The organism is Pseudomonas sp. MWU16-30317, from assembly GCF_020515695.1.
Lineage (GTDB): Bacteria > Pseudomonadota > Gammaproteobacteria > Pseudomonadales > Pseudomonadaceae > Aquipseudomonas.
The window spans coordinates 1-56,108 of sequence record NZ_JAIWJA010000009.1; the positions used below are offsets into that span (position 1 = coordinate 1).

The 56,108-nt window shown below is 60.3% G+C and carries 55 protein-coding genes (1 of these 55 running past the window's edge); 25 read left to right on the forward strand and 30 right to left on the reverse strand.

The genetic code is table 11. From position 1 onward, the window contains the following. The first annotated feature begins 186 nt into the window (after positions 1–186). From LIX93_RS22310 to LIX93_RS22345, 7 genes are all read left to right on the forward strand, one after another. A complete protein-coding gene (locus tag LIX93_RS22310; protein WP_226506237.1) occupies positions 187–1,719 on the forward strand; it encodes a 3'-5' exonuclease in 1,533 nt (510 codons plus the stop codon). 90 nt (positions 1,720–1,809) lie between these two features. Beyond that, positions 1,810–2,313 carry a multiubiquitin domain-containing protein gene (locus LIX93_RS22315; protein WP_226506238.1) on the forward strand — a complete coding sequence of 168 codons (504 nt, stop codon included), beginning with the start codon at positions 1,810–1,812 and terminating at the stop codon, positions 2,311–2,313. A gap of 42 nt (positions 2,314–2,355) precedes the next feature. Further along, positions 2,356–2,736, forward strand: coding sequence for an E2/UBC family protein (locus tag LIX93_RS22320; protein WP_226506471.1), 381 nt, complete (start codon positions 2,356–2,358; stop codon positions 2,734–2,736). Continuing rightward, a complete protein-coding gene (locus tag LIX93_RS22325; RefSeq protein WP_226506239.1) occupies positions 2,736–4,142 on the forward strand; it encodes a ThiF family adenylyltransferase in 1,407 nt (468 codons plus the stop codon). The genes LIX93_RS22320 and LIX93_RS22325 overlap by 1 nt, the downstream gene beginning before the upstream one ends. A gap of 525 nt (positions 4,143–4,667) precedes the next feature. Beyond that, a complete protein-coding gene (locus LIX93_RS22335) occupies positions 4,668–5,258 on the forward strand; it encodes a YniB family protein (RefSeq protein ID WP_226506241.1) in 591 nt (196 codons plus the stop codon). A gap of 195 nt (positions 5,259–5,453) precedes the next feature. Continuing rightward, positions 5,454–6,911: an ATP-binding protein gene (locus LIX93_RS22340; RefSeq protein ID WP_226506242.1), complete on the forward strand. Its 1,458-nt coding sequence runs from the start codon at positions 5,454–5,456 to the stop codon at positions 6,909–6,911. Next, positions 6,898–7,527 carry an HNH endonuclease gene (locus tag LIX93_RS22345; RefSeq protein WP_226506243.1) on the forward strand — a complete coding sequence of 210 codons (630 nt, stop codon included), beginning with the start codon at positions 6,898–6,900 and terminating at the stop codon, positions 7,525–7,527. Before LIX93_RS22340 ends, LIX93_RS22345 begins: the two co-directional genes overlap by 14 nt. 584 nt (positions 7,528–8,111) lie before the next feature. Here the strand turns inward: LIX93_RS22345 and LIX93_RS22350 are convergent. The 11 genes from LIX93_RS22350 to LIX93_RS22400 form a co-directional block, all read right to left on the reverse strand. Beyond that, positions 8,112–9,263: a major royal jelly family protein gene (locus LIX93_RS22350; protein ID WP_226506244.1), complete on the reverse strand. Its 1,152-nt coding sequence runs from the start codon at positions 9,261–9,263 to the stop codon at positions 8,112–8,114. Positions 9,264–9,433: 170 nt separating this feature from the next. Beyond that, positions 9,434–10,042, reverse strand: coding sequence for an NADAR family protein (locus LIX93_RS22355; RefSeq protein ID WP_226506245.1), 609 nt, complete (start codon positions 10,040–10,042; stop codon positions 9,434–9,436). A gap of 89 nt (positions 10,043–10,131) precedes the next feature. Then, positions 10,132–10,626: a heme-degrading domain-containing protein gene (locus LIX93_RS22360; protein ID WP_226506246.1), complete on the reverse strand. Its 495-nt coding sequence runs from the start codon at positions 10,624–10,626 to the stop codon at positions 10,132–10,134. Between the two features lie 63 nt (positions 10,627–10,689). Beyond that, complete coding sequence (locus LIX93_RS22365; protein ID WP_226506472.1) at positions 10,690–11,475, reverse strand: TSUP family transporter; 786 nt, start codon at positions 11,473–11,475, stop codon at positions 10,690–10,692. 21 nt (positions 11,476–11,496) lie between these two features. Next, entirely contained in the window at positions 11,497–12,567 is a 1,071-nt protein-coding gene (locus LIX93_RS22370) for a hypothetical protein (protein WP_226506247.1), read from the reverse strand. A 146-nt stretch (positions 12,568–12,713) separates the two neighbouring features. Continuing rightward, positions 12,714–13,544, reverse strand: coding sequence for a phosphodiesterase (locus tag LIX93_RS22375; protein WP_226506248.1), 831 nt, complete (start codon positions 13,542–13,544; stop codon positions 12,714–12,716). Continuing rightward, on the reverse strand, positions 13,541–14,599 hold the full coding sequence (locus LIX93_RS22380) for an ABC transporter ATP-binding protein (RefSeq protein WP_226506249.1): 1,059 nt from the start codon (positions 14,597–14,599) through the stop codon (positions 13,541–13,543). Before LIX93_RS22380 ends, LIX93_RS22375 begins: the two co-directional genes overlap by 4 nt. After that, a complete protein-coding gene (locus LIX93_RS22385) occupies positions 14,596–15,393 on the reverse strand; it encodes an ABC transporter permease subunit (protein ID WP_226506250.1) in 798 nt (265 codons plus the stop codon). The genes LIX93_RS22380 and LIX93_RS22385 overlap by 4 nt, the downstream gene beginning before the upstream one ends. Continuing rightward, the gene (locus tag LIX93_RS22390; RefSeq protein WP_226506473.1) at positions 15,390–16,214 is read right to left on the reverse strand and encodes an ABC transporter permease; all 825 of its coding nucleotides are present in this window, start codon (positions 16,212–16,214) and stop codon (positions 15,390–15,392) included. Before LIX93_RS22390 ends, LIX93_RS22385 begins: the two co-directional genes overlap by 4 nt. Before the next feature lie 23 nt (positions 16,215–16,237). Continuing rightward, positions 16,238–17,242, reverse strand: coding sequence for an ABC transporter substrate-binding protein (locus tag LIX93_RS22395; RefSeq protein WP_226506251.1), 1,005 nt, complete (start codon positions 17,240–17,242; stop codon positions 16,238–16,240). Next, on the reverse strand, positions 17,226–18,245 hold the full coding sequence (locus tag LIX93_RS22400; RefSeq protein ID WP_226506252.1) for a substrate-binding domain-containing protein: 1,020 nt from the start codon (positions 18,243–18,245) through the stop codon (positions 17,226–17,228). Before LIX93_RS22400 ends, LIX93_RS22395 begins: the two co-directional genes overlap by 17 nt. A 270-nt stretch (positions 18,246–18,515) precedes the next feature. Between LIX93_RS22400 and LIX93_RS22405 the strand changes: the two genes are divergently transcribed. Then, positions 18,516–19,400, forward strand: a complete 885-nt coding sequence (locus LIX93_RS22405) for a sugar nucleotide-binding protein (RefSeq protein ID WP_226506253.1) — start codon at positions 18,516–18,518, stop codon at positions 19,398–19,400. Beyond that, complete coding sequence (locus LIX93_RS22410) at positions 19,393–20,322, forward strand: NAD-dependent epimerase/dehydratase family protein (RefSeq protein WP_226506254.1); 930 nt, start codon at positions 19,393–19,395, stop codon at positions 20,320–20,322. The genes LIX93_RS22405 and LIX93_RS22410 overlap by 8 nt, the downstream gene beginning before the upstream one ends. Before the next feature lie 119 nt (positions 20,323–20,441). On the opposite strand, the gene LIX93_RS22415 is transcribed toward LIX93_RS22410, so the two are convergent. The 5 genes from LIX93_RS22415 to LIX93_RS22435 all read right to left on the reverse strand — a co-directional run bounded on the left by LIX93_RS22415 (position 20,442) and on the right by LIX93_RS22435 (position 24,321). Then, complete coding sequence (locus tag LIX93_RS22415) at positions 20,442–21,119, reverse strand: OmpW family outer membrane protein (RefSeq protein WP_226506255.1); 678 nt, start codon at positions 21,117–21,119, stop codon at positions 20,442–20,444. Positions 21,120–21,212: 93 nt separating this feature from the next. After that, positions 21,213–21,731 (reverse strand): DUF3299 domain-containing protein, encoded by a 519-nt coding sequence (locus LIX93_RS22420; RefSeq protein ID WP_226506256.1) that lies wholly within the window; start codon positions 21,729–21,731, stop codon positions 21,213–21,215. A gap of 9 nt (positions 21,732–21,740) precedes the next feature. After that, positions 21,741–23,006 carry an ABC transporter permease gene (locus LIX93_RS22425; RefSeq protein ID WP_226506257.1) on the reverse strand — a complete coding sequence of 422 codons (1,266 nt, stop codon included), beginning with the start codon at positions 23,004–23,006 and terminating at the stop codon, positions 21,741–21,743. Next, complete coding sequence (locus tag LIX93_RS22430) at positions 23,006–23,716, reverse strand: ABC transporter ATP-binding protein (protein ID WP_226506258.1); 711 nt, start codon at positions 23,714–23,716, stop codon at positions 23,006–23,008. The genes LIX93_RS22425 and LIX93_RS22430 overlap by 1 nt, the downstream gene beginning before the upstream one ends. A 2-nt stretch (positions 23,717–23,718) precedes the next feature. Next, positions 23,719–24,321, reverse strand: a complete 603-nt coding sequence (locus LIX93_RS22435; protein ID WP_226506259.1) for a DUF2796 domain-containing protein — start codon at positions 24,319–24,321, stop codon at positions 23,719–23,721. A gap of 232 nt (positions 24,322–24,553) precedes the next feature. Between LIX93_RS22435 and LIX93_RS22440 the strand changes: the two genes are divergently transcribed. Further along, complete coding sequence (locus tag LIX93_RS22440; protein ID WP_226506260.1) at positions 24,554–24,904, forward strand: hypothetical protein; 351 nt, start codon at positions 24,554–24,556, stop codon at positions 24,902–24,904. A gap of 131 nt (positions 24,905–25,035) precedes the next feature. On the opposite strand, the gene trxA is transcribed toward LIX93_RS22440, so the two are convergent. Together trxA and LIX93_RS22450 are read right to left on the reverse strand one after the other, a co-directional pair. Next, entirely contained in the window at positions 25,036–25,908 is an 873-nt protein-coding gene (gene trxA / locus LIX93_RS22445) for a thioredoxin (RefSeq protein ID WP_226506261.1), read from the reverse strand. Between the two features lie 94 nt (positions 25,909–26,002). Next, positions 26,003–26,470 carry a YbaY family lipoprotein gene (locus LIX93_RS22450; protein ID WP_226506262.1) on the reverse strand — a complete coding sequence of 156 codons (468 nt, stop codon included), beginning with the start codon at positions 26,468–26,470 and terminating at the stop codon, positions 26,003–26,005. A 108-nt stretch (positions 26,471–26,578) separates the two neighbouring features. Between LIX93_RS22450 and nrdR the strand changes: the two genes are divergently transcribed. The 10 genes from nrdR to ribA all read left to right on the forward strand — a co-directional run bounded on the left by nrdR (position 26,579) and on the right by ribA (position 34,086). Continuing rightward, positions 26,579–27,043, forward strand: a complete 465-nt coding sequence (gene nrdR / locus LIX93_RS22455; protein WP_226506263.1) for a transcriptional regulator NrdR — start codon at positions 26,579–26,581, stop codon at positions 27,041–27,043. Continuing rightward, positions 27,040–28,170: a bifunctional diaminohydroxyphosphoribosylaminopyrimidine deaminase/5-amino-6-(5-phosphoribosylamino)uracil reductase RibD gene (gene ribD / locus LIX93_RS22460; protein ID WP_226506264.1), complete on the forward strand. Its 1,131-nt coding sequence runs from the start codon at positions 27,040–27,042 to the stop codon at positions 28,168–28,170. The genes nrdR and ribD overlap by 4 nt, the downstream gene beginning before the upstream one ends. 44 nt (positions 28,171–28,214) lie before the next feature. After that, entirely contained in the window at positions 28,215–28,880 is a 666-nt protein-coding gene (locus tag LIX93_RS22465) for a riboflavin synthase (RefSeq protein WP_226506265.1), read from the forward strand. Positions 28,881–28,897: 17 nt separating this feature from the next. Continuing rightward, on the forward strand, positions 28,898–29,989 hold the full coding sequence (ribBA, locus tag LIX93_RS22470) for a bifunctional 3,4-dihydroxy-2-butanone-4-phosphate synthase/GTP cyclohydrolase II (RefSeq protein WP_226506266.1): 1,092 nt from the start codon (positions 28,898–28,900) through the stop codon (positions 29,987–29,989). Between the two features lie 139 nt (positions 29,990–30,128). Next, entirely contained in the window at positions 30,129–30,605 is a 477-nt protein-coding gene (ribE, locus tag LIX93_RS22475; RefSeq protein ID WP_226506267.1) for a 6,7-dimethyl-8-ribityllumazine synthase, read from the forward strand. Then, positions 30,602–31,102: a transcription antitermination factor NusB gene (gene nusB / locus LIX93_RS22480; RefSeq protein ID WP_226506268.1), complete on the forward strand. Its 501-nt coding sequence runs from the start codon at positions 30,602–30,604 to the stop codon at positions 31,100–31,102. Before ribE ends, nusB begins: the two co-directional genes overlap by 4 nt. Before the next feature lie 18 nt (positions 31,103–31,120). Further along, entirely contained in the window at positions 31,121–32,086 is a 966-nt protein-coding gene (gene thiL, locus LIX93_RS22485; protein ID WP_226506269.1) for a thiamine-phosphate kinase, read from the forward strand. Further along, the gene (locus tag LIX93_RS22490; RefSeq protein WP_226506270.1) at positions 32,083–32,586 is read left to right on the forward strand and encodes a phosphatidylglycerophosphatase A; all 504 of its coding nucleotides are present in this window, start codon (positions 32,083–32,085) and stop codon (positions 32,584–32,586) included. The genes thiL and LIX93_RS22490 overlap by 4 nt, the downstream gene beginning before the upstream one ends. 23 nt (positions 32,587–32,609) lie before the next feature. Further along, positions 32,610–33,362, forward strand: coding sequence for a transporter substrate-binding domain-containing protein (locus LIX93_RS22495; protein ID WP_226506271.1), 753 nt, complete (start codon positions 32,610–32,612; stop codon positions 33,360–33,362). A gap of 106 nt (positions 33,363–33,468) precedes the next feature. Next, positions 33,469–34,086, forward strand: coding sequence for a GTP cyclohydrolase II (gene ribA / locus LIX93_RS22500; RefSeq protein WP_226506272.1), 618 nt, complete (start codon positions 33,469–33,471; stop codon positions 34,084–34,086). A gap of 82 nt (positions 34,087–34,168) precedes the next feature. Here ribA and dxs read toward each other — a convergent pair whose 3' ends face one another. The 3 genes from dxs to LIX93_RS22515 all read right to left on the reverse strand — a co-directional run bounded on the left by dxs (position 34,169) and on the right by LIX93_RS22515 (position 37,286). After that, entirely contained in the window at positions 34,169–36,061 is a 1,893-nt protein-coding gene (gene dxs / locus LIX93_RS22505; protein WP_226506273.1) for a 1-deoxy-D-xylulose-5-phosphate synthase, read from the reverse strand. A 95-nt stretch (positions 36,062–36,156) separates the two neighbouring features. Then, entirely contained in the window at positions 36,157–37,047 is an 891-nt protein-coding gene (gene ispA, locus LIX93_RS22510; protein WP_226506274.1) for a (2E,6E)-farnesyl diphosphate synthase, read from the reverse strand. Next, a complete protein-coding gene (locus LIX93_RS22515; protein WP_226506275.1) occupies positions 37,044–37,286 on the reverse strand; it encodes an exodeoxyribonuclease VII small subunit in 243 nt (80 codons plus the stop codon). The genes ispA and LIX93_RS22515 overlap by 4 nt, the downstream gene beginning before the upstream one ends. A gap of 363 nt (positions 37,287–37,649) precedes the next feature. Between LIX93_RS22515 and glsB the strand changes: the two genes are divergently transcribed. Together glsB and LIX93_RS22525 are read left to right on the forward strand one after the other, a co-directional pair. Further along, entirely contained in the window at positions 37,650–38,558 is a 909-nt protein-coding gene (glsB, locus tag LIX93_RS22520; protein ID WP_226506276.1) for a glutaminase B, read from the forward strand. A 176-nt stretch (positions 38,559–38,734) separates the two neighbouring features. Further along, positions 38,735–40,909, forward strand: coding sequence for a M48 family metallopeptidase (locus tag LIX93_RS22525; RefSeq protein ID WP_226506277.1), 2,175 nt, complete (start codon positions 38,735–38,737; stop codon positions 40,907–40,909). Positions 40,910–40,923: 14 nt separating this feature from the next. Here the strand turns inward: LIX93_RS22525 and LIX93_RS22530 are convergent, their stop codons facing one another. The 9 genes from LIX93_RS22530 to LIX93_RS22570 form a co-directional block, all read right to left on the reverse strand. Further along, on the reverse strand, positions 40,924–43,224 hold the full coding sequence (locus LIX93_RS22530) for a hypothetical protein (protein WP_226506278.1): 2,301 nt from the start codon (positions 43,222–43,224) through the stop codon (positions 40,924–40,926). A gap of 33 nt (positions 43,225–43,257) precedes the next feature. Beyond that, on the reverse strand, positions 43,258–45,099 hold the full coding sequence (locus LIX93_RS22535; RefSeq protein WP_226506279.1) for an ATP-binding protein: 1,842 nt from the start codon (positions 45,097–45,099) through the stop codon (positions 43,258–43,260). A gap of 160 nt (positions 45,100–45,259) precedes the next feature. After that, positions 45,260–46,900 carry a methyl-accepting chemotaxis protein gene (locus LIX93_RS22540; protein WP_226506280.1) on the reverse strand — a complete coding sequence of 547 codons (1,641 nt, stop codon included), beginning with the start codon at positions 46,898–46,900 and terminating at the stop codon, positions 45,260–45,262. A 182-nt stretch (positions 46,901–47,082) separates the two neighbouring features. Beyond that, positions 47,083–48,057, reverse strand: a complete 975-nt coding sequence (locus tag LIX93_RS22545; RefSeq protein ID WP_226506281.1) for an alpha/beta hydrolase — start codon at positions 48,055–48,057, stop codon at positions 47,083–47,085. 924 nt (positions 48,058–48,981) lie between these two features. Further along, the gene (gene ppa, locus LIX93_RS22550; protein WP_049860823.1) at positions 48,982–49,509 is read right to left on the reverse strand and encodes an inorganic diphosphatase; all 528 of its coding nucleotides are present in this window, start codon (positions 49,507–49,509) and stop codon (positions 48,982–48,984) included. Between the two features lie 287 nt (positions 49,510–49,796). Next, a complete protein-coding gene (locus LIX93_RS22555) occupies positions 49,797–50,615 on the reverse strand; it encodes a M90 family metallopeptidase (RefSeq protein ID WP_226506282.1) in 819 nt (272 codons plus the stop codon). A gap of 4 nt (positions 50,616–50,619) precedes the next feature. After that, positions 50,620–51,264 (reverse strand): DedA family protein, encoded by a 645-nt coding sequence (locus tag LIX93_RS22560; RefSeq protein WP_226506283.1) that lies wholly within the window; start codon positions 51,262–51,264, stop codon positions 50,620–50,622. Positions 51,265–51,442: 178 nt separating this feature from the next. Then, entirely contained in the window at positions 51,443–51,901 is a 459-nt protein-coding gene (locus LIX93_RS22565; RefSeq protein WP_226506284.1) for a GNAT family N-acetyltransferase, read from the reverse strand. A gap of 265 nt (positions 51,902–52,166) precedes the next feature. Then, positions 52,167–53,687, reverse strand: a complete 1,521-nt coding sequence (locus tag LIX93_RS22570; protein ID WP_226506285.1) for an aldehyde dehydrogenase family protein — start codon at positions 53,685–53,687, stop codon at positions 52,167–52,169. A gap of 284 nt (positions 53,688–53,971) precedes the next feature. Here LIX93_RS22570 and mpl point away from each other — a divergent pair, with 284 nt between their 5' ends. The 3 genes from mpl to LIX93_RS22585 form a co-directional block, all read left to right on the forward strand. Continuing rightward, positions 53,972–55,321: a UDP-N-acetylmuramate:L-alanyl-gamma-D-glutamyl-meso-diaminopimelate ligase gene (gene mpl, locus LIX93_RS22575; protein WP_226506286.1), complete on the forward strand. Its 1,350-nt coding sequence runs from the start codon at positions 53,972–53,974 to the stop codon at positions 55,319–55,321. 40 nt (positions 55,322–55,361) lie between these two features. Further along, a complete protein-coding gene (gene ubiX / locus LIX93_RS22580) occupies positions 55,362–55,991 on the forward strand; it encodes a flavin prenyltransferase UbiX (RefSeq protein ID WP_226506287.1) in 630 nt (209 codons plus the stop codon). Between the two features lie 101 nt (positions 55,992–56,092). Continuing rightward, positions 56,093–56,108: the 5' portion of a YceK/YidQ family lipoprotein gene (locus tag LIX93_RS22585; protein ID WP_226506288.1), read on the forward strand. The gene runs 257 nt beyond the window's last position; only the first 16 of its 273 coding nucleotides appear in the window; its start codon is at positions 56,093–56,095; the stop codon falls past the right edge of the window.

Genomic DNA, 56,108 nt, shown 5'->3' on the forward strand with positions numbered 1-56,108 from the left:
AGGATATCGGCCGATTCCTAATGGAGCGATACAACTGGCGGCGACCGCATCAGTTCAACAAAGGGCTAGCGCCTGCGGTCGCTGAGGGAAAACTCAATTCAGTGTCCGGGATCAGTTGACCACTACAATGATGCGTCTGCGGTCGGTTTGATTCGCGTGTCCGCGATGGCAGGTTATGAATTGCCGATGGCAGAAGTCGTCCACCTGATTAGACACCTCCGCACGATTGAAGCTGGACCTTTAGATTGGCTTGATGAGACAAACTGGCCTCCCCTACATTTTGAAGACAGCAGACCTAAGTTATTGAATATTGCCCAGCTTTTTCAGGGGCTGAATTTCAGAGGGAACCCTTGGAATATCCTTGTGTCATGGGTTATCGATGGCCTTGGCCTTGGAAGAAGTCTTCATCTGGCCGATGACTCTGGAAGCAAAATGAAGGGCTTGGCTCTTTGGCAATTCCTTAATTTTTGTCGCAAGCAGCCATCAGGTCCTGGGCTGCCTTGCATCCGATTGCTTGATCGGATAAGACGGTTGGTTTTGATTTCTGGTGATCGTGGCCTTCGCCATCTGCCAAGGGCCGCTGGCGGAGTTGACGCTGTACGTCTGATGACTATTCACGGCAGTAAGGGGCTAGAGTTTCCGGTTGTCCACTTGCCTGGCATGGTGGCCGCAAGCTTACCCCGGAACAACAGGCCGCCACGTTGCCTGCCCCCTGACGGACTAATCTACGGTGCTGTAGGGCTGTCTGGGCTTGAAGCCGTGAAAGCTGGGCACGAGGAGGAAGAGGAATGTCTTTTTTTTGTTGCCATTTCCAGAGCTCAGGATAGGTTGTTCTTGTACGCGTCATCATTGCAGGCTGACGGTAAAAACCGCAGTAAATCGAAATTTCTGAGCCCTATCGGTCAACATTTAAATCAGGTTGCTAAGCCGCTGCTGTTAGCCGTGGATTCGTACTCAAGAACTCTGCTGGAGCTTGTTTGGGAGGAAAAACCCAATTGGGATGATAGTCAAATTGCTCAGTTTGAGCGTTGTCCCCGTAGGTTCCTGTATTCCCACGTCATCGGACTTGGAGGGCGTCGTACCGAGACGGCCTTTCTCAAAATGCACAATGGTGTGAGGGCCGTCTCACAATGGTTAAAAGCCGAATATGAACACATTCCTCCCAGCGCGGCTCAACTTGATGCAGCCTTCGAGAAGGCATGGTTGGCGGAAGGCGCTGTCGATCATGGCTATTCTGAGGACTACAGAATCATTGCCCGTCGGCTGGTGGACTACCTTATCGAAAGCCGAAGCGTTGGCACGCCGATTCCGGTCATGCCAATTTTATTAGAAGGGGTTCACGGCAACGTTGTTGTAACACCAGATAGTGTTGTACGAGGCGGCAATGGCCAGACCATTGTGCGGCGAGTGAAGACGGGTAAGCCAAAATTCAATGGGTTTGACGATATCGAGTACACGTTGCTCCACATGGCAGCAACTCAGAACTACGGCGCCTCTGTCAAAATTGAGGTTACGTATCTCACTAGTGAAACGACTGATGAGATGTCCATTACGGACCGAAAACTAGCCTCGCGAAAGGAAAATTCTGCGCGGATGCTGGGTGAAATTAGCTCTGGTGCTTTTGGTCCGAAGCCGGAATCGAGGGTATGTCCCTCATGTCCCAGCTTCTTCATCTGTGGTGACTTACCTGCAGGGATAATTGTTGGGAAAAAAAAATAGATCTGCTTTCCGGTTTCCTCCAGTGCTGCGATTGACCTAGTGAAGGCCAGAAAACTCGCAAAATGCGAGCGGCTATCTGAGGTGATCCATATGCAATCTCAACACCCTAGCAGTGACAATCGTATTCCGGTAGAAGACGTCGGCGCTGCGATCCGTGAGGGGCGTCCCCTCAATCCTGCTCATTTTTACAGCATCATTATCGCTGATGAACAGCTTAGCGAACGTCATTTGCAGCTGAGTGACCCTGTGCCAACTGGGCGGCAAATTCTTATCGCTGCAGGCGTTCGTCAGGTTGACGAATACAGCGTCTATGCAATTCTCCCCTCTGGTGAGTTTGAGGATTTGCGGCTTGATGAGACTTACGACCTGCGTGAGCGAGGTGCCGAAAAATTCATCATTTTTCAGACTGACCGCTCGTTCAAGTTCAGCATCGATGATAAATCGATGGAGTGGGGTAAACCGGCTATCAGCGGTAAGGTTTTGAAAACTCTCGCCGGTGTCCCAGCTGAGACTTACGATGTTTACCTTGAAGTGCGAGGCGGGCAAGATTTGCTGATACGTGATTCTGATCTGATTGATCTAGGTAAGCCCTGAATTGAGCGCTTCATCACTCTTATCCGTGATACTACGGAGGGCCTGACAGGCCTCCCGGAGGCAGATCAGCGCTATCTCCAACGTCATGGGATTGCTGCGCAGGTGGTATGCGAAGGTCCTCATACGGGCGTAGTACTCCAGCAAGTACAGTTGCCAGAGAATAAATTCGATCACCCAGCGGCAGATATCCTCGTAATTCTACCTCCCGGATACCCAGATGTTGCGCCTGATATGTTTTTCTGCGATCCGTGGTTGAAACTGGTGACGGTAGGTCGGTATGCGACATGTGCAGATCAGCCACACGTTTTCTCCGGACGCAACTGGCAGCGCTGGTCTCGGCACAATAGTGCATGGCGGCCAGGAGTTGATGGTCTGCACACCATGATCAAGCGCATTGAGCATGCGTTGATGGAGGCCAAGTAATGTCCGGCGCAACGTTGGATATTACTTTGATCGAATCTCATGAAGCGGCGCTTCGTGCGCTGCTTTACCGAGAGGACGGTTCAGAGGCTGCTGCCTACGTCCTTTTCGGAAGAGCTGAGATCAATGAGGATCCTTGGTCAAAACACCCACGCATTCGATTGATCTCGCACGAAGTAGTTCCGATCCCCCCAAGCGAGGTCATTTCCTCCTCATCTGTCCACGTGACGTGGTCCACGAAGGGTTTTATGCAACTGTTGGGAGTTGCACAAGATCGTGAACTGATACCTGCTTTGGTTCACACCCACCCTCGTGCAGATGCTTTTTTTTCTGACCAAGATGATCGTAATGAGGCTGAGCTGGCCCGCACAGCATTCAACAAGCGGAGTGTGGGACTCGCAAGTCTAGTATTCGGGGAGAACGGGGCCATCGCCGGACGCCTTTGGACATCACCTACCGCGACTACAGATGCTTCGAAGATCTCCATTGTCGGTAACAAAATAGACATTCGGCAGCGTCAGAAGCACCATGAAAAGTCCGGGATGCTAGATCGCCAGGCGGCACTCTTTGGCAAGGGATTCAATCCTATCGTTCGTTCGCTGCGTGTGGGTGTAATCGGCTGTGGAGGCACAGGCAGTGCGGTAGTTTCACTGTTGGCACGTTTAGGCGTTGGGCATCTTGCGCTAATCGACAATGACACAATCGACACGACGAACCTCAATCGTGTGCATGGCTCACGAGCAGATGATGTACGGGATCAGTTGGCCAAGGTGGACATTCTTGCTCGTGAAATCGAGGTTTGGGGGCTTGGTACGCACGTGGTCACGAGCAAGGCTTGGGTAGGCAATCCAATGCTCCGTGATGTGTTGAAGTCCTGTGATGTACTTTTCGGATGCACGGACGACAACCAGGGACGGCTGACATTGAACCGTTTCGCTCACTTTTATGGTGTCCCGCTTGTTGATTTGGGATTGCGTATGCGCTCCGCGAGAGGTGGAGCCGAATATGAAATGACCGGACGGGTCACCACTATTAAGCCGGGCTCCCCCTGCCTGATGTGTCTTGGGGTCGTCAATCCGCAGAGAGCCGCCGCCGAAGGACTGCAGCGTAGCGATCCTATCGAGTATGAGCGTCGTAAGGCTGAAGCTTATGTTGACGGCGGTGGGGATCCTGCTCCGGCTGTCGTAACGTTTACCACAAGCATAGCCTGCGCCGCAGTCGATGAGCTCATCCAAGGGCTAACAGGATTCCGGGGTGCAGAGGGCATGGTTCACAACCGGATTCGTCGATTTGATCGCGTAGAAGACCGCTCCATGACCTGTAAGCCTATGCAAGGGTGCCCTGTTTGCCACAACGAAGCGGTTTGGGGACGCGGCGACGTCAACCCGTTTCTCGGCGTGATAGGGTGAAACATGCGGTATTTTTTCGCTACTACGTTGCGTCGGTTTGGATGGCTGAATGCCGATTATCTGATAAAGAAGGTCTCTCGCCACCCGGGCAAGACCGTGATCCCTGTTGGTGAGCTTTGGTTAGTGATTGATGGTGAGATTAGCAAATGGGCTTGCCTCACCTGCCCAGGAGGATGTAACTCCAGCATCTCGCTTTCGCTGAGCCCTGATCGGAGGCCTCGTTGGACTGTAGAGCAGGATTTCTGGGGACGTCCCACGATTGCGCCGTCAGTACACCAACATAGCGTTTGTAAGTGCCATTTTTGGATAAGAGAAGGCTCGGTAGTTTGGTCAAAATAATGAGTATATTTGGAAGGCGGGCTGTAATACGGTTAAAGAGCGCTGAAGGTATCTGTATGTTTTGTATATACTTTTGCTTAATAGGTTCACTTCGGTAATCCTTAGTATAAGAGTCTGGTGCTACGATCACTAGTAGCGTCTGGGCAAACATTTTCCTCTAGTTCGGGTGATTCAAAAGGAAGGTTTATGAATATAAAACAAGCAGTAATGCTTTCTCGAACTCAACGATGTGCTGGCGGTGGTCTTCTATTCATCGGAGCACTCTTCTATTTTATCAGTCTTCTTATGGCTATATATCATACGGCGCAGAGCATGAATGACTCGGCGCTGCTCTGGCGGTTTGGCGCGATAATTCAAAACTTCATTGCGGCCATATTTGAACTAACCGCGCCCTACATCGGTTTCGTCTGGCGGAACGTGCCGACCATCAATCAGGCAGACCCATTTACCTACGGGAATCTACTTTTTTTGGGCCTTGTTGGTGTCATGATAGTGGGCAAGCAATTGGTGCTTGCCGGTCGACGGCTCCGGGCTCGCATTCAGCGTCAGATTGATCGCGTGGAAGAAATGCAGTGGCACAATTCGATGATGGCGAGTCGTACACCAGCTGGCACCTCAATCTCTGCCAATTTGATTGGCCAGATCAACATTTTGCAGCAAACCATGCCACCTAATCCAGATGGGGGGTGGTGGACACGGCCTTGGGGACTTATCGGGCTTTCGATCGTCAGTGGATACTTTGTGGCTGTGTTAGCAAAGCTGACTGGGATGCTTTGAGACGCTGCCCCGTATAAGAAGCCCTGAAGATCTATTTCTTAGGAGGATATGGACTCTTGCATACTAAATTGGCATGATGTTGATTTGCCATTTGAATTGCTATGCAACAGAGCGGCACTCGGGCTAACGCATCATGATCGTGTTAGTGGGCTCAAAAAAATAGCTGCGAGCCAGACTAGTCAGGGAGCGAAGTTTATGTTTGGGGTAAAGAGCTTTACCAGTGGTAGTCATAAGAATTTTTACGTTTCGGGAGCGTCAAGTCCAGATAAACCGCTTAAATCTGTTATCGTCGGAGACAACGCCGCCGGTAAGACACGATTTATCGTCTCCGTTATTGATGCTTTTAGACTTTTGCACCAGGCTAGATCAGGTGGTGGACCTAGAAAGCTATCAAATCGCCGCAAAGATCTTACGTCGACAAGTGGCGATTTAAGATTATGCTATTACACATCTGCGGGCTTTGTAGATGCTCAGGTTGATAGCACAACTTTGAAAGTTACCTTGGATGGTGGGCATATATTTCCAGGGGAAATTCCTTTGCCCGCTCGAATAATTGCGATTAGTAGCGCATATAATGATAAGTTTCCTTTTTCAACTAATGATGAGGAGTTAGAGGGGGATTTTTATAAATACTGTGGGCTTCGTGAAACAAGCAATGCTTCGTGGAGCGCAACCTTAGCTAGGAAGACCATTGAGAATCTGTTGATGATGGATACTCTCGGTGCTGCCGTTCCCATTGAGGCCTTGTTCGATCAGCTAGGGTTGCAAACTAAATTCAGGATCTCGCTTTCTGCTACGAGTAAAAGAAAATTTTCAGAAGCGCTAAGCAGTCCAGATGCTTTACTTGAATATATTCATAATTATTCAAATTATCAGCGTCGAATGCAGGTCGATATGTTTACGTCCACCTCAAAAAAAGACGTGATGTCTATATTTGAGGGGTATAAACATTTAAGGCAGCAGACTGATAAGTCACACTATTTTGATATAGATTTAAAAAGCGATGGGCGGGGTCATAGTGAAATATATGATTTCTTAAATATTGTAAGGCGAGTAGGCCTGATTAAGGATGTCCATTTAGAACTATTTAGAGTTGGCGCTTATGAATCTTATGCATTCTCTAATGCAAGCTCTGGTGAAACTCAGTTGCTTTACGGTTTTTCTAGTATTCTAAGGTATGCGTGCGACGACTCTATAATTTTTATTGATGAGCCAGAAGTCAGCCTGCATCCTGCTTGGCAGATTCGTTATGTGGGGCTGTTGAAAAAAGCATTGGTAGCTGTTAAAAATTGTCATTTGATTATTGCTACGCATTCGCATTTTATCCTTTCTGATTTGGATGAGGCTAATAGTTCTCTCCATGTTTTTAAAAAGGAAAAAGATGGTGGTATTTCTATCGAGAATCTCGAGTATTCAACTTATGCATGGAGTCCAGAAAATATTTTGTACTCTGTTTTTAATGTTAGAACTATCGGTAATCATGCGTTCGAAAAAGATCTGCAGGAAGCATTAAATCTGATTGCAGTTAAAGACAGCGATCTGGTTCGCTTGTCAGTGCTAGCATCTAAGTTTCAAGGGCTGGTGTTCGACTCATCGGATCCGCTAAATAAGGTGATTGGAGCAATCAGGGGATACTCTGATGGCCATCACTAATTGGTATTTGAATATTGACAGGCTGCCTCAGTTTCCCGATGAGGTAATAGATTATTTAGAGAGCCTAAAACCACACAAGGCCGCCCTTTGGGATAAGACAAATAAAGAAATGGCGGAGTATAAGTCTGCCCTTCTTGAACAGCTAGCTGAAATTCAGGATAATAGATGTGCTTACTGTGGTCTTAGTTTGGATTGGAATCTCGTTGATCGAGAGCATTTCGTTCATAAGGGGCAGCTTACTGGCTATCCGGAGTTCATGTTCAATCTAAAAAATCTATTTGCTGCTTGTGGGTTTTGTAATCGTAGAATTAAAGGTCAAAGAGTTACACTGCAAACATATAATGAGAATTACGATGAGTGTGTTTTTTGTATAATTCATCCATTTTTCGACACGCCAGAAAACGAGATTGAGTTCTTGGAGTTGCAGCAAGGTCAGCATATTCTTGTGAAGGCTCTGACACCTAAAGGCCAATCTACAATAGATTTCTTTTTGCTCAGCGACAAGCGCTTGACCGTTCGACGGGCAGGTTTTATTGCGGAGCGTGAGTTAGAAGCTGAGATGGACTCAGGGGCTTATGCTGAATTGAAGTTGGTGTCTTACTATCGGCCAGATTGACCAACCTATAATTATTAAACGGCGAAAAACCTCTGCCTTTAGCTTTGCGTTCAAGCCTGTGGGTGAGTGATGGTTGGTGGGCCCCTAATTTTGACACGTTGATAAACTTCGTCGACTTTTATGGTTGAAACTTTACGATTCTACCTGGTTTTTCTACGCTAAACCGCTATAATCCAACTGGGGCTTGGAGTAATCTTTACATATCTTATCTCACCTATCCTTTCCCGTTCTAACGGCTATCTGATCCTGCTGTTACAAGAAGCCGCGACCTCAGTGTCGCGGTTTTTTTTGCGCTGCTGTAGCCGAGCTTTATAAAATCAGAGGCTGCCGTATAGGTGTGTAGAACTATAAGTCTCAAGAATTTAGCTACTTTATCCATGAGTGCTGTCCGCATCTTGTAGGAAAGCTAATTTCATGTTACTCGGCGCCGCGTCACTAGTAGCTCAGTCGAAGAAGCCTGATTGTTTGTGGTTCTAGTCGTCCTGATGGCGGGCCAGGTTTTTGACCCTGTGCCCGCTGAACAGATGTATATATCAAATTGCTTTGTAGACCTGCTTATCAATGCGTTTAAATCGCAGGCAGTATCATGCCCCTCCGACCTTGATCTTCAGCACATCATAAGGCGCCGCCCGCAAATCCTTTCCACCATTCAACCCTGGCGCCCGCTGCCACTGTCCGATCGTCACATACAGATACCCATCGCGGTAATACAGCCCATCCGGCCAGATCAGCCGCGGGTCCTGAGCCACGAGGCTGAATTGCCCCTGGGTATCTTTGGCGACGATCGCATGGTGCGAAGCATCACCGTAATACAGGGTGCCGTGCTCATCTACCGTAATACCGCCGTTCGACGCCGCCTGCCCCTCGAAGTGCACGGCCTTGGCCAGTTGCGCCTCGCTTTGTTTGGGGTCGCTCAGCAGCGCGGTGGGCAGGCTGTAGGTGTTGGCGTTGGTTGGGATAGTCCAGTACAGGGTTTTGCCATCCGGCGACAGCTCGATACCGTTCACGCCACCTTGAGGCATGGTGGCGTGGTCCACGCTGTAGGCGTGAGGTTTGCCCTCGACCCAGGTCATGTAGCCAGGGGCTGGTGATACCTGGGGCTGGTCCTTGAACAGCTCGCGTACCTTGCCGCTGGCGATGTCGACCACCAGCAGCGAGCTGTCGGGCTTGGAGAACCCGTTATTGGAGATGTACACGGTGCCTTGGGCGCCGTGCTGCATGTCGACCCGCAGATCGTTGAGCTGCTCGGTGTCGCGCAGTTGGGGCTTGTTGATCAGGATCGTCTTGCGCACGGTGCGTGTGGGGATATCGATGGCCACCAGCTTGGCGCTGTCGCGAGGGATGGCATCGATGCCCGCGCGTTTGCCTTCGTCCAGCACCCACAGGGTGTTGCCACTCAGGGTCAGCCCTAGCGGTGAAACTAGCCAGTCAGCCAGGGTTTTATCCGATGGCACGGTGTGGGCGGTGTCCGGGAAGGCCACTGGCTGGCCGTTGACGATTTCCACCAGCGACGGGTCGCTGTGGTTGACTCCGGCTCGCGGGATGGTCAAGAACATCCGGCCGTCGGGGGTGACCACCACGCCTGAAGCTTCATTTTTTTGCAACGATACGGCGACTTGCACATTTGCCGCCGGGGCGCTGGGCGTAGCGAATACGGGAGTGGCGGCACAGGCGATAGCCAGTGCCAAGGCGCGCAGGCGATTGGGGCTGAAGGGCCGTTCCTGGGTGTTGCGCATAGCGGTGCCTCCTAGGCAGATATAAACCGTCACTGAGACTGAAACCGGTTTCAGTCCGGGTTTCAAAAAAAGCCCGTAGAGGGCTGATCAGCGTATGGAAACATCCCGCGACGGCTTTGTTCCGTGAAAGATCGTTTAGCCAGCGTTACATTTAATGTCAGCGAGCTTAATCAGGTTGTCGTATCAGAACGTTCAGCGTTCAGCTCTTCCAGGGCCGAATGTTGGAATTCGAACAGCTTTTCCCGCACTCGCATCAGCGTGAACCCCAGCAGATTCAACCCCTGCCACGCCTCTGGCGACTCGGCCCGAGGATCGTCCATCGCCAGGCCGATACCCCAAATGCTGTCTACTGGGCTGGCCTCTACCAGCACGCGATCGCGGCTCGCCAGCAGGAACGCCCGGCATCCCAGGTTCTGTTCGAATTTGGCCAGGTTGGCGGCGAAAACGATCTCGCAACGTGCCTCTTCCCAACGTTGCTGATCGAAGCCTTCAACCTCGCGACCGAGCTTTTTCGCTTGCGCGGGCGTCTCTATCCGGATGATTCGCTCGGCCAGTTCAGGGTCGCCAAAGAAGCGCGCCTTCTCGGCCATCATGTAATGTTCCGCCGTGCCGTACTCGTGGCCGTCCAGTGTAAAGGCCGCCGGATACCACTGGCTCAGGCAGCTACGGTCCACGGCATGGGGGTGGCGGGGCGTGTGGCCCCAGAAAAACAGATAGTCTGGATGGACGCCACCTGCAATGGACGCCTGTAGCGAACGAATATCGTTGACCCCTTGCATGTACTGCTCCTGAGGTGTGGCAATGGCGAAATTCCTGAAGCTTAGCAAGCCTGGTCGCGAATGAGCGCGACCAAGGAATCCCTGATACCTCACTCGTCCAGCGCCAACCCCTCCAACTCGACCCCACACATCTGCGCCAATACCTCCACCACCAGCGCGTGATCTTCGCGCTGTGGCAGCCCGGAAACCGTCACCGCACCGATAAACCCACCCTTGCGCAACGCAATGGGAAAGCACCCGCCATGGGGCGCAAAATCGATCATGGGCAATCCCGAAGGATCCTGCAGTGTCTGTCCGTCACGCTCCAATGTCAGGCCGACTGCATAGGAACTCTGTTCCAGTAATTCGGTAACATTGCGCTTGCGCCGCGCCCACTCTGCATTCACCGCTACAGTGCCCGGCATGGCATACAAAAACACCGTGTCGCGCGCGATCCGCACTTCGATAGTGGCTGCAGCTTCCCGCGCCTCACACGCCAGCTTCAGTCGATTGCCCAGATCCCAGGCGGTGGCCTTGTCGAAATGCTCGAACCTGATGGTCTGCTCCTGCAGGGCGATACGTCTCAGGTCTTCTGTTATATCCATTGTTGTCGCTCCGAGTCGTGATGTTGTTCAGCCGGAGAGTGTAGGGCACAGAGACCAATCTGCTCAGTCCAATAGCAATCCATGCCAGAGGCCCCCAGGCGCCAATAACAGCTTGCCTGCCATCAGGCAGCACACGCCGATCAACAAGGGTTTGATCAGTCGCGGACCAAAGCGCACCGCACATCGCGCACCCAGTTGTGCGCCCACGAAAGCGCCCACGGCCATTGCCAGCGCCAATGGCAACAGAATGTTGCCCATCATTGCGAACACCGCCAGCGAGCCCAGGTTACAAGAGGCATTGAGCAGCTTGCTGTTGCACACTGCGCGCAGTATGCCTTGGCCCATCACCAATACGAACGCAACCATGAAGAACGACCCGACACCTGGGCCGAACACGCCATCGTAGAAGCCGATCAATGGCGCCAAGGTCAAGCAGAAAACTACGGCTGGCAGCTTGGCACGGCGTTCGTCGTTACTGAGTTTGGGGCTGAGCGCGAAGTAGATCGCGACGCCGATCAAAAGCACCGGTACCAGCGCTTCCAATACAGCCCGGGGGATCAGGTTGACCGACAACGCTCCCAGTGCCCCGCCAACAAACGCCATGGCTGCCATGGGCAAGCCGCTGCGCCACTCGATCATCCCCTTGCGGGCAAAGGCAGCGGTAGCCGACACCGTCGCCGAGGCCGCTTGGAATTTGTTGGTGGCGATGGCAACCAACGGGTCAATGCCCCCCAGGAGCAGTGCGGGCAGGGTAATCAGACCGCCGCCGCCGGCGATTGCGTCGAAGAAGCCGGCCAGCAGCGCGACGCCGGCCATGATCAGGATCAGCGAGAGTTCGATTTCCAACAGCGGATTTCCTTGCGTGAGTCCTCAGCCCTTGACCTTCAAAGGGTCTGCATTGAGGACAATGGGGGAGACGAAGCGCGAGTAACCGAACAGGCGAATCAGCAGACGTCGGTTGTCGCGGATGATGTCTCGGCAGTGCAGCGCGCGATAGTTGTTGATCAATAGGGCATTGCTCGCGGTCAAGGTGATCTTGATGACTTCACTGCCGCGCACCTGAGTGTTCAACGCTTGAAAGGCGGCAATCGCCGCTGGGCTAGCGTTTTCGTTCAGCGAGTAGCGATAACTGTTGTAGCGCAGCGCATAGCCGCCGTTGACGTCGAACTGCAGGATCGAGACGGCTTGCCCGCTGGAACCGCTACCGGTAACGAAGGAGTCGCTGCGGGTGTAATCGAAGGACGCGGAAGTCAACGCGAGTGCGGCTCTGGCACCGATGCGGTCGATGACCGGCGTCATGGGGATGATGCAGGTGGGCTCGCCCAATGGGTTCCAGCGCGCCGTCAGGATGAGTGTGGACGGCGCTGGAGAATGCCCGTCGAGCGGTTCAATCGCGCAGTGGTACGGCGCCTCGGTGTGAGGGCCGAGCGGCAGGCCTGCATGTGAACTGAGTTCAAGGCTGCTGTCCGAGGGTTCGTCGGCGCGGGGTAGCAGGCCACCGCCGCAAAAATTGCCGACAAAACGAATCAGTCGGGCGTTGTTGTCCATGTCGTAGGCAAACGCCCGATGTTTTACCAAATGCAGCAGTATCTGATTGCGTGCCGCCAGGTGCAGGCATTCAGGGGCGTTTTCCAGCACATGCAGCGGCGGTAAATCACTTGGGGGTGGATCCTGCCGAGGCGGCAGCAGCCCCGAGCACTCCAGCACGGCGAGATGACCGTCTGAATAGCGCCGCACAATATCGCGCTGGCCAGCGTTGAAGCTTCGATATAACCGTAGTGCCGCTGCGCTGGCGCAAGCAATGGCCCCGGGCAACTCGGGGCCTCCCGCAGCGGCAATGCGGTCGGCACTCTCGGCCAGCAGCGCGGTTTGAGTGGGCGAGAAAGACAGTTGTTCATATTCAAGATCGACGGTTGTCGACGCGTTTTTATGCGCGTGCATAGGGAGGATTCCATTCTAGGTGTTGTTCTTGTTGTCCTGAAACGCCCCTAGAATCGATTCCCCTGCAATCGATGTACAGAGGGAAATGCTGCCTGATAACTGCCTTTCTATTTGAAAATGTAACGACGTAAAAATTTGTTTCTGTATCAGTCAATCAACCCCTGCGCATCGTAAAACGGATACGGCCCTGGATAGTCACCGAGCACACCGGTATGGGTCACCAGGCCCTCCTGCGGATGCCACCAGTGCAACAGATACCCCGCCGGTTCCAGGCCGAAATGCGCTGGGGCATCTTGTTGCAGATCCAGCACGATTTGATGCGATGTCCCGGGGCACACATTCACCAGGCTGCCGCCAAAACGCTTTTGAATCGGCCGATGCAGATGCCCGCAGAGCAAGCGCTCGACCTGTTGGTGACGCGCCACTACGCGCTCGAATGCCGCCGCGTTGGCGAAGGGTTCGCTGTCCATGTGGCCGATGCCGGTGATGAAGGGTGGGTGATGGAGAATCAATACAGTCGGTACATCGGGCCGTGCGCCGAGGCGCTGATCGAGCCAGGCCAGTTGTGCATCGCTCAGTTGGCCGCCATGGGCGCCGGGGACGGTGGAATCCAGCCCGATCAAGCGCACCGGCCAGGCCTCATCAACCCAGTCGAGCGTGCCTCCGGTGACGGGCAGGCATGACTGCCCGCCAAACGCCGCGAGCATCTCCCCGCGATCATCATGGTTGCCCGGCACCAGGTAGAACGGCATGGCCAGTTCAGCCAGTAGCGGTGCGAGTACTGCATATTCATCGGCCCGGCCGAAATCCACCAGGTCACCGCTCACGACCACTACATCAGGGCGCGGCACACAGGCGTTCAAATGCGCCACCATGCGCTTCAAGGCGCCGAGGGTATCGACCACGCCATAGCTGAACTTGCCGCCGGCCTTGAGGTGGGGATCGCTGATCTGGGCTATCAGGAACGGCCGGCTCATGCCACGACCTCGCTGCGACCCGCGCCGTTGTTGAGTCGAAACAGATGCCGAGGCGCGATGCCCAGCGCGATGGCATCGCCGACTTGAAGGTTGGCGGCCTCATCGCAGTCGACCAGTAGCGGCTGCGCTGCGCCGATATCGACCAGCAAACGGCTATGGGCACCCTGAAAGAACTGCGCCACCAAGCGCCCATGCAAATGGCCATTGCCACTCGCGACCTGCAGGTGCTCAGGGCGGCAATACAGGGTGTCGGGAAAATCACCAGCGCTCCAGGGCAGCTCGCCACCTTGCACCTTGAGCCCGGCCTGGCTGCGCTCCAGCACGGTGAAGGCGTTGAGGTTGCCGACAAAACCCGCAACAAAGCTGTTGGCCGGTTGCTGATAGATGGTCTGCGGCGTAGCGAGCTGTGCGACACGCCCCTGTTCCATCACCAGGATTCGATGCCCGAGCGCCATGGCTTCGCCCTGGTCGTGAGTGACGAATACCGCGGTGATACCGAGGTGGCGCAGCAGTTGGTCGAGCTCGCTGCGCAGGCGTTCGCGCAGTTGCGCATCGAGGGCGGCGAGCGGTTCGTCGAGCAGCAGCACCCGAGGGCGCGGCGCCAAGGCGCGGGCGAGCGCGACACGCTGGCGCTGGCCGCCGGACAATTCGTGAATGGCGCGCCGGCCGAGGTCCTTGAGGCCGACCAGCTCCAGCAGTTCGGCGCAACGGGTGTGGCGTTCGGCCTTGGGAATGCCGCGGATCTTCAGGCCATAGACGATATTGCCGGCGACATCCAGATTGGGGAACAGCGCGTAGTTCTGGAACACCATGCCCACGTCACGGCGTTCGATGGGCAGGGCGGTGACGTCCTCCTCGCCGAACAGCACGCGGCCGCTGTCGGGGCGCTCGAGGCCCGCAATCAGGCGCAAGGTAGTGGTCTTGCCGCAGCCCGACGGACCGAGAATGGCCAAGGTCTCGCCGGGGTGGATATCCAGGTCCAGCGAATGCAAGGCGACGGTGCCGTTGGTGAAGGTCTTGCGGCAACCTTCGAGGCGGATAGGGGTGCCGGTCATCGACGGTCTCCACGGGCAAGGTGGTTGCTGACGGCTTGCAGGGCAATGAGCAGCGGCACGATCAGCAACAGGAAAATCAGGGTGTAGGCGCTGGCGACTTCGAGCCGCGCCGAGGCGTAACTGTCTGCAAGGCCCACGGGCAGGGTCTTGGTCAGCGGGGTATGGAGCATCCAGGTCAGGTTGAACTCGCCCAGCGATAGGGTCACCACCATCAGCACCCCGGCGACGATGCCGGTGCGGCAGTTAGGTACCACGATGGTGAAAAAGCGTTCTAGCGGGCCGGCGCCGAGGCTGGCGGCGGCTTCTTCGAGGAAGGGCAATTGCTGGCGCTGCATCACTGCCATCACCGGGCGTACCAGAAACGGCAGGGTGAAAATCACATGGCCGACCAGAATGAACAGCCAACTGCCCCGAAAGGCGCCGTACTGGCCATAGGTGAGCAACAACGCCAGCGCACTGGCCAGGCCGGGCATGGCCACGGGCAGCACCATCAATTCCTCGAAGGCGCGGCTATAGCGGTTGTTCATGCGCACCAAGGCATAGGCCGCCGGCACACCGATCACCACCACGCAAAGGGCGCAGGCAACGGCCAGTTGCAGCGACAGCCAGACCGTATCGGCATAGGCGTTCCATACCTGCGCCAGCCAATCCAGGGTCAAGCCGCTGGCGACCACGCCCTGGAAGTAATTGCGCGTCACCCCGGCCAGCAGCGACATCAGCACCGGCACCAACATGAAGCTGCACACCAGCACCACGAACGTCAGCTGACTGTAGAACCACACGCCACGTTTCATAGGTTGGCTCCCGTTTGCCGAATCAAGCGCCGGGCCAGTAGCAGGGCGATCCAAGTGATCGCGCCGAGCACGACCGACAAGGCCGCCGCCATGGCGAAGTTGGCGTAATTGGTGAAGGTGTTGTAGATCGCCACCGGGGTGACGTTCAGTTGTGTGCCCAAGGTAAAAGCCGTGCCGAACGCACCCATGGCGGTGGCGAAGCAGATGGCCCCGCAAGACACCAGCGCCGGCGCCAGCCCCGGCACGATCACATCCAGCACCACGCGCCAAGGTTTCGCGCCCAGTGAGCGGGCGGCTTCTTCAAGGCTGCTGTCGAGGGTGTCGCACGCGGCCATGACCGTCAGGATGACCCGCGGAATGGAGAAATACAGATAGCCCACAAACAGCCCGATCAATGAATACGCGAACACCCAGTGCTGGCCGAACAGGCTGGCGGCGAGGCCCTGGCGACCGCCCAGCAGAATCACCAGAAACCCCACCACCACACCGGGGAAGGCCAGGGGAAAGGTCAGCAGCGCCACCAGGGCCGAGCGCCCGAAGAAGCGCTGGCGGGCGAGAAAGCATCCCACCACCGCCCCGATCAGGAGCGCGGCAGCGGTGACGACAACGGCCAGCGCGCAGGTCTGCGCCAGGCTGCTCAGGTATTGCGCGCTGCTCAGCACCTGCCAGTAGGCGGTGTCATGGCCGTCGCGGCGTTGCAGGCCGAGGGCGATCAAGTGCACCAATGGCAGCAGCCAGAACGCGCTCAATACCGCCAGCGCGGGAGCCAGTGCCAACGCTGCTGGCGCTGGCAAGCGCCACGGTCGACGCGTCGCAGCCATGACTGGCAGAGCTCGCGCGCTCATCATTTGACCTCACGCAGATACTGCGCGCTGAAGGCTTCCTGCGCGGCAGCCATCTGCCCGTAATCCACGGTACCGGCGCGGGCATAATCGGCCTCGGGCAAGAAGCGCTTGGCAACCTCATCCGGCATCTGCACCGGGCGCACCGGGCGCAGATAGGCATTGGCCCACAGCGCCTGGCCCTTGTCCGAGAGCACGTAGTCGAGGACCTTTTCGGCATTGGCGCGGTGCGGCGCATTTTTGGCCAGGCTCATCACGTAAGGCACTGACACCGTACCTTCGCTAGGAATCACGAACGCCACATTGGCCTTGTCCTTGTAACGGGCGCGGTAGGCGTTGAAGTCGTAGTCCACGAGAATCGGCAACTCGCCCGACAGCACTCGCGCATAGGCGGTCTGTTTGGGCACGATCGGCGAGTTTTTCGCCAGCTTGCGGAAGTAGTCCAGGGCCGGCTCGAAGTTGTCGAGGGTGCCGCCCATGGCGCGGTTGATTGCCACTGCCGTCACGTAGCCGACAAAGGCGCTGGACGGATCGAGGTAGCCGACCATGCCCTGGTACTCCGGCTTGAGCAGATCAGCCCAGCTTTTTGGTACTGGCTTGCCGCCCAAGGCGTCGACGTTGACCATCAGGCCGAGGGTGCCGGAGTGGATCGCGAACCAGTGACCCTGCGGGTCCTTCAGGCCCGCGGGAATATCATCCCAGCCCTTGGGTTTGTAAGCGTCGAGCACCCCGGCCTTCTGCGCCTGCAGGCCGAAGGTCACGCCGTAATAGACCACATCGTCCACCGGTGCAGCCTGTTCGGCCACCAGTTGTGCGAGCGCCTGGCCGGAGTTCTTGTTATCCAATGGCACGTGCACGCCGGTGTCGGCGGCGATGGCCTGCAACTGGGTGCCCCAATCGGCCCACTCGGGCGGGCAGTTGTAGCAGATGGCGGTTTCGGCGGCCGGGGCGAGGCGGGCGATGCCCAGCAACAGCACGGCGGCCAGGGTACTAGCGGACCTTTTCATGGGGGATGCTCCAAGTGAGGGCGATGCTGTCGCCGGGGCGGATATGACAAGGCAAGCAAATAGAGGCAGGGGCACCGCCGCCGATCAGGGCGAGCAATTGGTCGATCACGGCCTGGGCCAGCGCCTCGATGGGCTGCACCACGGAACACAGCGAGGGATGAATCTGAGTGCCGAGGGCGATGCCGTCGAAACCGATCACCGACAGGTGCCGAGGTACCTGGCGACCGCCGCGACGCAGTTCGGCGATGACGCTGATGGCCAGTAGATCGTTGGAGCACACCAGTGCCGTCGGCGCTTCAAGGCCGCGCAACCAGGGCGCTAGCACGCTAAGGTCGGCTCGGGTGTGGGCGGGCATTTCGAGTACCGGCATCGGCTTCAGGCCGCGGGCCTGCAGGGCGTCGCAATAACCCTGATAACGCAGGCGGGCGCGGTCCGATTGCAGCGCGGGGCCGGCGACCATGCCGATATGGGTGTGGCCCAGCTGCAGCAGGTGCTCGGTTGCCAGTTGCATGCCGGCGCGGTTGTCCACCGACACCGCGCTGAAGTCGGCGCGTGTCGGTTGGTGGTAGGCGAGCACGAACGGCGTGGCTTCGCGGCTCAGGGCATCGAGCAGCGGATTGTCCTGGGCATCGGTGACCGTCAGTACCAGGCCGTCGACGCGCTGGCGCAGCAGGTCCTCGACCACTTCGGCCTCGCGAGCGCTGTCGTAGTCGGTGGTGGCCAGCAGCAAGTTGTAGCCGTGCACGCGGGCGACCCGCTCCATCGCCTGAAACTGCTCGGCGAACACCGGGTTGAGCAGGTTGGGTACGACCACGCCGATCATGTGCGTGGCTTGCAGACGGAACTGCCGACCCAGCCGATTGGGGCGAAAATTCAGCGTCCGCGCGGCGGCGAATACCAATTCACGCGTCGCCTCGCGGACCACATCCGGTGTGGCGAACGCGCGAGCGGCAGTGGCGCGGGAAACCCCCGCCAGTTGTGCAACATCTTTCAAATCGGTCATGGGCGCCTGTTTGAGATCGATCTCATTGGCGCCGATTGTGGCGTGGGGATGTGGCAGAAAAAGGACTGGGGTATTGCAGTTGTGTGACGGATGGAGCCCGTGTTTACTGGATCAAACGGAGTTTATTGGCTATCGGTTCAGCACAACTCTGCAAAATGCAATAATATCCGCCTTCTGCCTCGCGCGTGGCCTGGTCTGCCGGCCACCGTGAGCCATCATTGTCAACAGACCGTGCTGCACGGTCTCAACCACACTGGACCTGCTGACTCTATGCGAATGCGCCTTATGCTGTTGGGCGGTGGGAATGCCCTGGGGCAAGCGCTGATTCGCCTCGGAGCGGAAGAGGACATCGGCTTCCTCGCCCCGCGCCCCCCGCAGGACGGTTGGGATGTAGCGAGCCTGACTCAGCTGCTCGATGACACCCGCCCCGATGCGTTGATCAACCTGGCTTACTACTTCGATTGGTTCCAGGCCGAAAGCGTCAGCGAAGCGCGCCTGACTGCGCAGGAGCGCTCGGTCGAGCGTCTGGCCGAGCTGTGCCAGCACCACCAGATCGTGCTGGTGCAGCCGTCCAGCTACCGGGTGTTCGACGGCTCGCGGGCCACCGCCTATAGCGAAAAAGACGAACCGGTACCCTTGGGCCTGCGCGGCCAGGCGTTGTGGCGCATGGAACAAAGCGTGCGCGCGGCCTGCCCGCAGCACGTGTTGCTGCGTTTCGGCTGGCTGCTCGATGACAGCATCGACGGCGTGCTGGGGCGTTTCCTGAGCAGTGCCGAGCAACCACGCGAATTGATGTTGGCCGATGACCGTCGTGGCAATCCGACGCCAGTGGATGACGCCGCACGGGTGATCATTTCGGTGCTCAAGCAGCTCGACTGCGAGGCGCCGCTGTGGGGCACCTATCACTACGCCGGCAACGAGGCGACCACGCCGCTGGCGCTGGGGCAGGCCATCCTCACCGAAGCCGCCCATCTGCACCCCCTGGCGGTCGAGTCGCCGACCGCCCAGGCCCACGCTGCGCGGCCCGATGCCGCCGACGAGCCGCAGCACGCTGTGCTGGCTTGCAAGAAAATTCTCCACACTTTCGGGATCAAACCACGCGCCTGGCGGGCCGGACTCCCGAGCCTACTGGATCGATATTATCGTCATGGTTGATGCTCCTGTCCTGATCACCGGCGGCGCCGGGTTCATTGGTTCCCATCTTGTGGACGCGCTGTTGGCCGAGGGCTACGCGGTGCGGATCCTCGATGACCTGTCGTTCGGCAAACGCAGCAACTTGCCGCTGCACAACCCCAAGGTCGAGCTGTTGGTTGGCAGCGTTGCCGATGCCGCTCTGGTCTCCCGTGCGGTTGCCGGTTGTCAGGCGGTGGTGCATCTGGCCGCAGTCGCTTCGGTACAGGCCTCGGTCGATGATCCGGTGAGCACGCATCAGAGCAATTTCATCGGCAGCCTGAATGTCTGCGAAGCCATGCGCGAGCACGCGGTGCGCCGCGTGGTGTTTGCCTCCAGTGCAGCGGTGTATGGCAACAACGGCGAAGGCCAGGCGATCGACGAAGACACGCCCAAGGCGCCCTTGACCCCCTACGCGTCGGACAAACTGGCCAGCGAGTACTACTTCGATTTTTACCGCCGTCAGCACGCGCTGGAGCCGGTGATCTTTCGCTTCTTCAACATCTACGGCCCGCGCCAGGATCCCTCCTCGCCGTATTCCGGGGTGATCAGCATCTTCACCGAACGTGCGCAGCAAGGCGTGCCGATCAATCTGTTCGGCGATGGCGAGCAGACCCGGGATTTCTTCTACGTGGAAGACCTGGTAGCGCTGCTGGTGCAGGCGCTGGAAAAACCGCAGGTGGAGGTGGGTGCGATCAATGTCGGCCTTAATGGCGTGACCAGCCTCAATCAGTTGCTCGAAGCGCTGGGCACGGTGGTCGGCGATCTGCCTGCCGTGACCTACGGCCCGGCGCGCGCGGGCGATATCAAACACTCACGCGCCAACAATGCCCGTTTGCTGCAACACTTCGAACTCCCCGCTATCACCCCGTTGACCGAAGGCCTGCGGCGCTTGATTGCCGGTTAACGGCGCCGTCTGGGCGGACGTCTTCGCGGGCAAGCCATGCTCCCACAGGTGTACGACATACCACTGTGGGAGTTGGGCGTTCCCGCGAAGAGGCCGGCAGGATCAGCGAAAATTCCGCATCAGAACCTATACCCAACCCCCACCATATACACCCACGGATCGACATCCACCTTGACCTTGGTTTCCTGCGCGCCCAGCGCCGTGGGGCCATCGACGGTGGCCTTGGTGTTGATGTCCACGTACCACACCGCGGCGTTGAGCATGATGCTGTCGGTAAGCATGTAGTCGGCGCCGATCTGCCCGGCGAAACCCACCGAATCCTGCATGCGCAGGTTGCTGAAGCCCTGGGCCTTGCGTTCGCTGGTGAGGTCTTCGTCGTAGAACTTGGTGTAGTTGATCCCCACGCCGGCGTAGGGCTGGAAGCGCGAATCCTTGTCCAGTGGGTAGTACTGCAGCGACAGGGTCGGCGGTAATTGCTTGATGTCCGCCAGCTTGCCGCCCAGTCCGGCACCTTTGACCCCGACGCTATGTTGGAACGGGGTCGCCAGCAGCAACTCGACGCCCCAGTGATCATCGAGCATGTAGGCGAAGGCCAGGCCCAGTTGCGTGTCGCTGTCCAGGGTCGCCTTGGTGCCGGAAACGCGCGCGCCGTCGACCTTGAGGTTGCCGCTGTCCTCATTGGGTGCCGTGGTGGCGGCGCCAGCACGAACGATGATGTCTCCGGCCTGGTGAGCCTGGGCGAGGGGTGTGGCGAGCGCCAGCGCGAGGATCGAAGCGCTGAGCAGGGACTTGTTCATGGGGGCTCCATTGGCAGTTCATAAAGGATGGCGCCAATGGTAGGGAGTGCTAACCCATGATCTGTTGACTTGGCTCAATGCCAGCGCGATTAATCAGTTGGGCAGCTCATAGACGTAGATTTTCTGCGCATCGAGCTGATAACCGGCCTCGGCCAGATCGCTGGTGGTGGCCTTGACCTGCATCGGACCCTCGATCCAATAGGGTTGATACAACTCCTCGACCTTGACCCCCAGCTCACTGGTCACGTGCACGATCTGGTTGGAGGGTGGCGGTGGCACGTGGATGCAGGCGCCGTAGTAGGGCACCAGCAAAAAGTCGGTGGTTCGGCCTTCCTCGTTGACCTCCAGCGGTACGATATAGCCCGGGATCTTCACCTGCTGCCCATCCAGCGCCTGCACCACCGGCGCATGGGGCGCCTGCTGCTGGGCGGCGGGTGCCGACTCGATGGCGCTGCCCAGCTTGCTCAGGTCATGCAGCGGTGTCATCTGCGGCTTGAGGTGCGGCGCGTCGGGCGGGATCAGCGCGTCCCAGGTCAACTCGTGGATCGGCGCCGCCCAGGCGGGCCCTGCGCAAGCCAGCAGCCAGCACAACAACAGGCGTTCAGCACGCATCGATCAGACTCATAAATGGATGGACAGGCCGTCAGCCAACGACTGACGGTACGCCCGCCAGGCCGGCACGGTGCCCATCAACAGGGCCGCACCGAGGATGATTGCGAGCAGGCTCCATTCATACTCGCTGGGCAGCGACAATGGCAAGTACAGCCCGTAATTGGCTTGCACATAGCCCTGCGCCCCGGCGATGCAGGCATACAGCAGCGCTACCCCGGTGACGATGCCGGCGAGCGCCAGGCCCAGCGCTTCGAGAATCAGCAGCCCGGCAATGTGCAGCGGCCTGGCGCCCACCGAACGCAGGATAGCCATCTCCCGGCGGCGCTCGTTGAGGCTGGTGAGGATCGCGGTGAGCATGCCGATCAAGCCGGTCAGCACCACGAACAGCGAGACCACGAACAGGGCTTTTTCGGCCGTGCCCATCAGGCTCCAGAGCTCCTGCAAGGCCACGCCCGGCAAGATCGCCATCAGCGGTTCGCCACGGAAATCATTGATGTCGCGCTGCAGGGCGAAGGTCTGCACCTTGCTGTTGAGCCCCAGCAACACGGCGGTGATGGCGGTGGGCGTGAGGTCCATGTTGCGCGCCTGATCGGCGCTGATGCGCTCGGCGCCGCGAGCCGGCACGCCGTTGTGCCAGTCGATGTGGATGGCTTCCATGCCGCCCAGGCTGATATGCAGCGTGCGGTCCACCGGGGTGCCGGTACGTTCGAGGATGCCCACCACGGTGAAGGGCTTGTCGTCGTGCTTGACCAGGCTGATGGCGGCCACGCCGTGGGCCAGCACCAGCTTGTCGCCGAGCTGGTAGTGCAGCGCCTCGGCCACTTCGGCGCCGAGCACGACCTCGAACGGATCGACCTTGAACGCTCGCCCTTGGGCCAGCTCGAGGTTCTGCCGGTGACCGTACTGGTAATGCTCGAAATAGCTGGCGTCGGTGCCCATCACCCGGTAACCGCGGTGCGAGTCGCCGAGGGAGATGGGGATGGCCCACTTGACCTTGGGGTCGCTGGCGTAACGCTGGAAGCTGTCCCAGCGGATGTTGTTGGTGGCGTTGCCGATGCGAAATACCGAATACAGCAGCAGGTTGACCGACCCCGAGCGGGCGCCGACGATCAAGTCGGTACCGCTGATGGTGGCGGCAAAGCTGGCGCGGGCTTCGGTACGCACGCGCTCCACGGCCAGCAGTAGACACACCGACAGGGCGATGGCGAAGGCCGTCAGGAAAGCGGTAAAGCGACGATTGGCCAGGCTGGCCAGGGCGAGACGCAGTAGATACATCACAAGCCTCCGGTGCGCGCGGCGCGGTTGAGATCGGCCAGCGACAGGCTGCGATCGAACAGCGGCGCCAGGCTCTGATCGTGGCTGACGAACAGCAGGCTGGCACCGGCGGCGCGGCATTCGGCGAACAGCAATTGGATGAAGGCCTGGCGGGCATCGGTGTCGAGCGCCGAGGTCGGCTCGTCGGCAATCACCAGCGCCGGTTGGCCGATCAGGGCACGGGCGGCGGCGACCCGTTGTTGCTGGCCGATCGACAGCGTATCCGCACGGCGGGCGATCAGGGCGCGGTCGGTGAGGCCAAGCTGGGCCAACAGGGCCATTGCCGCCTGTTCGACGCTGCCATGCCGCTCGCTGGCGCGTTGGGCGCGGGCCGTGGAAAAGCGGCAGGGCAGTTCGACGTTCTCGCGCACCGAGAGGAACGGCAGCAGATTGAACTGCTGGAAGATGTAGCCGGTGTGATCGACCCGGAAGCGATCGCGCTGGCCCTGCTTGAGGGTGGAGATCTCTTGGCCCAGCAGGCGGATGCTGCCGCGGTCGGGCGTCTGTACGCCGCCGAGCAGGCCCAGCAGGGTGGTCTTGCCACTGCCGCTGGGGCCTTTGAGAAACAGGCTTTGCCCTTTGTGCAGGGTGAATTCCGGGATGTCCAGCAACGGCGGTTGGCCGGGCCAGGCGAAACGTACATCGGCCAGTTCGATCAGGGCTTCGGGCATGGTCAGTAGGTCAGCACGCTGTTGTCCGGGGTGGCGTCCACGCCTTCCTGGCCATTGGGTGCTATCAGCTGGACCTGCACCTTGTGAGTGGCCGGGAAGGTCTTGAACAAGCGGGTCAGATCGAGGCTCTTGAGGACGGCGGCGTTGTCGCACTGGAGTTGATAGTGGGCGTGGATTTCGCTGTGATCGTGGTGGTGTTCGGCGCCGTCGGCGTCATGCTCGTCGGCATCTTCATCGTGGTCATGCTCGTCTGCAGCGGGCTTGTCGCCGAACAGCGGGCTGTTGAGGGTTTGCTTGGCGACGATGCACTTGGCAGCGGCGGGCACGGCGAACAGGGTCAGCGGTTGCGCCAGCAGTTGGCGGACGTTGTTCACGGCAGCCTTGTCAGCATCGCTGGTGGCGGGGTGTTCAAAGCCGACCAGGTTCATGGCCGGGCTGTCGAGCTCCAGCTCCAGGGTTTCGTCGTCCAGTGCCGCATTCAGCCGCGCGGTGCCGTGTTCATGGGCGCCGAGGCTGGCGTGCTCGACCTCGTGGGCGGCGTCGGCAGCGTGGGCGATGGCGAGCGGCAGCAGGGCGAAGGGCAAAGCGAGCAGCAGACGGCGCATGGGATCTCCGGTAAGGGTGGAAATGTGTGATGTTATAACGATATGGGTTGCGCCCGCAATCTCGATCCCAGCTTGTAGCGAGGAGGCTTGCCCCCGAAAAGGGTCGAATAATCGAGATGCTGCGGGCACGACTCATCGGGGGCGAGCCCCCTTCCTGCAGTGTCGGTGTGAAGTTCGGGTTGATGCGCCCTCTTTCAGCTGTTACAAAACCGGCCTATCGAAGGAGCACAGCATGTTGAGAATTCGCGGCACCGTGGGCGATCTGCCGGTTGACCTGACCATCGAGATGGACCCAGCAGACTGGGCGTTGCTGGGCAACCAGTTGAACATCTTGGCGCCCAGCGACGCGCCAACCCCGACCCCGACCAGCAAGCCAAAGAACCAGGACGATGCCTTGTGGCGCAATGCCTTGGCGTTGGTGGAGTCGAGTGGGCAGATCAGCGGCCCGTCCCTGCTGGAACAGCTCGAGGGCCTGGCGGGCAGCACGGCGGGAGCCAAGCGCCTGCTGGTACGGCTGCGCCATAGCGCGTTGATTCAGGTGCAGAGCGGCGCGGATGCGCCGTTGTATTGCTGGGCGGGCTGATATTCGGGTTATGCGGTGTCAGTGCCGGTCTCTTCGCAGGCGGGCCTTGCTGCCACAGTCATACATCGGGTGGGAGCAAGGTTGCGCGTTCGGCGGCAAATGGGCTGGTACAGCCCGCCCACAATCAACCCCTAGTACAACGCCGCAAACAACTTGCGCCGGTACGTGGTCACCAAGGGGTGCTCATTGCCCAGCAGCTCGAACACCTGCAGCAGCGTCTTGTGCGGCAGGCCTTCGCTGTAGCTGCGATTGCGCACGAACAGTTTCAGCAGGGCTTCGAGTGCCGCTTCGTATTGCTGGCGTGCCAGTTGCTGGATGGCCAGCTGATAGACCGCCTCGTCATCGCCAGGCTCCTTGGCCAGGCGCGCTTTCAAGTCTGCAGCGTCAGGCAAGTCGGCCGCCTGCGACAGAAACGTAAGTTGGGCCTTGGCGCCGGCCAGTGCGGCCTTGTGCTCATCGGTCTTGACTGCGTCCAGCACGGTGCGGGCTTCGCCCAATTCGCCACGTTCGGCCAGGCAGCGCGCATAAAGAATCAGCGCCTTGGCGTTGGTATTGTCCTCGCCAAGAATGCTTTGCAGGATGGCCTCGGCTTCGGCGAAATGGCTTTCGGCAAAAGCCGCTTCGGCTTGCTCCAGTGGATCGGCAGCGGCCGGCGGTGGCATCTGCACGTGAGGTTCAAGCAGAGTCCGCACTGCGGATTCCGGCTGCGCGCCGGCAAAGCCATCCACCGGTTGACCGTCCTTGAACAGCACCACGGTAGGCAGGCTGCGAATGCCGAAGCGGGCGACGATGTCCTGTTCGGCATCGCAATCGACCTTGGCCAGCAGCAGCTCACCCTGATAACTCTCGGTGATCTGCTGCAGCATCGGCATCAGCACCTTGCACGGCGCGCACCATTCAGCCCAGAAATCCACCAGCACCGGCTTGTGAAAAGAGTTCTCGATTACCAGCTGGTCGAAGTTGGCCGTGGTGGCGTCGAAGATGTACGGAGTAGCCTGGCTCATCGCGAATCTCGAAAAAAACGGTAATGACGGCCACTATAAAGCCTGCGTCGACCGGCTGAAAGTCATGGCCGCCTTGGTGAAACCCCAGGGGCAATCAAGGCGCGGGAACGAACTGCAACTGGCCGAGGGACTGCGTGGTCGGCTGTTCGATGCGTACCGGCGACAGATGCAGCAACAATTGCCCGGACTGGCTTACCCGACCGCGCAACTCGACCCGAGCACCCTGCGGGAAGGCATCCGGATTGAAGCGCAGTTGCAGGGGCAGATTCTTGCCATCACCCGTGATCTTGGCGCTGGTCAACAGTTTTTGCGGGCGATCCTGAGCATCGATCACCAGCACGGCCAGCTCGACCTCCGCGCCGTTCGGCACGCCCAGCAGCAGGCCGGTCAGCTCACGCTGATACACAGGCAGCGGGCCCAGCGGCACTGGCGGCGCGGTGATGGTCTTGCTGCTGACCGCCGTGGTAGCCGGGGCAACAGGGCTGGCCGGTTTGGGGGCCTCACTGCTGCAAGCGGCAAGCAGGGCGGCCAGGACGACAAAAAACAAAGGACGAGACGACATGGGCAGATCCAGAAAAACCGAGATCGTCTGTATACCGCAAAGCCTTTGACTTGTCTTGCCGCAGGGATGCGCTACCATGGCCCTCCCCATTTTTTGTTGCCTGCCACCATGCACTGTCCCTTCTGCGGTGCCAACGACACCAAGGTCATCGACTCTCGACTGGTCGCCGAGGGCGAGCAAGTGCGTCGTCGACGCGAATGCCTGGCCTGTGGTGAGCGTTTCACCACCTTTGAAACCGCCGAACTGGTACTGCCCCGGCTGATCAAGCAAGACGGCAGCCGCCAGCCTTTCGACGAAGAAAAACTCCGTGCCGGCATGCTGCGCGCGTTGGAAAAGCGCCCGGTCAGCGTCGAGCGCGTTGAGGCTGCGCTGGTGCACATCAAGCACCGGCTGCGGGCCACCGGCGAGCGAGAAGTCAAGTCGCTGATCGTCGGCGAACTGGTGATGAAAGAGCTGCAAAAGCTCGATGAAGTCGCCTATATCCGTTTTGCCTCGGTGTATCGCCGCTTCCAGGATCTCGACGAGTTCCGCGAAGAGATCGATCGCCTGGCCCGCGAGCCGTCGGAAAAATGATCGAACAGGCCATTCTCGACCGCCACTACATGGCTCGCGCGCTGCAACTGGCGCGTAACGGGCTGTACACCACCCATCCCAATCCCCGGGTCGGCTGCGTCATCGTCCGCGAGGGCCAGGTGGTCGGCGAGGGCTGGCATGTGCGTGCCGGCGAACCCCATGCCGAGGTGCACGCGTTGCGCCACGCCGGTGAGCTGGCCTGCGGCGCGACGGCCTATGTGACCCTCGAGCCCTGCAGCCACCATGGCCGAACGCCGCCCTGTGCCGACGCGCTGGTCAAGGCCGGCGTCGCCCGGGTGGTTGCGGCCATGCAGGACCCTAATCCCCAGGTAGCAGGCAACGGCCTGCTCCGGTTGCAGCAGGCCGGCATCGTGGTGGTCTCGGGTGTGCTGGAGGCCGAAGCGCGGGCGATCAACCCCGGCTTCATCAAGCGCATGGAGCACGGCTTGCCGTTTGTACGGGTCAAGCTGGCGATGAGCCTGGACGGGCGCACCGCCATGGCCAGCGGCGAAAGCCAATGGATCACCGGCGCACCGGCCCGCAGTGCCGTGCAGCGCTTGCGGGCGCGCTCCAGCGTGGTGCTGACCGGCGCCGACAGCGTGCTGATGGACGGCGCGCGGATGACCGTGCGTGCCGCCGAGCTTGGCCTGGATGCCGCGACCACCGAACTGATCGAAGCCCGCTCGATGCTGCGCCTGTTGATCGACGGCAGCCTGCGGGTGCCCCTCGACGCTCCGTTCTTCACCGTCGGGCCCGCGTTGGTGGTGACTTGCGACGCCGCCCAGCAGGCGAGTTACGCCGCAGCTGGCCATGAACTGCTGGCACTGCCGGGCGCCGATGGCCATGTCGACCTGCCCGCCCTCTTGAAGGAACTCGCCAGTCGGGGCGTCAACGAGGTGCTGGTCGAAGCCGGCGCCCGACTGGCCGGGGCCTTTGCCCGCCAGGGCCTGGTGGACGAATACCAGATATTCATCGCCGCCAGGTTCCTCGGTTCCCAGGCGCGGCCCTTGCTTGAATGGCCGCTGACCCTCATGAGTGAGGCGCCAGCGCTTAAAATCACCGAAATGCGCGCTGTGGGCGATGACTGGCAGGTCACTGCCATTCCTGCGCCTGCAGCAGGCGTATAATTCGCCGCCCGCGCCTTGCGCTGACCCGGCTCTGAGGAGATCCCATGTTCACCGGCATTATCGAATCGATTGGCAGCATCCGCGCGCTCACCCCTAAAGGCGGCGATGTCCGGGTTTACGTAGCGACCGGTAAACTCGACCTGAGCGACGTCAAGCTCGGCGACAGCATCGCCGTCAGTGGTGTTTGCCTGACTGCAGTAGAGCTGCCAGGCGATGGTTTCTGGGCCGACGTCAGCCGCGAGACCCTGGACGTCACCGCGTTCAATCAGCTCAAGGTCGGCAGCCCGGTCAACCTCGAAAAGGCCCTGACGCCGACCACCCGCCTGGGTGGTCATCTGGTCAGCGGCCATGTCGATGGCGTCGGCGAAGTGGTCGCCCGCGAAGAAAATGCCCGCGCGATCCAGTTCCGCATCCGCGCCCCCAAAGAGCTGGCCAAGTACATCGCTCACAAGGGCTCGATCACCGTCGACGGCACCAGCCTGACCGTCAATGCGGTCAACGGCGCCGAATTCGAGCTGACCATCGTCCCGCACACGCTGGCCGAAACCATCATGGACAGCTACCACCCTGGGCGTCGGGTCAATCTTGAGGTCGACCTGCTGGCGCGTTATCTCGAGCGCCTGCTGCTCGGTGACAAGGCCGCCGAGGCTGTGGGTCAGGGCGGCATCACCGAAAGCTTTCTTGCCAGCAATGGCTACCTCAAATCCTGATTGAAAGGGGGTGCCGCGTGGCGCTCAACAGTATCGAAGAGCTGATCGAAGACATTCGCCAGGGCAAGATGGTCATCCTGATGGATGACGAAGACCGCGAGAACGAAGGCGACCTGATCATGGCTGCCGAGTGCTGCCAGGCTGAGCACATCAACTTCATGGCGCGTTTCGCCCGCGGCCTGATCTGCATGCCCATGACCCGCGAGCGCTGCGAGACCCTCAAGCTGCCGCTGATGGCGCCGCGTAACGGCTCCGGCTTTGGCACCAAGTTCACCGTGTCCATCGAGGCCGCTACGGGTGTCACCACCGGCATCTCGGCTGCGGACCGCGCGCGTACCGTGCAGGCCGCCGCTGCTCGTGATGCCAGGGCTGAGGACATCGTCAGCCCCGGCCATATCTTCCCGCTGATGGCCCAGGCCGGCGGTACCCTGGCTCGCGCTGGCCATACCGAAGCGGCCTGCGACCTGGCGCGCATGGCCGGGTTCGAGCCCAGCGGCGTGATCTGCGAAGTGATGAACGACGATGGCACCATGTCTCGTCGCGCCGAACTCGAAGCCTTCGCGGCGGAGCACGACATCAAGATCGGCACCATCGCCGATCTGATTCATTACCGCATGATTCACGAGCGTACCGTTCAACGGATCGCCGAGCAGCCGCTGGACAGCGAACTGGGCCAGTTCAATCTGGTGACCTACCGCGACTCGGTGGAAGGCGACGTGCACATGGCCCTGACGATGGGCACCGTGCACGGCGACGAACCGATCCTGGTGCGCGTGCACAACATGGATCCGCTACGCGACCTGCTGATGGTCAAGCAACCCGGGCGCTGGAGCCTGCGCGCGGCCATGAGCGCGGTGGCCGAGGCTGGCTGCGGCGTTGTATTGCTGCTGGGTCACCCGGTGGATGGCGACGTGCTGCTGGCGCATATCCGCGATTGCGCCGAGCATACCGAGCCGAAACAACCGACCACCTACAGCATCGTCGGGGCCGGTTCGCAGATTCTGCGTGACCTTGGCGTGCGCAAGATGCGTCTGCTCAGCGCGCCAATGAAATTCAACGCGATATCCGGATTCGATCTGGAAGTAGTAGAATACGTGCCCTCCGAATAATCAGCGGCCGCAAAGTCGCAGGAAGGCCAGCCTCGGGCTATGGTTTCCTGCGCCTGCGTCCGTTTTGCTTCGTGACACAACCCATTTCCACAGGTCGCCGTACCTCGGCAGCCTGGCTCTTTAAAATGAGAACGCTCGAATGACCCTGAAGACCATCGAAGGTACCTTCATTGCCCCCAAAGGTCGCTACGCCCTGGTGGTCGGCCGCTTTAACAGCTTCGTTGTGGAAAGCCTGGTAAGCGGCGCGATCGACGCCCTGGTTCGCCACGGTGTCAGCGAAAGCGACATCACCATCATCCGTGCCCCGGGCGCGTTTGAAATCCCGCTGGTGGCACAGAAAGTCGCCCAGCAAAGCGAATACGCCGCCATCATCGCGCTGGGCGCCGTCATTCGTGGCGGTACGCCGCACTTCGAATATGTCGCTGGCGAGTGCGTCAAGGGCCTGTCCCAGGTCTCCATGGAGTTCGGCGTACCGGTGGCCTTCGGTGTATTGACCGTCGATTCCATCGAACAGGCCATCGAGCGTTCCGGCACCAAGGCCGGCAACAAGGGCGCTGAAGCTGCCCTGTCGGCCCTGGAAATGGTCAGCCTGCTGTCGCAGTTGGAGGCCAAGTGATCAACGACGACAGCGATCAGTTCAATCCGCGCGAGCCGAAAGCGGCCGATGCTGGCAAACCGTCCAAGAGTGCCAAGCGCCGCGAAGCGCGTCAGCTGGCGACTCAGGCCCTGTACCAATGGCACATGGCCAAGCAATCGCTGAACGAAATCGAAGCGCAGTTTCGCGTCGATAATGACTTCACCGACGTCGACAGCGCCTACTTCCGCGAGATTCTCCACGGTGTGCCGGCCAGCAAGACCGAGATCGACACCGCCCTGGCGCCTTGCCTGGACATCACCATCGACGAGCTCGATCCGGTTGAACTGGCCGTGCTGCGCCTGTCCACCTGGGAATTGCTCAAACGCGTCGACGTGCCGTATCGCGTCGTGATCAACGAAGGTATCGAGCTGGCCAAAGTGTTTGGTTCGACCGACGGTCACAAGTTTGTCAACGGCGTGCTCGACAAGCTGGCACCGCGCCTGCGCGAAGCCGAAGTGAAGGCATTCAAGCGCTGATTGGCGAGCGAGCCGTTCATGGGCGAATTTGAGCTGATCCGCCAATTCTTCGCGGCCGCGCAGTGTGCGCGTGCCGGGGAGGGAGTGGCGCTGGGCATCGGCGACGACTGCGCGTTGCTGCAGGTGACTGCGGGCGAGCAGTTGGCGGTATCCACCGATACGCTGGTTGAAGGCGTGCATTTTCCGTTCGCGGCTGATCCGTTATTGCTCGGCCAGCGCGCTTTGGCGGTAGCAGTCAGCGACCTGGCGGCCATGGGCGCCGCGCCGTTGGCATTCACCCTTGCATTGACCCTGCCGATCGTTTCGGCGCCGTGGCTGCGGGCCTTCGCCCAAGGCCTGGACAGCATGGCCGAGGCCTGTTCGGTGCGCCTGGTGGGCGGCGATACCACCTGCGGGCCCTTGAGCCTGACGGTGACGGTGTTCGGCAGCGTGCCTGCCGGCCTGGCGCTGACTCGTGCTGGCGCGCAAGTCGGGGACCTGCTGTGTGTCGGTGGGCCGCTGGGCGATGCCGCGGGGGCCTTGCCGCTGGTGCTCGGCGAGCGCGCTGCGGCCGAGTCGATTGGCCAGCCACTACTAGACCGCTACTGGTCGCCGCAGCCGCAACTGGCGCTCGGCCGGGCGTTGCGCGGGCGAGCGACGGCGGCACTGGATATCTCCGACGGCCTGCTTGCCGACTGCGGACACATCGCCTTGGCGAGCGGGGTGGCATTGCAAATCGAACAATCACGCCTGCCGTTGTCAGATGCCTTGCAGCAGTGGCTAGGCGAAGCCGATGCTCGCCATGCCGCACTGACTGGCGGTGACGATTACATCCTGGCCTTCACCCTGCCACCCTTACACCTGGCGCCGCTGCTTGGCGCAGGCTGGCCGGTTCACGTCATTGGCAGCGTTCACGCCGGTAGCGGCGTGAGCCTGGTGGACGCGCAGGGCCAGGACATCACCCCCTTGATCCGGGGCTATCAACATTTTCGGGAGACACCGTGACAGACCATCCCAAGCAGGTGCCGGTGGAGTTCGTACCACCGTCGGTCTGGAAAAACCCTTGGCACTTTCTCGCGTTCGGCTTCGGCTCCGGCACCTTGCCCAAGGCGCCCGGCACCTGGGGCTCGATGGTCGCCATCCCGTTCATCCCTTTGTGGCAGATGCTGCCGGACTGGGGCTATTGGTTGATGCTGGGCATCACCATGCTGTTCGGCTTCTGGCTGTGCGGCAAGGTGGCTGATGATCTGCGCGTGCACGACCACGAAGGTATCGTCTGGGACGAAATGGTCGGCATGTGGATTACCCTCTGGCTGGTGCCGGATGGCTGGTACTGGATTCTGGCGGGTTTCTTGATGTTTCGCTTCTTCGACATTCTCAAGCCCTGGCCGATTCGCTGGATCGATCGCCACGTCCATGGCGGCGTAGGGATCATGCTCGACGATGTACTGGCCGGGGTGTTTGCCTGGTTGGCGATGCAGGGGTTGGTGTGGTGCGTGACCTGAAACGCAGGATCTCAAGGATGAGTATGGGCGGTTTGAATCGCCTCTGGCCGGTGGTGCTGGCGGTGCTGCTGTTCGGCTCGAGCGCGCAGGCGGCTCCCGTGTTGCATCCTCTGCTGATCGTCAGCGAGGAATGGGTCGACTACACCAACGCCGACGGCACAGGCCTGGCCTGGGACTTGATGCGCAAGGTCTTCGAGTCGGCGGGCTACAAGGTCAGCACACGCCAGGAGCCTTACACTCGCGCGGTTGGCCTGGTACAGCGGGGCGAAGCGGATATATGGGTGGGCTCCTACAAGGACGAAGCCGATTCGCTGTACCCCCGCTGGAATTTCGACGTCGATCACGTCTATGCCTTGGGTTTGTCGTCCCGCGTATCGCCCGACGTCAATCTGTTGGGGCAGTACACGCTGGCTTGGGTACGGGGCTACGAATACCAGCGCTATCTGCCCAATATCAAGCATTACACCGAGGTGCAGCGGCGCAGCAGCATTCTGTCGATGCTCGATGCCGGGCGCGCGGATTACTACATCGATGCGCTGAATGAAATCCAGGCGCTGTTGCGCCGTTCTCCTCGGCAGTCGAGCTACAAGGTGACTCATGTCGCTGAATTGCCGCTGTACATCGGCTTTACCGATAACCCCAAGGGGCGGCGTTTGCGCGAGCTGTTCGATCAACGGATGGACGAGCTGGTCCCCAGCGGCCAGTTGCGCGAAATTTTCGCCAAGTGGCATCAGCCCTATCCCTTCGATGCGCAGACGAGCGTGAAGGCCCGATAATCGAACTTTTCGATACTGACACTCGATAATTCGGCCTAAGCACACTCTGAAAGCTGCTGATACAATGCTGCACTTGCTTATCGTCCAGACTGATCAGGAGCACACGGTGCCCGTCGTTTTCGTCGCTGCTTCCAAGCTGCCAACCCCATTCGCCCAATTCACCATGCATGGCTTCCTTGAGGAGGCCACCGGCCGCGAGCACGTTGTGCTGACGCTGGGAGCGGTCGGCGATGGAGCGCCGGTATTGGGTCGTGTTCATTCCGAGTGTCTGACGGGCGACGCGCTGTTCAGTCAGCGTTGCGACTGTGGCTCGCAACTGGAGGCGGCGCTGCAGGCCATCGCCCAGGAAGGCCGTGGCGTCCTGCTGTATCTGCGTCAGGAAGGCCGCGGGATCGGTTTGATGAACAAGATCCGCGCCTACGAACTGCAGGACGGTGGTGCCGATACGGTCGAGGCCAACGAGCGCCTGGGCTTCAAGGCCGACCAGCGCGATTACGCGATCTGCCTGCCAATGCTCGAGCATCTGGGCATCACGGCGCTGAAGTTGATGACCAACAACCCGCGCAAGGTCAAGGCACTGACCGGCATGGGGATCAATATCGCCGAGCGCGTACCGCTGCACACCGGCCATAACCCCCACAACAAGCACTACCTGGCTACCAAGGCCGGCAAGCTTGGGCATATGATGGGTAATGAGCATCAAGGCGAAGTGGATCGCGTCTGATCCGGATTCTTTAGACGTTTTGAAAATCAATGTGGGACCGGGCATAGCCTGGTCCCACATTTTTTTTGACCTGCCCGTTAGATTAGGCCAACCGCTGCCGAATCGCCGCTTCGATCCCCGCCTCATCCAGCCCGCACTCGCTCAGCATTTGCGCAGGCTTGGCGTGCTCGACATAGACATCCGGCAAGCCCAGGTGCAGTACCGAGCGCAGGATGTCCTCCCGTGCCAGGAATTCGCTGACCGCCGAACCGGCGCCGCCCATGATGGCGTTCTCTTCGATCGTCACCAACAGATCGTGGCGGTTGGCAATGTCGCGCACCAGCGCCTCGTCCAGCGGTTTGACGAAGCGCATGTCAACCACGGTCGCGTCGAGCTTGTCAGCCACCTTGAGCGCCTCGGCCAATTGCACGCCGAACACCAGCAGGGCGATCTTGCTGCCTTCGCGGCGGACCACGCCCTTGCCGATTTCGATGGGTTCGAGGGCCTGGGTGATCACTGCGTTGGGGCCAGTGCCGCGTGGATAGCGTACCGCCGCCGGCCCGTTGAACTGATGGCCGGTAGTGAGCATGCTGCGCAGTTCGTTCTCATCGCTCGGCGTCATGATCAGCATGCCGGGGATGCAGCGCAGGTAGGACAGGTCGAAGCTGCCGGCGTGGGTCGGGCCGTCTTCGCCCACCAGACCGGCGCGGTCTATGGCAAACAATACGTCGAGGTTCTGCACGGCAACGTCGTGGATCAGTTGGTCATAGGCGCGTTGCAGGAAGGTCGAATAGATCGCCACCACCGGTTTGGCACCTTCACAGGCCATGCCAGCCGCAAAGGTCACGGCATGCTGCTCGGCGATCGCCACGTCGAAATACCGCTCCGGGAAGCGCTCGCTGAACTCGACCAGATCCGAGCCTTCCTTCATCGCCGGGGTAATTCCTACCAGGCGCGGGTCAGCTTCGGCCATGTCGCATAGCCACTGGCCGAACACGCCCGAGTATTTCGGACCGCTGGCCTTTTTGACCACCGCCGTGGTGGTCGGCGCCGCAACGGGCTCGAGCTTGGTGATGGCGTGATAGCCGATCGGGTCGACCTCGGCCGGCGCGAAGCCTTTGCCCTTTTTGGTGACCACATGGAGGAACTGCGGGCCCTTGAGATCACGCATGTTGCGCAGCGTGGCGATCAGGGTTGGCAGGTCGTGGCCGTCGATCGGACCGATGTAGTTCCAGCCCAGCTCTTCGAACAGGGTTCCGGGGACCAGCATGCCCTTGGCGTACTCTTCAGTGCGCCGGGCGATTTCCCAGGCCCCGGGCAGGCGCGAGAGGACCTTTTTGCTGCCCTCGCGCATGCTCGCGTAGGTGCGGCTGGAGAGGATCTTGGCCAGATAATTGGACAGCCCACCGACGTTGCGCGAGATCGACATGTCGTTGTCGTTGAGGATCACCAGCATGTTGGCGTTGACCTCGGGCGCGTGGTTCAGCGCTTCGAAAGCCATGCCGGCGGTCAGCGCGCCATCACCGATGACCGCGATCGACTTGCGCTCGCTACCCTGCAGGCGGGCGGCGATAGCCATGCCCAGGGCGGCGCTGATCGAGGTACTCGAATGACCGACGCCAAAGGTGTCGTACTCGCTCTCGGCACGGCGTGGAAAGGCGGCGAGGCCTTCCTTCTGGCGCAGCGTAGCCATGCGCTGGCGGCGATCGGTGAGGATCTTGTGCGGGTAGGCCTGATGGCCCACATCCCACACCAGACGGTCGTCGGGGGTGTCGAACACGTAGTGCAGCGCGATCGTCAGTTCGATCACGCCCAGGCCGGCGCCGAAGTGACCGCCGGTCTGGCCTACCGTGTACAGCAGCTCCGAGCGCAGCTCGTCGGCCAGGGTCTCGAGTTCGGCTTCGCCAAGACGGCGCAGGCCGGCCGGTGTCGCGGCGCTGTCGAGCAGCGGCGTCATCGGGCGTTCGCGGGGAAACTCTTGAAACGTCGTTGGCATCAGGCGAATCGTTATAGGTGTGAAGAGGCGGCAGTTTACCTTATGCAGCGCTGACTGCCCACGCAGTGGACGGCCTGCAGCTAGCAAAAGGTGGCTTAGCTGCGACGGTCGACGATATAGCGTGCCAGGTCGCGCAGCGGCTCGGCAGCGGCGCCAAAAGGGCGCAGCGCGTGCAAAGCCTGGTCGCGCAGCTCCAGGGCGTAGGCTTTGGCAGCCTCCATCCCGAGCAACGCAGGGTAGGTCGGTTTGTCGCGGGCGATATCGGCGCCCTGGCGTTTACCCAGGGTCTCGGTATCGCTCTCGACGTCGAGAATGTCGTCCTGCACCTGGAACGCCAGGCCAACGGCCTGCGCGTACACCTGCAGGGCCTTGAGTTCGTCCTTTTCGGCGCGGCCACTGGCCAGGGCGCCGAGGCGCACGCTGGCTTCGATCAGCGCGCCGGTCTTGTGACGATGCATGTAGGCGAGGGCGGTCTGGTCGAGCTTGAGGCCCACGGAGCCAAGGTCGATCGCCTGGCCGCCGACCATCCCGGCAGGGCCGGCGGCCAGGGCCAGGGTGCGGACCATTTCCAGGCGCGTGGCATCGCTGGCCTTGGGGCTCAGCTGGATGTCGAGCAAAGCGCTGAAGGCCATGCTCTGCAAGCCGTCGCCCGCCAGGATCGCGCAGGCTTCATCGAATGCCTTGTGCGTGGTTGGCTGGCCGCGGCGCAGATCGTCATCGTCCATGGCCGGCAAATCGTCATGCACCAGCGAATAGGCGTGGATCAGCTCCACGGCACACGCGGCGCCGTTGGCGTCTTCGGCAGCGCTGCCAAAGGCCTCGCAGCTGGCGTACACCAGCAGGGGGCGCACACGCTTGCCGCCGTTCATCACGCTGTAGCGCATGGCCGCGTAAAGGCGTTCGAGCTGCGGCGCAGGTGCGGCGAACAGGGTGTCCAGCGCGGCATTGACGCGTTGCTGGCAGACGTCCTGATAGCGCTCGATCATTCGGCGGGGTCCTCGTCGAGGGCTTCTTCGACCAATTCGCCGTCGCGTTCGAGCAGCAGTTGCACTTTCTGTTCAGCCTGAGCCAATGCGCCTTGGCACTCGCGGGTCAGGCGGATGCCCTGTTCGAAGGCGGTCAGAGAGTCTTCCAGCGACAGCTCGCCGTTTTCCAGGCGCTCGACCAGCGTTTGCAGGTCCGTGAGCGATTGCTCGAAATCCACGGAAGCTTTTTTTCGGGCCATGGCGGCTATCTCGATAGGTTTTCAACCGGCGCGACACTAGCAGAGCGGGGGCTTGCGGGCAAATGCACGGCGCATGAAAACGGGTTTTCGACCAGTATTCTGGCCATTCAAGAGCGGTCGAGATATTCCCCGATCATCACCTCCCCACTACCACCGATACCGCGCAGGACCAACGACAACTCGATGTGCTGAGCACACGGCTCTTTACGGCCCAGTCATTCGAGGGATTGGTAGCACCCGCCTAAAGCGGTTCCCGATCCGGTCGCTCAGCGTTTTTCCCCTCGAAACTGTGATGCCCTGCTGTCAGTATTCGTCAAGACTGCTAACCCCCGCTGCCGTCGGGGACTGACAACAGGGCCTTTCATGCAAACGCTGTTGAACGAGATTCTCGACGAAGTGCGTCCTCTGATCGGACAGGGCAAAGTGGCCGATTACATCCCCGCGCTGGCCGACGTGCCGGCGCAGCAACTGGGTATTGCCGTGTATGGCAATGACGGGACTTACTATTGCGCAGGTGACGCGCAAACGCTGTTCTCGGTGCAGAGTATTTCCAAGGTGTTCAGCCTGGTGCAGGCCATCGGACATTCCGGGGAGGCCATTTGGGAGCGCCTCGGGCACGAACCTTCGGGGCAGCCATTCAACTCGCTGGTGCAGCTGGAATTCGAGCGCGGACGGCCGCGCAATCCCTTCATCAATGCCGGCGCCTTGGTAATTTGCGACATCAACCAGTCACGTTTTGCCGCGCCGACCTTGTCGATGCGTGATTTTGTGCGGCGGCTGTCGGGCAACCCGCAGGTATTGATCGACAGCAAAGTTGCCGACTCCGAATATCAATTCCGCTCGCGCAATGCCGCCATGGCGTACTTGATGAAGTCGTTCGGCAACTTCCATAACGAAGTAGAAGCTGTGCTGCGCAGTTACTTCAGTTATTGCGCACTGCAGATGAGTTGCCTGGACTTGGCCAAAGCTTTTTGCTTCCTCGCCAACGAGGGCTTCTGCAAGCACAGCGGTGAGCAGATATTGACGGCGCGCCAGACCAAGCAGGTCAACTCGATCATGGCCACCAGCGGTCTGTATGACGAGGCCGGCAATTTCGCCTACCGGGTCGGCTTGCCGGGCAAGAGTGGCGTAGGCGGCGGGATCGTCGCGGTGGTCCCGGGGCGCTTCACCGTGTGCGTATGGTCACCGGAGCTCAATGCCGCTGGCAACTCCCTGGCCGGTATGGCCGCGCTGGAACTGCTCAGTGAGCGGATCGGTTGGTCGGTGTTCTGACCTGCCCGAGGCGGGGCGGTAAAACTCCCGCATAGGTTACATTTTGTAATGGATCGGCGTATAACGCCGCCTGCGCGACCCGTCGCGCATGCACGCAGAAGCCTTCGGGCCTCTGTCAAACGGAGTCTGTGCTCGCTAAGGACAGCCAGCGGCGATGCACTTGTCGGTCCCTGCTTATGAAAACCTTGAAGCTTATTGCTGTACTGATTCTGCTGCCCGTCGCCCTCGGCTTGTTCGGCACCTGGGAGCTGCAGCGCAGTGCGGATCGTGCCGCTGAGTTGGCCGAAACCCAATCCGCCCTGCAGAAAATCCGCCCGCAACTCGAAGCCTTGGCCGCCAAGCGGGGTGCTGTCGCGGTCGTCGATCTCGACGGTGAAAGCGTGGGCGTCATGGTGGCGCTGTCTCGCGTCGCCCAGGCTGAAGGTGATCTGCGCACCCTTGGGCCGCTTAGCGAAGTCATGCGCGGCCTGGCCAAGGGTGTCATTGTGCTCGGTGCGCTGGCCACGCTGGCCACGCTGGTCGGCGTCCTTGGCTTGCTCGGCCTCGGTATCGCGGGATCTCGCGCGCGGCAATCGCGCGATCAGCTGCTGCGCACCTTTACCCGCGTCAGCCGTGTCCTGCCCTACGTGTTGGTCGGCCATATCATCGCGATGGGTGCGGCGGTGGCGGCGATCCTTGCCTACGAAGCGCTGGGCATCTGGCATGCCGGGCGTATTTCTGCCGGTGAAATCAAGTTGATGCTCGCGGCACTGGTAGTGGTGCTGGTATGCCTGTACTCGATCTGGGAGATGGGCAAGCAGCTGCGCGTCATGCTGCGCATGTTCGAACCGACAGCCATGGATGTTCTCGGCCGCGCCATCAATGTTGAGCAAGCGCCGGTACTCTGGGCGTACGTCGACGACCTGGCCAAACAGCTGGGAGCCCTCGCTCCGGAGCACATTGTGCTGGGCATGACCGAAGGCTTTTACGTGACGTCCAGCGACCTCCAGCTGATACCGTCAAATACCGTGCTCAAGGGCCGCACCTTGCATATCCCGCTGATATATCTGGGCGTGCTCGACAGCGCAGAGACCAGCGCCGTGATCGGCCACGAACTGGCGCACTTCGCCGGCGCCGATACCGAGTACAGCCTGCGTTTTTTGCCAATCTATGACGGAATTGGCCGCAGCCTCGGGGTGATAGCCGAGACCATGAACGCCAGCGACCTGTTGCAGCGCACGATCCTGCGCCCGGCGTTCATGCTCGGCATCTACTTCATGGAAAGCTTCCATCACGCGGTCAATCACTGGAGCCGCAGCCGCGAACTCGCCGCCGATGCCGCTGGTGCAAGGCTGGCCGGCAATGCCGCTGCCGCTTCGGCGCTGGTGCGAATCTCCGCAGTCGATCCACTGCTGCATGAGCGCATCGGCGAGCACCTCGGTCGGGCGACCCGGCCCACGGCAGACCGGCTGGTGCCCCATGATCTGGCCACCAGCGTGCTGCACGAACTGGCCGCGCAAACCTTTAGCCTGCCCGCCGAAGAACTGGCCGCGCAGTTGCCGCACCCCTCCGACACACACCCCTCCAACGGCGAGCGCGTCGCCGCCTTGCAGATCAGCGCTGAGGAAGCGGTACGCCGTGGCACCCGGGCCATGGACGCACTGCATGCGTGCGCCGCAATGGATTACTACTTCAGCGATCCGCAAGCGTTGCGCCTGGGTCTCACCGAGGATTTTCTCGAGCATTACGTCGCGCGTGATGCCGAAGTCGTCGAGGAACTGCGCACCTACGCCAGCACGGCGGTGGACGATGTCAAATTGCACGAAGGCGCCCGCACACGGGGCATCTTCTCGATGGTGTTCTTCGGTATGTTCCTGTTGCTGGGTATTGGCCTGCTGGCTTTCACCGTGGCCCGACCGGACCTGGTGCAAGATAAAAAGCCGCTGTTGATGCTATGTGGCCTGGGCCTGATCGGCCTTATGTTGATTCTGATGGTGATCTCGCTGCGTATGATCAAGCGCGCGGACATGCCGGCACTGTTGCTGACGCCAGAGCACCTGGTCTTCAACAACTTCAAGGCACCGATAGCCATTCGGCACATCGCCGACTTCGGGATTACCGATGGTCAGGGCGTGGTGCTGACCCTCTACCTGGAAGGCGACGCACCGCTACCAGAGCGCGTATCCAGCTCGTACTTCGCCCCGAATGCCAAGCTGCTGAAGCGAAAGCGCGCGGTGCAGTTGCAGTTGATGCAGGTGCGTCGTGACGGCAAGAAACTCAAGGCGCAAGCACTGGCAGAACTGATTGGCACCTACCTGAACGCCGGCAACGCCCGGCACCTGTTGCAACAGCGGTTCGAAGGGGGCGTTTGACGCCCCCGGGCGAGTCAGAGCGAATAGCGTTCGATCACTTGATGATGGGGCTGGGTATCCACCTGGCAGTGCTCGGCCAAATGCAGCCAGCACAGCTGATGGGGCCACTGCGCCGTAGCCGCCCGCAAGGTCTCGTGCAGGTCGGCGGCGGGCAAGTGCGCGGGAATCGCTACCGTGAAATACATCCCCGGTAGCGGCGCCTGATCAGTCTGCTCGCCGTCGCTGAGCTGATAGTCGCTGTTGCTGTGCACCCACAATTGCCAGCCTTTCGCTTCGATCTGCTCGCGCAATGCCCCGAACGCGGCATCGCCGGGATGCACTCCGTCTACCAGCCAGCTCGGGCCAAAGCCGCCTTTTTCAAGCACGTGAACCATCAGATAGGTGGGCACGAAACGCTCGCGCTCCCGCTCATCCTCAGGCGGCTGAAACAGCATCGAGGCATCGAACACGACCCGATCACCCACGTGCTGCGCATGCTTGTGGTAAGCGTTTTCGACGATCCGCGCGGTCACCGGGCCGGTACGGCGGGCGTAGTAGTCGACCGCCTCGCCGTTCTCGACAAAGCGCACGATGGCCCAGCCCCAGTCTTCTTCGATCGGCCCCTGCTGGCTCGACAGCTCCATCTCCAGCCGCTGCGCCACTTCGCGTACGCTGGCCCAGTCTTCGGCGCAACTGGCCGCGGTCATCAGGTCCCACAGCGTCGGGCCCGGTTGCTCGAGCACTTCGACCAATTGGCGGTAGCACAGCGTGGCCTCGGTGAAACGCTCTTGCTTCATCAAGGCACGGGCGAGCATGTCGCGGGCACCATGACGCTCGGGGTCCAGTGCCAGTACCCCACGGCAGGCACGTTCCAGCTCTGGCCAATCGCTCAAGCGCTCGGCCATCCGGGCCTCGCACCACAGCGCGGTCAGCGGTACGGTGGGGCGATAGAGCTGGATCAGGCGTTTGACCTGTTCATGCTCGCCGCTGTCCAGCAGTTGGCCGAGCAGGTAATAGGCCATGCGGTCTTCCTGCTCGGTGTGTTCGCGCACGTAATCCCACAGCAGCGCGATGCCTTGTTCTTCCGCCGAACAGGCCTGCAGCGCACTCGCGGTGTTTTCCAGCAGGGCGACATCATCGGGGCGTTGTTGCAGGGCGCGCAGCAACCATTGGACTTCGACTTCCGGGTCGCGCGGTGGGCGCTCAGGGTCTTCGCGGTCGAGCCAGGTCAACAGCTCGTCAGCCGGCACTGGCAAGGTGTCCTGATCGGGCATGGCGTCCACCAGGGCCGAGAGTTCAGCCAGCAGGGCGCTGGCGCCGCAGTCGGCCTTGAGCTTGTCCACGTGGGGCAGGGCCAGCGCCAGATGGCGCCGAGCGCTCCAGGCCGAGCCCCGTTGCACCGCCAGGCGCACCGCCGGTTCAGTCAGGTCGATGACCAACCGGTGGGTGCCCTGGCGCGAGTACTGCAGCAGCGTGCGGTAGACCGTGCTGCCCAGACCCCAGGTATTGCGCTCGGGCGCGCGCTGCACCAGCTCGTAGACGATACGTACCCAGTTCTTGCGATAGCGCGGGGCGATCTCGTTGTACGCCGGAACCAGCTCCATGGCTTCGTCGTCCCGGCCCAGGCCGACCAGTGCCAGTGCCTTGGCCAAGTCCCGCGGCTGGGTGGTGTTCTTCCATTCCGGGCCGTCGGCCTTGGCCTCCAGCGCCTCGATCAGCAACAAGGCATCGGCCGGGCGCCCCATGGCCAAGAGCGCGTGGACGCGGACTTCCGCCAGGCCGCCAAAGTCCTCTTCGCCGGCATCGATGATCTTTTGTTCCTGCTCGTCCATGTAGGCCAGCACGTCGTCGTAGCGCCTGGCGTCGAGCAAGGCCTCGCCTTTTTCCACCGAAAGGCACTGATAGCAGGCCCAGCTCGGATCGATGCGGGTCATGGTCTCTTCGCACACTTCAATGCGCTCCGGCACCCAGCCCGGGCCGTCGATGTTGGCGTAGCAGGTTGCCAGATCCTGGGTCACGCACACCGATTGCGGACAATCGATGGTGTTCTCGCGGTGCGCGGCCTCGAACAGCGACACGGCGTCCGCCAAGGCAGTTTCGCCCTCCATCTGGTTGCCCAGGCGGTTGCGCATTTCCCAGTGCCGGGTAAATACGTCCAGCCACGGATTGGCCAGCGTCTTGTTGATCGCCTTGACCTCGGGCAGCAGCGCCTCGGCGCGTTCGACCTCAAGTTCGGAGACGTAGTTGGTCAACTGGTTGATGCTGTCTGCGCTTTGCCCTTGGCCTGCGTCACGCAGATCGTCCTGAAGTTTTTCTACCCAGGCCCAAATGTTCATGATGGTTCTTCCCTGTCTCTTGGCTGATCGCGGTTATTTATGCAGCAGTTGTTGCACCGTCTCGGCCAGGTCTATCAGTGCCTGGTTCAACGAGGGGCCGGCCGGGCCATTGCCTTGTCCGGCGATAATCACCTTGAAGGCCTTGAGCAACTGGGCGGCGTGCCCGGCGCGTGGATTGTCATTCTGTGCGGCCTGGATCAACGCCTGAATGGCCGGGTTGTCGAGGTTCAAGTACAGCTTGGTCAGGTACGTGGCGTCGACTTTCTGGGTGAACTGCCGCGCCAGGCGCAGGGCCGAGGTCGAGACCCGCTTGTCGTTCTGGTCCTGCTCCAGGCGTTGCTTGAGCTGCGCCTCGTGATCAGGCACCACCACCAACGGCAATTCGGCCGGGCTGAAACGGGCGATCACCAGGCGTTCTTCGTTGGCCAGATGGTCGTGCAGCCATTGACGGGCGGGCTCGTCGAGCTCGGCCAGTTGGAACAGCTGACGGTTACCCTGCTCGGTACCCAGTTCGATCAAGCGCACCTTGCGCGCCTCGGCCCAACGCCGCAAGAACGGCACCACCGCATAACGATTGCCCAAGGCCACCGGTGCGCCCATGGCACGGAACAGCATCTCTTCGAAGCCGCTTTCGTTGTCGAGGATCACGTACAGCGCGCCTTTGAACAGCAACTCGCTGGCCGGCAGATCGCCTTGCGAGGTCGGTACTTTGACGCTGTCCATCAGCAAGCCGAACAGCCGCTCGTCGCTCAAACAGGCGCCCAGCAGCGCCTCGTTGTGACGCACGAGCACGCGGCGCCAGGCTTGTGGTTGGGTCTTGCCCAACGCCACCAGGCCGTCGATCAGTGCTTCGCTCAAGGTGTGCTGGATGGCGTGGTAATGGGTGTCGCGCTGCAAGTCCTCGCGGCTGGCGGTCGGCGTCAGGCGGTTGGATTCGATCACTCCGCCGATAAAGCCAGCCCAAGGCGGCAGCAGGTCGCGGGCATCGTCGTCGAGCAACATGCCACGCAGGAACACCGACAGATTGCGGTTGTCGGTGGTGCCATAGGTGCCGCCGTCCTGCACCCACAGCAGGCCCACCGCATCGCTGGCCCCCTCGGGGCGCACGGGCATGCAGCAGATCGGCTCGAAGTTGTGCTCGAAACGCGCGGCGAACTCCAGGTTGCGGCGCACCTGCAACTGCGGCATCAGCGTTGCGGCAGTCTCGTCTCGCCATGGCGGCGGTGCCGGGTTGATCGCCTTGCCGTCCTCGCCGACATGAATCGGTTCGCGCAGCAGCACGCAATAGCGCTCGAGGATTTCCCGAAGGTGGGCGGTGCGCGTCAGCATGCCGAAATCATCCTGCAGTTCGAGGATGATCTCGGTACCGACTGGCCTTGCCGGCATGGCGCTGACGCTGTATTGCTCGGCGTTGGTCGAGACGTAGACGAAACCCAGATCGGGTGTCTGGTACGACGTTGTGCGCACGGTGACGCGCTTGGCCAGCACGAAGGCCGACAGAAAGCCCAGGCCGAACATGCCGATCAGGCCGCTGTCGTCCGGGCCGTCCTGGCGCAGCGTGCGGGTATAGCTGACGCCCACGGTGGCGAGGAAGTTGTGGATCTCGGACTCGGTCAGCCCGGCCCCGGTATCAATGATCCGCACCGTGTTGGCGCTGCTGTCGCCAAGCACCTCGATGCGGCTCTGGCCTTGCCAGCCGGGTTGCTCGTGGCGGCGGCGCAGGATCGAGTCGTGGGCGTTCTGCACCAGCTCGCGCAGCGCCACCATGGGCGTGGAGTAGAGGTGTTTGCTGAGCACCGACATGACGCCGGAGAGGTCGACGCCTGCGCGACGGATTTGCGCGGGCTCGGAAGGGGTCGGGTCAATAGGGTTCATGTCGATCCTGACGTTATTGACGGGTGCGCTTTGCTCGGGGCACGGCCCAGGCAAGCGGATTGAGGAGGGGGATTTTGCCACAGAAGTGCAGAGGTGGGCTGCGCCCGGAAGGGAGACGCGGGTCCAATAAACTGTCGGACCCGCCTCGATACACGCTGGCTTACAATTTGAAGCGGCCGACCAACTGGTTGAACGACACCGCCAGACGCGACAGGTCTTGGGTCGAGGCCGACGTTTGATGGGCGCCGGCGGCGGTCTGCGTCGACAAGTCCTGAATGTTGACCAGGTTGCGATCCACTTCACGGGCTACGTGGGCTTGCTCTTCGCAGGCGCTGGCGATGACCAGATTGCGATCGTTGATCTGGCCGATGCCCTCGGCGATCATTTCCAGCGCGTCGCCGGTCGCCATGGCGAGTGTCTGAGTGTTGGTCACCAACGATTGACTCTTGCCCATCGCCACTACCGCTTGATCGGCGCGCGATTGCACGGCGCCGATCATGCTTTCGATCTCGCCCGTGGACGATTGGGTGCGCGCCGCCAGCGCCCGCACCTCGTCCGCGACCACGGCAAAGCCGCGGCCCTGTTCACCGGCACGCGCCGCCTCGATAGCTGCGTTAAGGGCCAGCAGGTTGGTCTGTTCGGCGATGCCACGGATCACGTCCAGCACCTTGCCGATATCACGGACCTGTACCGCCAGGTCCTCGACGATGTCGGTCGACGCCTTGATTTCGACGGTCGCGCTGTTCACCGCCTTGACGGCGTCGCGGGCCTGGCCAAGGCCGCTGCTGGCCTGGGTGCTCGCGGTCTTGGACGCCTCGGAAGTCGACATCGCGTTGCGTGCGACTTCTTCCACCGCCGATGTCATCTCGGTGACGGCCGTGGCCGCCTGCTGGATCTCGTCGTTCTGACGCAGCAAACCGCGGCTGCCGTCTTCGGTCACGGCGTTGAGTTCCTCGGCAGCAGAGGCAAGCTGGCTAGAGGCTTCGGCGATCTGATTGATGGTGGATTTGAGGCTGCCTTGCATGTCGCCCAAAGCGTTCAACAGTTGCCCGGTTTCATCCTTGGCTGGACTGCCGACCTTGTGGGTCAAGTCGCCGCCGGCGATACGCTTGGCGCTCTCCACGGCCACGGCGATGGGGCCGCTGATCATGCGGTTGATCAGCATGCCCAGCGCCAGCGCCGCGAGGAACGCGATGGCGATACCGATATACAGCGCCGTCTTGGCCGAACTGGCTTGGGCCGCAGCATCGCTGGCGCCCTCACCGATCTGACGGTTGTTGGACTCGACCATGATGGTCAGCTCGTCCATGATCACTCGGTAGCCTTGTTGTACCTCCCCGGAAATCAGTGCGCGAGCACCGACCAGGTCGCCTGCCTGCAATGCGGTAATCACCTTTTGCACCGAGCTTTGATAGGCCGGCCAGTCTTTCTCCATCTTGTCGCCGGCTGCGCGCTCGTCGTCAGCCAACGGGGTGGCGCGATAGATCGCGAAGGCCTTTTCGCTGGCGGCGCGGTTGCCCTGCATGCTTTGCAGAATCGCGTCCTTGGTGCTTTGCGGCGCTTCGCCAGCGGTAGCGGCGATGAGGCTGTATAGATCGCGCTGCTGGGCGATCGCGTTGCTCTTGGCTTCCGCCGTTTTCGCCACCGACACCAGGTTGTTGGCGAACACCGAGTTGAGGTTGTCAGACAGTTGCGATATGCCGCGGCTGCCGAGTATGCCGACACCCAAGGTGATAAGCGCACACAGCCCGAAAGCCGCGATCAGTTTGCTGGAGAGTTTTGCATCGCGAAGCCAATTCATCGGACATGTCCTGGGAGTTTGCTCGCTGCGAGGGCAGGTGCGAGCAATGTATGAAAGTGGGGGCCTGGTAGCTGGGTATCGGCTTGAACGGGCGTGGCTTGAACGCCGGTTGTCTGGGGAATGTCGGTGTTGCCCGATGTGCTGGGAGATCCCTCTTCACTCAAGGATCCCTTGATTGCTGATCAGCTAGGGTTTTCGATTCTGCGCGTTATCCACTCGCGACTGTATTCCAGGACCCTGCCCGCCATGGCTGTCGGGAAATGGATGAACCCGTGCGGCGATTCCGGCAATACATACACCTCCACATCTGCCGACGCTTTCCAGCGATCAGCGAGATTGACGGTGTCGTCCAGCAGCGGGTCAATCTCACCGGCAAACATCAGTGCTGGCGGGAAGTCCGCTAGGTCGCCATAGAGCGGTGACAACGGTGGCTGCCGACGTTCTTCATCGCTTGATCCGGGTGTGAGCGTGCGCAACGCCTCGACCATGCCAGGGCCGTCCAGTACCAGCGTTTCGGGCCCGGCGGCATGCACACTAGGTGTGCCAGCCATGTCGTAGACACCATAGAACAGCACCGCGCCGCTTATGCGCCGCAGCAATTCGGGCCAGGTCTTGAGCGCCGATAATGTGGCAGCTGCCAAGTGCCCCCCAGCAGATTCGCCAACGATAATGACCGGCACGTCAGCGAATTCTTTACAGCTGTCGCTCAGGAAGTAGCGCGCGGCCGTCAGACAGTCGTCCATCATTCCTTGGATCGGTGTTGATGTCGCAAGCCGGTAATCAACCGATACAACCGTGACGCCGCATTCCTGGACCATCGCCACGTTGCGATCATCATCCATCTGCGCGTTGCCGATGACCCAGCCGCCACCGTGTATATCGATTACCAGCCCTTTGGCTTTACCGGCGGGCCTGATGATTCTCACGGCCACGGGTACGCAGCCGTCCAGGAACACCGAACTGGTTTCGATGCGCAGCCCGTGCTTGGCGGTTTTGATCAGGCTACCGAACTGGCTGGCGCGTAGTAGCGCCTGGATCGCGAGCGGCGTAATGCGGTTGCGGACTCGAAACCGTGGCGCCCATGCGAGCGCTTTGTTGATCCTGCGTATTTGAGCGAGTTCCCGTTCGCCGCGACACCAGCCTTGTTCGATATCCATTGTTCCTGTCCTATGGTGGGGATGAGATCTGTAGATATGGAGGATGGATCAAGCTGCTAGGTTCCGGCTGATGCTACTGGCAGTCCAAGTCCGGCACTCGAACAGGATACGGCTCGTATCTACAAGCCAGAATTTGCCGGCTCCATAGTGTGTTTGTGGATAATGGCTATTTTTCTGTAGGTAAGGATTTTTTATTTACAGCCCGCTGGAGCTTTACCATGAGGCCATCAGCCAGATGAGTGCAATCCTCTCTTTGTCTGCAATTCGGCGACTTGCCACGTTTTTTAGACGCTTGGGTAGCCACTTACTGGCGGCGATGCTGAATCCAGCAAGAGGTGCGCTGGCTGAATAGTAAAGCTGTGATATCCCAAATGAAAAAATCCGCGCCGTCAAATAGCAACGTGTTAGATAGAAAGAGCATGTTGCTACAGATTGCGGCAAGAATTTTATCGAAACAATCGATAAGATTTCGAATGGTATGTGTATTAAGACTCCGACCTAATGGGCTGTGCCTATCGATAATAGTGTGACTGCTGCTTTTGCTATGGAAAGGAGGCTGCCTCGGTCTTGCGGTAGCTTTATCTGGCTGATAGCGGCCTTTAGCATGGGTATTCCCTTCCCTTGGTTAGTTCTAAAAATCCAATGTTTGTCAGGCATTAAAAAGCCGGCTTGTGGCCGGCTTCTCGGGGACGGTCTTGGTCTGTTTTTGGCAAACCGCAACCGTCTTCAACAGGTAGTCCACCAGTACAGGGACTGTAGTGGAGGGCGTGCACGAAAAAGTCATCCGTGGCGCCGGGCAAATGCACTTCCTGGGGAAGGATTGCCTTAGGTGGGGCAGAGGATACTGAAGTTGGGTGCGGTTGCCCAGCAGAAACGAAAAACCCCAGCACATCGGCTGGGGTTTTGGGTCACGCGCAGTGCGGATCAGCCTTTGTAGGCAGCCACCGACTTGGTGATTTCAGCGCGGGCAGCGTCAGCATCGCCCCAGCCTTCGATCTTCACCCACTTGCCTTTCTCGAGATCCTTGTAGTTCTCGAAGAAGTGCTTGATCTGCTCGAGCAGCAGCGGCGGCAGGTCGGTGTATTCCTTCACGTCGACGTACAGCTGCGACAGTTTGTCGTGCGGTACGGCGATGACTTTGGCGTCGCCGCCACCGTCGTCGGTCATGTGCAGGATGCCGACCGGACGGGCACGGATGACCGAGCCTGGGGCCACTGGGTACGGGGTCACGACCAGCACGTCGAGGGGGTCACCGTCGTCGGCCAGGGTGTTGGGGATGAAGCCGTAGTTGGCCGGGTAGAACATCGGGGTGGCCATGAAGCGGTCGACGAACAGAGTGTCGCTGTCTTTGTCGATTTCGTACTTGATGGGCGCGTGGTTGGCCGGGATTTCGATCGCGACGTAGATGTCGTTCGGCAGATCTTTGCCAGCCGGAATCTTGCTGTAGCTCATTGGGCGTTGCCCCCGTTGTCAGGCCTGATGGATTGGCCGATTTAGCCAAAAAGTGGTCCGGATTATAGGCATATTCGCAGCGGCTTGCCATGGTCGGCGGGCGAGAGCGCTCGCGGAGTAAGGCATACAGGCAATGACGACAGTCAGGCCGCCTTCGCCAGCGAGCTGTGCTCCCACAGGTATACGGCTCGGGATTGGCGACAGGTGGGGGCATGGCGTGCCCGCGAAGAGGCCGGCACAGCTCGTGCAAAACCATAGATCCCGCACGGGTCTGGATTGAATGGTGCTCAGGCGGGCTGTGGCTGCTGGTATTGCGGGTCGCTACTTTGGAGTTGCTGCAGACGCGTCAGTGGATCCTGGCGGTAGAAGAGTTTCAGCTGTTCGTAAACCTGCGGGTAGGCATCGTGAAGCAGGTCAGGTGCGCTGAAAAAATATTCGCTGGTGACGGCAAAGAATTCCCCGGGATTTTCGGCGGCATAGGGATCGATGGCCGTTTCCGCGTCCGGATCAGCTTCGAGCTTGCGATCGAGGTCGTCATAGGCAGTTTGCATGGCGCTGGCCCAGGCGGCCACACGCATGTTGTTGTGCAGAGGCGGCAGGCCGTTGACGTCGCCGGTGAGCATGTCGAGTTTGTGCGCGAGCTCGTGAATGACCAGGTTGTAGCCTTCCCAGCCGCCGCTGGCTTGCACGCCGGGCCAAGCGAGGATGATCGGGCCTTGTTGCCAGGCTTCGCCGCTGCGCTCGTCATCCCATACGTGTTCGACGCCGCTGGCGTCGCGGTGGCGTTGCGGGCTGAGGAAATCGTCGGGGTAGAGGACAATCTCGTGGAAGCCGCGGTACCAATCGGCCTCGGGCAGTTCCAGTAGCGGCAATTGGGCTTGGGCGGCGAGGAGCAGCCGACCATGGTCGTCGAGATTGACGCCGGGCAGAGCGGTCAGGCGTTTATCCCGCAGGAACAGGATGCACAGTGCCTGCAGGCGTTGATCCTGGGCGCTGTCGAGGCCGTCGAGCATCGACAGCGCCTGGCGCACGCCGGCCCAGAGTTCAGGCGCCAGCGCGTGCCTGTCGAGGGTTTTGCGCCTGCGCCAGGCGCGCCAGGACCACATGACGTCAGGCTTTGGCGGTAGGGCTGACGCGGCTGCGGATGAAGCCGATGATCATGGGCAGGGCCGAGATGAGGATGATGACGACGATCATCAAGGTGAGGTTTTTCTTGATGAAAGGCACGTTGCCGAAGAAATAGCCCAGGGCAACCAGGCCGCATACCCAGAAAACCGTGCCGAGCACGCTGAAACCGAGGAAGCGCGGATAGGACATTTTGCCGATCCCGGCCACAAACGGCGCGAAGGTACGGATGATCGGCAGGAAGCGCGCAAGGGTGACGGTCTTGCCGCCGTGGCGCTCGTAGAAGGCGTGCGTCTGATCGAGATAGTCGCGACGGAAGATTTTCGAGTTGGGGTTCTGGAACAATTTGTCGCCGGCAAATCGGCCGATCAGGTAATTGGTGCTGTCGCCGAGGATTGCAGCCGCCATCAGCAGTACCGCCAGCAGGATCGGGTCCATACCGCCGCCTGCGGCTACGGCGCCGGCGATGAATAACAGGGAGTCGCCAGGCAGGAATGGCGTTACCACCAGGCCCGTCTCGCAGAAAATCACCAGGAAGAGAATGGCGTAGATCCAGACGCCGTACTGGTTGACCAACTCATTGAGGAACACATCAAGATGCAAAATGATGTTGAGTAGGCTGAGTTCCATGCGCGTTACCTGTGTGTGGGTCCGAAACTACGGATCAAGAGGGTAGAAGTGGGCGGCATTATAGAGCGAGAAAATGGGGAAAAGCGTCAAAAGCGTTACCGAAGGATTCATATGACGCGTCATTGGCGCAGATCGCTCCCTCAAGGGTGCCAGGTAAGCGGTCGATGGAGGCATCAGGTCAATCCTGGGAAATCGGCAGCACGTAGTTCTTGAACTCGGCATCTTCCCGAAAGCCGATCGACTCGTACACCTTCTGCGCTACATCGTTATTGCTGCTGGTGGACACGCGCATACGTACCGCCTGGGTCTCTTTGGCCATCTTTTTCGCGGTACGCATCAGGTGATCGGCCACCAGCATGCGCCGCGCATCTTCTGCCACGTAGATGTCATTGAGGATCCACACACGTTTGAGCGATAGCGAGGAGAAACTGGGGTAAAGCTGACAGAAGCCGAGGATTTTGCTGTCATCGTTGTCGGCCAAGGCCAGGTAGATGACCGATTCCTTGCGGCGCAGGCGTTTTTCTAGGAACGCGCGGGAAGAGTCCGGGAAGGGCAGCTCACCGTAGAACTCGCGGTATTTGACGAAAAGCGGGGTAATCATGTCCAGGTGTTCGAGAGACGCTTGGATAATTCGCATAACAAACCTCGCGATGTCATCGGTATTGGCCGGTACCGGGCAGTAAGGGATATCTCTGCAGGTGGATTGGCAATTAATACCGCATTGGGGCGAGGAGTGCCATGGGTGGCGATCTGGGGGATTTGCTTTGCCTGGTAGTGCGTCTTCGCGGGCAAGCCTTGCTCTCACAGGTGAACTGTGGGAGCAAGGCTTGCCCGCGAAGGGGCAGTAAGCGCAACACATCTACCGAGGCCGCCCCAGAGGCATTGGCGGCCTCCGGTCGATATTAGAAGAACCCCAACGGATTGACGTCGTAGCTCACCAACAGGTTTTTGGTCTGCTGGTAATGATCGAGCATCATCTTATGGGTTTCGCGGCCGACACCGGACTTTTTGTAACCGCCAAACGCCGCATGGGCGGGGTAGAGGTGGTAGCAGTTGGTCCAGACACGGCCGGCCTTGATGCCGCGGCCCATCCGCCAGGCGCGGTTGATATCGCGGGTCCACACCCCGGCGCCGAGGCCGAACTCGGTGTCGTTGGCGATGGCCAGCGCTTCGGCTTCGTCCTTGAAGGTGGTGACGCTGACCACCGGGCCGAAGATCTCTTCCTGGAACACGCGCATCTTGTTGTGGCCCTTGAGCAGGGTCGGCTGGATGTAATAGCCGGTCGACAGGCTGCCTTCGAGTTTTTGCACCTTGCCGCCGGTCAGCAACTCGGCGCCCTCGTTCTTGGCGATTTCGAGGTACGAGAGGATCTTGTCGAACTGCTGCTCGGAGGCCTGGGCGCCGACCATGGTCTCGGTATCGAGCGGGTCGCCGCGCTTGATCTGCTCGACCTTTTTCATCACTTCTTTCATGAAGGCTGGGTAGATGGACTCCTGCACCAGCGCGCGGGATGGACAAGTGCAGACTTCACCCTGGTTGAAGAACGCCAGCACCAGGCCTTCCGCAGCCTTTTCGATAAAGCTTTGTTCAGCGTTCATGATGTCTTCGAAGAAGATGTTCGGCGACTTGCCGCCCAATTCCACGGTCGACGGGATAATGTTTTCCGCCGCGCACTTCATGATGTGCGAGCCCACCGGGGTAGAGCCGGTGAAGGCGATCTTGGCGATACGCTTGCTGGTGGCGAGGGCCTCACCGGCTTCTTTGCCGAAGCCTTGCACCACGTTGAGCACGCCGGGCGGCAGCAGGTCGCCGATCACTTCCATTAGCACGGTGATGCCCAGCGGTGTTTGTTCGGCGGGCTTGAGCACCACGCAGTTGCCAGCAGCCAGGGCGGGTGCGAGTTTCCAGGCGGCCATGAGAATAGGGAAGTTCCACGGGATGATCTGCCCGACTACGCCGAGCGGTTCGTGGATATGGTAAGCCACGGTGTTGCCGTCGATCTCGGCGGCGCTTCCTTCCTGAGCGCGCAGGCAGCCGGCAAAGTAGCGGAAGTGATCAGCGGCCAGGGGGATATCGGCGTTGAGGGTTTCGCGGATGGCCTTGCCGTTGTCCCAGGTCTCGGTGATGGCCAGCAGTTCGAGATTCTGTTCGATACGGTCGGCGATTTTCAACAGGGTCAGGGAGCGTGCCTGCACCGAGGTGCTGCCCCACGCGTCAGCCGCGGCGTGGGCGGCGTCGAGGGCTTTGTCGATGTCTTCGGCAGTGGAACGAGGGAATTCGGCGATAGGCTGGCCGTTGACGGGCGAGCTGTTGGTGAAATATTGACCTTTGACCGGGGCAACGAATTCGCCGCCGATGTAATTGCCGTAGCGGCTTTTGTAGGCGACCTTTGCGCCTTCGGTACCAGGATGGGCGTAACGCATAGGGTATCTCCTGACTATTAGTTATTGGGGGAGAGCTCGCGTGGGGCGGCCAATTGAGCTTAGAGCAAAGGCAGGGGGCGTGCTCGCGTCTACGCCTAAAGCATAGGTTGCCGGGTATTACGGTTGAATCAGGGAGGGCTTTTTGACCGTCGCACGCGCAGCTTCCTCGCTACAAAGTCGAACTGATGTAGCGAGGTCTGGCGCCGAAAAGGGATGCTCGAATACAAGACGTGAGATTTTTCCCACGCTGGGCTAACCTGCCCCGATGTTTTACGAGGTCAATCATGCATATTCACGTTCTAGGTATTTGCGGCACGTTCATGGGCTCGCTGGCGGTGTTGGCCAAGGAGCTGGGTCACCGTGTGACGGGCTCGGACGCCAATGTCTATCCGCCGATGAGCACTCAGTTGCAGGCTCAGGGCATCGAGTTGACTCAGGGCTATGACGCTGCACAGCTCGACCCGGCGCCCGACCTGGTGGTGATCGGCAACGCCTTGTCGCGGGGCAATCCGGCCGTGGAGTATGTGCTCGACAAAGGCTTGCCGTATGTGTCCGGGCCGCAATGGTTGGCCGATCATGTGTTGCAAGGCCGCTGGGTACTGGCCGTGGCCGGCACTCACGGCAAGACCTCCACCAGCAGCATGCTGGCCTGGGTGCTGGAGCATGCCGGCATGAGCCCGGGTTTTTTGATCGGCGGCGTGCCGCAGAACTTCGCGGTGTCGGCGCGTTTGGGCAGTACGCCGTTTTTCGTGGTCGAGGCCGACGAGTACGACAGTGCGTTCTTCGACAAACGCTCGAAATTCGTCCACTACCGTCCGCGCACCGCGATCCTCAACAATCTCGAATACGACCATGCGGATATCTTCCCTGATCTGGCGGCGATCGAGCGGCAGTTCCATCATTTGGTGCGGACCATTCCGAGCCAGGGCCTGATCATCCATCCGACCACCGAGCCAGCGCTGCAGCGGGTCATCGGCATGGGCTGCTGGACGCCCGTGCAGACCACAGGTTCGGGTGGCCAGTGGCAGGCGCGATTGCTCAGTGAAGATGGCTCGCGCTTCGAAGTGTTGTTCGAGGGTAGCAGCCAGGGCATCGTCGACTGGCCGCTGACAGGCCAGCATAACGTCGCCAACGCGTTGGCCACGCTGGCAGCGGCGCGGCATGTGGGCGTAGTGCCTGCGATGGCGATCGAAGGCCTGGGGGCATTCAAGAACGTCAAGCGGCGAATGGAACGGGTCGCCGAAGTGCGCGGCATCACTATTTATGATGACTTCGCTCATCACCCGACCGCGATCGCGACCACCCTGGATGGCCTGCGCAAGCGTATCGGCGATGCGCCGTTGATCGCGGTGATCGAGCCGCGATCCAATTCAATGAAACTCGGCGCTCACCGCGACGGCTTGCCGGGCAGCGTGACCGATGCCGATGAAGTGATCTGGTATGCTCCACCGAATCTGGGCTGGGACTTGGCCGCGACCGTGGCACAGAGCACAGTGCCGACCTTGGTAGCCGATAGCCTCGAAGCGATCATTGCCCGGGTCAAGGCCCAGGCGCAGCCGGGTACCCACGTGGTGATCATGAGCAATGGCGGCTTCGGCGGCTTGCATGTGAAGCTGGCGGAGGCGTTGCGATGATGGTTTTAGGTGTGGCTGCTGGCCTGACAGGAGCCAGCCGATGAGCGGCCCGGAACGCATCACCCTGGCCATGACCGGCGCCTCGGGCGCGCAATATGGCCTGCGCCTGCTCGACTGTCTGGTACGTGAAGACCGCGAAGTGCATTTTCTCATCTCCAAAGCCGCACAACTGGTGTTGGCTACCGAGACCGACGTGCTGCTGCCGGCCAAGCCGCAGAGCATGCAGGCGTTCCTTACCGAATACACCGGCGCCTCGGCGGGGCAGATTCGTGTGTATGGCAAAGAGGACTGGATGTCCCCCGTGGCTTCCGGTTCCGGCGCACCTGCGGCAATGGTGGTGGTGCCATGCTCCACGGGGACGTTGTCGGCGATCGCTACAGGGGCCTGCAACAACCTGATCGAGCGCGCGGCGGATGTGACCCTTAAAGAGCGTCGACAGCTGATCCTGGTGCCCCGCGAGGCTCCGTACTCGACTATCCATCTGGAGAACATGCTCAAGCTGTCGCAGATGGGCGCGGTGATCCTGCCTGCATCGCCGGGGTTTTACCACCAGCCGCAGACGCTGGACGACCTGATCGATTTCGTCGTAGCGCGCGTGCTCAATCTGCTGGACATACCTCAGGACATGTTGCCGCGCTGGGGTGAGCATCATTTTGGTGGGGAGGAGTGACAGGCGCCCCTGTAGCGAGGGGGCTCGCCCCCGAAAAGCCGTCGTGCCAGGCCCGCCGAATCGGGGGTAAGCCCGCTCGCTACAGGAATGTTCACGGATTGATGGTCAGTGCACTTA

Bases quoted from the DNA above. Each gene is read 5' to 3' on its own strand.
- LIX93_RS22310 (WP_226506237.1), top strand. From the start codon at position 187: ATGGCAGAAGTCGTCCACCTGATTAGACACCTCCGCACGATTGAAGCT.
- LIX93_RS22315 (WP_226506238.1), top strand. From the start codon at position 1,810: ATGCAATCTCAACACCCTAGCAGTGACAATCGTATTCCGGTAGAAGAC.
- LIX93_RS22325 (WP_226506239.1), top strand. From the start codon at position 2,736: ATGTCCGGCGCAACGTTGGATATTACTTTGATCGAATCTCATGAAGCG.
- LIX93_RS22335 (WP_226506241.1), top strand. From the start codon at position 4,668: ATGAATATAAAACAAGCAGTAATGCTTTCTCGAACTCAACGATGTGCT.
- LIX93_RS22340 (WP_226506242.1), top strand. From the start codon at position 5,454: ATGTTTGGGGTAAAGAGCTTTACCAGTGGTAGTCATAAGAATTTTTAC.
- LIX93_RS22345 (WP_226506243.1), top strand. From the start codon at position 6,898: ATGGCCATCACTAATTGGTATTTGAATATTGACAGGCTGCCTCAGTTT.
- LIX93_RS22350 (WP_226506244.1), bottom strand. From the start codon at position 9,263: ATGCGCAACACCCAGGAACGGCCCTTCAGCCCCAATCGCCTGCGCGCC.
- LIX93_RS22355 (WP_226506245.1), bottom strand. From the start codon at position 10,042: ATGCAAGGGGTCAACGATATTCGTTCGCTACAGGCGTCCATTGCAGGT.
- LIX93_RS22360 (WP_226506246.1), bottom strand. From the start codon at position 10,626: ATGGATATAACAGAAGACCTGAGACGTATCGCCCTGCAGGAGCAGACC.
- LIX93_RS22370 (WP_226506247.1), bottom strand. From the start codon at position 12,567: ATGCACGCGCATAAAAACGCGTCGACAACCGTCGATCTTGAATATGAA.
- LIX93_RS22375 (WP_226506248.1), bottom strand. From the start codon at position 13,544: ATGAGCCGGCCGTTCCTGATAGCCCAGATCAGCGATCCCCACCTCAAG.
- LIX93_RS22380 (WP_226506249.1), bottom strand. From the start codon at position 14,599: ATGACCGGCACCCCTATCCGCCTCGAAGGTTGCCGCAAGACCTTCACC.
- LIX93_RS22385 (WP_226506250.1), bottom strand. From the start codon at position 15,393: ATGAAACGTGGCGTGTGGTTCTACAGTCAGCTGACGTTCGTGGTGCTG.
- LIX93_RS22390 (WP_226506473.1), bottom strand. From the start codon at position 16,214: ATGGCTGCGACGCGTCGACCGTGGCGCTTGCCAGCGCCAGCAGCGTTG.
- LIX93_RS22395 (WP_226506251.1), bottom strand. From the start codon at position 17,242: ATGAAAAGGTCCGCTAGTACCCTGGCCGCCGTGCTGTTGCTGGGCATC.
- LIX93_RS22400 (WP_226506252.1), bottom strand. From the start codon at position 18,245: ATGACCGATTTGAAAGATGTTGCACAACTGGCGGGGGTTTCCCGCGCC.
- LIX93_RS22405 (WP_226506253.1), top strand. From the start codon at position 18,516: ATGCGAATGCGCCTTATGCTGTTGGGCGGTGGGAATGCCCTGGGGCAA.
- LIX93_RS22410 (WP_226506254.1), top strand. From the start codon at position 19,393: ATGGTTGATGCTCCTGTCCTGATCACCGGCGGCGCCGGGTTCATTGGT.
- LIX93_RS22415 (WP_226506255.1), bottom strand. From the start codon at position 21,119: ATGAACAAGTCCCTGCTCAGCGCTTCGATCCTCGCGCTGGCGCTCGCC.
- LIX93_RS22420 (WP_226506256.1), bottom strand. From the start codon at position 21,731: ATGCGTGCTGAACGCCTGTTGTTGTGCTGGCTGCTGGCTTGCGCAGGG.
- LIX93_RS22425 (WP_226506257.1), bottom strand. From the start codon at position 23,006: ATGTATCTACTGCGTCTCGCCCTGGCCAGCCTGGCCAATCGTCGCTTT.
- LIX93_RS22430 (WP_226506258.1), bottom strand. From the start codon at position 23,716: ATGCCCGAAGCCCTGATCGAACTGGCCGATGTACGTTTCGCCTGGCCC.
- LIX93_RS22435 (WP_226506259.1), bottom strand. From the start codon at position 24,321: ATGCGCCGTCTGCTGCTCGCTTTGCCCTTCGCCCTGCTGCCGCTCGCC.
- LIX93_RS22440 (WP_226506260.1), top strand. From the start codon at position 24,554: ATGTTGAGAATTCGCGGCACCGTGGGCGATCTGCCGGTTGACCTGACC.
- trxA (WP_226506261.1), bottom strand. From the start codon at position 25,908: ATGAGCCAGGCTACTCCGTACATCTTCGACGCCACCACGGCCAACTTC.
- LIX93_RS22450 (WP_226506262.1), bottom strand. From the start codon at position 26,470: ATGTCGTCTCGTCCTTTGTTTTTTGTCGTCCTGGCCGCCCTGCTTGCC.
- nrdR (WP_226506263.1), top strand. From the start codon at position 26,579: ATGCACTGTCCCTTCTGCGGTGCCAACGACACCAAGGTCATCGACTCT.
- ribD (WP_226506264.1), top strand. From the start codon at position 27,040: ATGATCGAACAGGCCATTCTCGACCGCCACTACATGGCTCGCGCGCTG.
- LIX93_RS22465 (WP_226506265.1), top strand. From the start codon at position 28,215: ATGTTCACCGGCATTATCGAATCGATTGGCAGCATCCGCGCGCTCACC.
- ribE (WP_226506267.1), top strand. From the start codon at position 30,129: ATGACCCTGAAGACCATCGAAGGTACCTTCATTGCCCCCAAAGGTCGC.
- thiL (WP_226506269.1), top strand. From the start codon at position 31,121: ATGGGCGAATTTGAGCTGATCCGCCAATTCTTCGCGGCCGCGCAGTGT.
- LIX93_RS22495 (WP_226506271.1), top strand. From the start codon at position 32,610: ATGGGCGGTTTGAATCGCCTCTGGCCGGTGGTGCTGGCGGTGCTGCTG.
- dxs (WP_226506273.1), bottom strand. From the start codon at position 36,061: ATGCCAACGACGTTTCAAGAGTTTCCCCGCGAACGCCCGATGACGCCG.
- ispA (WP_226506274.1), bottom strand. From the start codon at position 37,047: ATGATCGAGCGCTATCAGGACGTCTGCCAGCAACGCGTCAATGCCGCG.
- LIX93_RS22515 (WP_226506275.1), bottom strand. From the start codon at position 37,286: ATGGCCCGAAAAAAAGCTTCCGTGGATTTCGAGCAATCGCTCACGGAC.
- glsB (WP_226506276.1), top strand. From the start codon at position 37,650: ATGCAAACGCTGTTGAACGAGATTCTCGACGAAGTGCGTCCTCTGATC.
- LIX93_RS22525 (WP_226506277.1), top strand. From the start codon at position 38,735: ATGAAAACCTTGAAGCTTATTGCTGTACTGATTCTGCTGCCCGTCGCC.
- LIX93_RS22530 (WP_226506278.1), bottom strand. From the start codon at position 43,224: ATGAACATTTGGGCCTGGGTAGAAAAACTTCAGGACGATCTGCGTGAC.
- LIX93_RS22535 (WP_226506279.1), bottom strand. From the start codon at position 45,099: ATGAACCCTATTGACCCGACCCCTTCCGAGCCCGCGCAAATCCGTCGC.
- LIX93_RS22540 (WP_226506280.1), bottom strand. From the start codon at position 46,900: ATGAATTGGCTTCGCGATGCAAAACTCTCCAGCAAACTGATCGCGGCT.
- LIX93_RS22545 (WP_226506281.1), bottom strand. From the start codon at position 48,057: ATGGATATCGAACAAGGCTGGTGTCGCGGCGAACGGGAACTCGCTCAA.
- ppa (WP_049860823.1), bottom strand. From the start codon at position 49,509: ATGAGCTACAGCAAGATTCCGGCTGGCAAAGATCTGCCGAACGACATC.
- LIX93_RS22555 (WP_226506282.1), bottom strand. From the start codon at position 50,615: ATGTGGTCCTGGCGCGCCTGGCGCAGGCGCAAAACCCTCGACAGGCAC.
- LIX93_RS22560 (WP_226506283.1), bottom strand. From the start codon at position 51,264: ATGGAACTCAGCCTACTCAACATCATTTTGCATCTTGATGTGTTCCTC.
- LIX93_RS22565 (WP_226506284.1), bottom strand. From the start codon at position 51,901: ATGCGAATTATCCAAGCGTCTCTCGAACACCTGGACATGATTACCCCG.
- LIX93_RS22570 (WP_226506285.1), bottom strand. From the start codon at position 53,687: ATGCGTTACGCCCATCCTGGTACCGAAGGCGCAAAGGTCGCCTACAAA.
- mpl (WP_226506286.1), top strand. From the start codon at position 53,972: ATGCATATTCACGTTCTAGGTATTTGCGGCACGTTCATGGGCTCGCTG.
- ubiX (WP_226506287.1), top strand. From the start codon at position 55,362: ATGAGCGGCCCGGAACGCATCACCCTGGCCATGACCGGCGCCTCGGGC.